28 protein-coding genes, 1 pseudogene and 2 CRISPR repeat arrays (1 of these 31 running past the window's edge) are annotated in these 40386 nt (G+C 71.7%); of the genes and pseudogenes, 18 read left to right on the top strand and 11 right to left on the bottom strand.

Features of this window, described 5'->3' with window-relative positions; translation table 11 throughout:
- The 6 genes from LX15_RS12855 to LX15_RS12890 all read left to right on the top strand — a co-directional run.
- Window positions 1-6096, top strand: the 3' portion of a protein-coding gene (locus tag LX15_RS12855; RefSeq protein WP_372502697.1) for an SDR family NAD(P)-dependent oxidoreductase. 693 nt of this gene lie to the left of the window's left edge; the window shows 6096 of its 6789 coding nt (coding positions 694-6789); the start codon falls outside the window, past its left edge; its stop codon occupies window positions 6094-6096.
- A gap of 35 nt (window positions 6097-6131) precedes the next feature.
- Window positions 6132-10895, top strand: coding sequence for a type I polyketide synthase (locus LX15_RS32445; protein WP_372502699.1), 4764 nt, complete (start codon window positions 6132-6134; stop codon window positions 10893-10895).
- A gap of 100 nt (window positions 10896-10995) precedes the next feature.
- Window positions 10996-11715: a class I SAM-dependent methyltransferase gene (locus LX15_RS12875; protein WP_253669784.1), complete on the top strand. Its 720-nt coding sequence runs from the start codon at window positions 10996-10998 to the stop codon at window positions 11713-11715.
- 130 nt (window positions 11716-11845) lie between these two features.
- Complete coding sequence (pabB, locus tag LX15_RS12880) at window positions 11846-14005, top strand: aminodeoxychorismate synthase component I (protein WP_253669785.1); 2160 nt, start codon at window positions 11846-11848, stop codon at window positions 14003-14005.
- Window positions 13989-15233 (top strand): FAD-dependent oxidoreductase, encoded by a 1245-nt coding sequence (locus LX15_RS12885; protein WP_253669786.1) that lies wholly within the window; start codon window positions 13989-13991, stop codon window positions 15231-15233. Before pabB ends, LX15_RS12885 begins: the two co-directional genes overlap by 17 nt.
- Window positions 15234-15845: 612 nt before the next feature.
- Window positions 15846-16481: a fascin domain-containing protein gene (locus tag LX15_RS12890; protein ID WP_253669787.1), complete on the top strand. Its 636-nt coding sequence runs from the start codon at window positions 15846-15848 to the stop codon at window positions 16479-16481.
- A 232-nt stretch (window positions 16482-16713) separates the two neighbouring features.
- Here the strand turns inward: LX15_RS12890 and LX15_RS12895 are convergent, their stop codons facing one another.
- Window positions 16714-17352 carry an NAD(P)-dependent oxidoreductase gene (locus tag LX15_RS12895; RefSeq protein WP_253669788.1) on the bottom strand — a complete coding sequence of 213 codons (639 nt, stop codon included), beginning with the start codon at window positions 17350-17352 and terminating at the stop codon, window positions 16714-16716.
- A 104-nt stretch (window positions 17353-17456) separates the two neighbouring features.
- Here LX15_RS12895 and LX15_RS12900 point away from each other — a divergent pair, with 104 nt between their 5' ends.
- From LX15_RS12900 to LX15_RS12915, 4 genes are all read left to right on the top strand, one after another.
- Window positions 17457-17831, top strand: coding sequence for a winged helix-turn-helix transcriptional regulator (locus tag LX15_RS12900; protein WP_253669789.1), 375 nt, complete (start codon window positions 17457-17459; stop codon window positions 17829-17831).
- Window positions 17832-18338: 507 nt separating this feature from the next.
- Window positions 18339-19436: a methyltransferase gene (locus LX15_RS12905; RefSeq protein ID WP_253669790.1), complete on the top strand. Its 1098-nt coding sequence runs from the start codon at window positions 18339-18341 to the stop codon at window positions 19434-19436.
- 275 nt (window positions 19437-19711) lie between these two features.
- On the top strand, window positions 19712-20638 hold the full coding sequence (locus LX15_RS12910) for a phosphotransferase (RefSeq protein ID WP_253669791.1): 927 nt from the start codon (window positions 19712-19714) through the stop codon (window positions 20636-20638).
- A gap of 174 nt (window positions 20639-20812) precedes the next feature.
- Window positions 20813-20974 (top strand): hypothetical protein, encoded by a 162-nt coding sequence (locus LX15_RS12915; protein ID WP_253669792.1) that lies wholly within the window; start codon window positions 20813-20815, stop codon window positions 20972-20974.
- 260 nt (window positions 20975-21234) lie between these two features.
- Window positions 21235-21630: direct repeats of the CRISPR family, unit length 28 nt; unit sequence GTCGGCCCCGCCCACGCGGGGATGGTTC.
- Window positions 21631-21807: 177 nt separating this feature from the next.
- Here the strand turns inward: LX15_RS12915 and LX15_RS12920 are convergent.
- Window positions 21808-22119 (bottom strand): hypothetical protein, encoded by a 312-nt coding sequence (locus LX15_RS12920; RefSeq protein WP_253669793.1) that lies wholly within the window; start codon window positions 22117-22119, stop codon window positions 21808-21810.
- A 136-nt stretch (window positions 22120-22255) separates the two neighbouring features.
- A CRISPR array of direct repeats spans window positions 22256-22588; the repeat unit is 28 nt; unit sequence GTCGGCCCCGCCCACGCGGGGATGGTTC.
- A 499-nt stretch (window positions 22589-23087) separates the two neighbouring features.
- Here LX15_RS12920 and LX15_RS12925 point away from each other — a divergent pair.
- On the top strand, window positions 23088-23564 hold the full coding sequence (locus LX15_RS12925) for a hypothetical protein (protein WP_253669794.1): 477 nt from the start codon (window positions 23088-23090) through the stop codon (window positions 23562-23564).
- A gap of 675 nt (window positions 23565-24239) precedes the next feature.
- Here the strand turns inward: LX15_RS12925 and LX15_RS12930 are convergent.
- From LX15_RS12930 to LX15_RS12940, 3 genes are all read right to left on the bottom strand, one after another.
- A complete protein-coding gene (locus tag LX15_RS12930) occupies window positions 24240-24467 on the bottom strand; it encodes a hypothetical protein (RefSeq protein WP_253669795.1) in 228 nt (75 codons plus the stop codon).
- Window position 24468: 1 nt separating this feature from the next.
- Window positions 24469-24720 (bottom strand): hypothetical protein, encoded by a 252-nt coding sequence (locus LX15_RS12935; RefSeq protein WP_253669796.1) that lies wholly within the window; start codon window positions 24718-24720, stop codon window positions 24469-24471.
- A 287-nt stretch (window positions 24721-25007) separates the two neighbouring features.
- Window positions 25008-25724, bottom strand: a complete 717-nt coding sequence (locus tag LX15_RS12940) for an ArsR/SmtB family transcription factor (RefSeq protein WP_253669797.1) — start codon at window positions 25722-25724, stop codon at window positions 25008-25010.
- A 65-nt stretch (window positions 25725-25789) separates the two neighbouring features.
- Between LX15_RS12940 and LX15_RS12945 the strand changes: the two genes are divergently transcribed.
- Window positions 25790-26419 (top strand): flavin reductase family protein, encoded by a 630-nt coding sequence (locus LX15_RS12945; RefSeq protein WP_253669798.1) that lies wholly within the window; start codon window positions 25790-25792, stop codon window positions 26417-26419.
- A gap of 231 nt (window positions 26420-26650) precedes the next feature.
- A complete protein-coding gene (locus tag LX15_RS12950; RefSeq protein WP_253669799.1) occupies window positions 26651-27562 on the top strand; it encodes a class I SAM-dependent methyltransferase in 912 nt (303 codons plus the stop codon).
- Window positions 27563-27593: 31 nt separating this feature from the next.
- Here LX15_RS12950 and LX15_RS12955 read toward each other — a convergent pair whose 3' ends face one another.
- Both LX15_RS12955 and LX15_RS12960 read right to left on the bottom strand, forming a co-directional pair.
- A complete protein-coding gene (locus LX15_RS12955; protein WP_253669800.1) occupies window positions 27594-28661 on the bottom strand; it encodes a GDSL-type esterase/lipase family protein in 1068 nt (355 codons plus the stop codon).
- 136 nt (window positions 28662-28797) lie between these two features.
- Window positions 28798-29730: an SMP-30/gluconolactonase/LRE family protein gene (locus LX15_RS12960; protein WP_253669801.1), complete on the bottom strand. Its 933-nt coding sequence runs from the start codon at window positions 29728-29730 to the stop codon at window positions 28798-28800.
- Window positions 29731-29969: 239 nt separating this feature from the next.
- On the opposite strand from LX15_RS12960, the gene LX15_RS12965 reads away from it, so the two are divergent.
- The 3 genes from LX15_RS12965 (at window position 29970) to LX15_RS12975 (ending at window position 33718) form a co-directional block, all read left to right on the top strand.
- Complete coding sequence (locus tag LX15_RS12965) at window positions 29970-30788, top strand: lipase family protein (protein ID WP_253669802.1); 819 nt, start codon at window positions 29970-29972, stop codon at window positions 30786-30788.
- Window positions 30789-31051: 263 nt separating this feature from the next.
- On the top strand, window positions 31052-32350 hold the full coding sequence (locus LX15_RS12970; RefSeq protein WP_253669803.1) for a serine hydrolase domain-containing protein: 1299 nt from the start codon (window positions 31052-31054) through the stop codon (window positions 32348-32350).
- 1098 nt (window positions 32351-33448) lie between these two features.
- Window positions 33449-33718, top strand: a complete 270-nt coding sequence (locus LX15_RS12975; RefSeq protein ID WP_253669804.1) for a hypothetical protein — start codon at window positions 33449-33451, stop codon at window positions 33716-33718.
- A 9-nt stretch (window positions 33719-33727) separates the two neighbouring features.
- Here LX15_RS12975 and LX15_RS12980 read toward each other — a convergent pair whose 3' ends face one another.
- From LX15_RS12980 to LX15_RS12995, 4 genes are all read right to left on the bottom strand, one after another.
- On the bottom strand, window positions 33728-34213 hold the full coding sequence (locus LX15_RS12980; protein ID WP_253669805.1) for a hypothetical protein: 486 nt from the start codon (window positions 34211-34213) through the stop codon (window positions 33728-33730).
- Window positions 34210-36690 (bottom strand): molybdopterin oxidoreductase family protein, encoded by a 2481-nt coding sequence (locus tag LX15_RS12985; RefSeq protein WP_253669806.1) that lies wholly within the window; start codon window positions 36688-36690, stop codon window positions 34210-34212. The genes LX15_RS12980 and LX15_RS12985 overlap by 4 nt, the downstream gene beginning before the upstream one ends.
- The gene (locus LX15_RS12990) at window positions 36671-37525 is read right to left on the bottom strand and encodes a class I SAM-dependent methyltransferase (RefSeq protein ID WP_253669807.1); all 855 of its coding nucleotides are present in this window, start codon (window positions 37523-37525) and stop codon (window positions 36671-36673) included. The genes LX15_RS12985 and LX15_RS12990 overlap by 20 nt, the downstream gene beginning before the upstream one ends.
- Before the next feature lie 244 nt (window positions 37526-37769).
- Window positions 37770-38804 carry a TetR/AcrR family transcriptional regulator C-terminal domain-containing protein gene (locus LX15_RS12995; protein WP_253669808.1) on the bottom strand — a complete coding sequence of 345 codons (1035 nt, stop codon included), beginning with the start codon at window positions 38802-38804 and terminating at the stop codon, window positions 37770-37772.
- A 141-nt stretch (window positions 38805-38945) separates the two neighbouring features.
- Between LX15_RS12995 and LX15_RS13000 the strand changes: the two genes are divergently transcribed.
- Window positions 38946-40064 (top strand): FAD-dependent monooxygenase, encoded by a 1119-nt coding sequence (locus tag LX15_RS13000; protein ID WP_253669809.1) that lies wholly within the window; start codon window positions 38946-38948, stop codon window positions 40062-40064.
- Between the two features lie 63 nt (window positions 40065-40127).
- A pseudogene (locus tag LX15_RS13005) lies at window positions 40128-40386 on the top strand (IS982 family transposase); the annotation flags it as partial.

Here is a 40386-nt window from a genome sequence, read left to right on the forward strand (position 1 = left end):
GTCACCGTGATCGCCAAGCCGGCCGGGTTCGTGGAGTTCAGCCGGCAGCGCGTCCTCGCGCCCGACGGTCGTTGCCGTTCCTTCTCGGCCGACGCCGCGGGCACGAGCTGGTCGGAGGGTGTCGGTGTCCTCCTCGTGGAGCGGTTGTCCGACGCGCTGCGCAACGGGCACCCCGTCCTGGCGGTGGTCCGTGGCTCCTCGGTGAACCAGGACGGGGCGTCCAACGGCCTCACCGCGCCGAACGGCCCGGCCCAGCAACGGGTGATCCGGCACGCGCTGAGCACTGCTGGGCTGACGCCCGCCGACGTGGACGCCGTCGAGGCGCACGGAACCGGGACCCGGCTCGGTGACCCGATCGAGGCGCAGGCCCTGCTCGCCACCTACGGCCAGGACCGGCCATCGGACCGTCCACTGTGGCTTGGGTCGCTGAAGTCCAACATCGGCCACACGCAGGCGGCTGCCGGCGTCGCCGGTGTGATCAAGATGGTGATGGCGATGCGGCACGGCGTGTTGCCGCGCAGCCTGCACATCGCCGAGCCCTCGCCCTTCGTCGACTGGTCCTCCGGGGCCGTGAAACTGTTGACGGAGACGCGTCCCTGGCCCGAGGTCGACCGTCCCCGCCGCGCCGCCGTCTCGTCCTTCGGTATCAGCGGCACGAACGCCCATGTCATCCTGGAGCAGGCCCCTCCGCGACCGGCCCCGGCTCCCGAGTCCGGCCAGAACGGACAGAACGGCCAGAACGGCCCGGCCATCCAGAATGGCCCGGCCAGCCAGGACGACCAGGACGGCCAGGACGCCGCGCCGGCCCGTGGCCGGGTGGTGCCGTGGCTGGTCTCGGCGCGCGGCGATGCGGCACTGCGCGGACAGGCCCAGCGGCTGCGGAGCTTTCTGGAGGACCGCACCGAGCTGCGCGAGGTGGACGTCGCCTGGTCATTGGCGACCACCAGGGCCGCGCTGGACGACCGCGCCGTCGTGATCGGTCGCGGCGGGGACGAACTGCTCGCCGGGCTGGCCGCGGTGGCCCTGGGCGAACCCAGCCCCGGTGTGGTGCGCGGAACGACGACAGGGGACACGCGTCTCGCGTTCGTCTTCTCCGGGCAGGGCGCGCAGCGGGTCGGGATGGGGCGCGAGTTGTCCGCCCTGTTCCCCACCTACGCACGCGCGTTCGACGAGATCTGCGCGGAGTTCGACCAGCACCTGGACGTGTCGCTGCGCGACGTCGTCTTCGGCGGGGACGGCGTTGACCGGGCGTTGGTCGACCAGACGCTGTACACGCAGCCGGCGTTGTTCGCCGTCGAGGTCGCCCTGTTCCGGCTCGTGGAGTCGTGGGGTGTCCGGCCGGACTTCCTCACCGGGCATTCCATCGGCGAACTGGCCGCCGCGCACGTGGCCGGTGTCCTGTCCCTGCCCGACGCGTGCGCGCTGGTCGCCGCGCGCGGCCGGCTCATGCAGGAGCTTCCGCCCGGCGGCGCGATGGTGGCCGTGCGGGCCACCGAGGCGGAGGTCGCCCCGTTGCTGGCCGGGCGGGAGGCGGACGTGGCCCTGGCCGCCGTGAACGGCCCGGACTCGGTGGTCCTGTCGGGCGTCGAGGAGGCGGTCAGCGAGGTGGCCGCCGTGCTCGCCGAGCGGGGGCGCCGGACGAAACGGCTGGTGGTCAGCCACGCCTTCCACTCTCCGCTCATGGACCCGATGCTGGACGACTTCCGTCGCGTCGTGGAACGGCTGAGGTTCCACTCCGCTCGGCTCCCCGTGGTGTCGACGGTGACCGGACGGGTCGTTGACGCCGCCGCGTGGAGCGACCCGACCTACTGGGTGGAGCAGGTCCGGCGGCCAGTGCGGTTCGCCGACGCGATCACCGCCCTGCACCGGGAGGGCGTTGGCGTGTTCCTCGAACTGGGACCCACCGCGTCGTTGACGGCGTTGGGAGCGGAGACGCTGGGCGAGGACGGAAACGCCACCTTCGTCGCCGCGCTCCGCGCCGACCGCGCCGAGGACCAGGCCGTCACCACCGCTGTCGCCACGCTGCACACCCGGGGCGTCGAGGTGGACTGGGCCGCCTTCCTCGCGGGACTCGTGGGATCGGACGCCCGCCAGATCGACCTGCCCACCTATGCCTTCCAGCGTCAGCGCTACTGGATCGAGGAGCCGAGGACCAACGCCTGGCCGAACGGGGGGCCGAACGCCGGGGCGCCCTCTTACGACTCCGTCCACAGTGGTCGTCCACTGTCGACTCATCCGCTGGTGAGCGGTGTCGTCTCGGTCGCCGACTCCGACCATCTGTTGTTGACCGGGACCCTGTCCCCGTCGACCAGCCCCTGGCTGGCCGACCACGTGATGGCCGGCGCGGTCCTGGCGCCCGGCACCGCGTTCCTCGACCTGGCCCTGGTCGCCGCCGAGCGGGTCGGCTGCGACCGGGTGGACGAGCTGGTGCAGGAGGCTCCCCTCGTGCTGGACGCGGACCGGGCCGTCGAGTTCCAGGTCGCGGTGGGCGGAGCCGACGAGGAGGGCCGTCGCGAGCTGCGCGTCTACTCCCGTCCCCAACCCGACTCCACCCACGGGGACACCGACGGGGCCACGGCCACCGACCAGGCGGCATGGACCCGCAACGCCAGCGGAACGCTGTCCGCGAGCGGGGAGACGGACGCCCGCGCCGACACCGACCTGACCTCCTGGCCGCCCCAGGGCGCCGAGCCCGCCGACGTCAGCGACCTCTACGACCGGCTCGCCGAGCAGGGCTACGTCTACGGTCCCGCCTTCCAGGGCCTGGTCGCCGCGTGGCGACGCGGTGACGAGGTGTTCGCGGAGGTGCGCCTGCCCGAGCCCCAGCGGGCCGAGGCCGACCGGTTCCGGGTCCACCCCGCCCTGCTCGACGCGGCGCTGCACGCGATGGCCGTCGGGACGGACGGGGAGGAGGGCTCCCGTTCGCTGCCCTTCTCCTGGAGCGGGGTGTCGCTGTCGCTCACCGGAGCCACCACGCTGCGCGTGCGACTGACCCGCACCGGCGCGGACACGGTGTCGGTCCACGCCAGCGACGACACGGGCGCGCCGGTGGTGGCCATCGACTCCCTGCTCCGCCGCCCATTGTCCACAGAGGACCTGTCGGTGGCCCGAAGGGTGATCCAGGAGTGCCTCTACCGACTGGACTGGATCGGCGTTCCCCTGCCGGACGACGACCGCGCGGGATCGCGACGCTGGGCCATACTGGGTTCCGAGGACCGCGCTCGGTCCACAGTGGCCGGAGACCTCCCGCCTGAGTGGCTCCGTCACCCCGACCTGCCGTCCCTGGTCGCGGCGATCGAGGCCGGCCAACCGGCTCCCGGGGTCGTGCTCGCTCCGCTCACGACCGCCTACGACCACGCCGACACCCCGGCGGTGGTGCACCGACTGACCCACGACGTCCTCGACCTCCTCCAACAGTGGTTGGCCGAGGACCGGCTCACCGACAGCCGCCTGGTGTTCCTCACGCGCGGCGCAGTCGCCGCCACACCTGGCGACCACGTCCGCGACCTGCCGGGCACGGCGGCGTGGGGCCTGGTGCGGTCCGCCGCCAGCGAGAACCCGGGCCGGTTCGTGCTCGTCGACCTCGACGACCAGGCATCCTCCACGTCCGCCCTCGCCGCCGCACTGGCCGGCGGCGAACCCCAACTCGCCCTGCGCGGCGGGCGCGCCCACGCGCCGCGCCTGGCCCGCGCCGTGCCAACCCACCTCACCCCGCCGCCGGACGCGGACACTTGGTGCCTGGACACCGTCGGCAGGGGGACGCTGGAGAACCTGCGCCTCGTCCCCTGCCCGGAGGTCACCGGGGAGCTGGAACCCGGGCAGGTCCGGATCGCGGTCAGGGCCGGCGGGCTCAACTTCCGCGACGTCCTCATCGCCCTCGGCATGTACCCGGGCGAGGCCACCCTCGGCAGCGAGGGCGCCGGCGTCGTCACCGAGGTCGGCCCCGGTGTCGAGGGCCTCGCCGTGGGCGACCGCGTCACCGGCCTGTTCCCCCGGTCCTTCGGCCCGACCGCCGTCGCCGACCACCGCTACCTCGCGCGGATCCCCGAGGGCTGGACCTTCGCCAGGGCCGCGTCGGTCCCGGCCGCCTACCTCACCGCCTACTACGGGCTGTTCGACCTCGCGGCGCTCCAGCCGGGGGAGAGCGTCCTCGTGCACGCCGGCGCGGGCGGCGTCGGCATGGCCGCGATCCAACTCGCCACGGCCCGGGGCGCGGAGGTGTTCGCGACGGCCAGCCCCGGCAAGTGGGACACCCTGCGGTCGCTTGGGCTGGACGACGACCACATCGCCTCCTCCCGCACCCTCGACTTCGAGGAGAAGTTCCGGCGGACCAGCGGGGGACGGGGGGTCGACGTCGTCCTCAACTCGCTCACCCAGGAGTTCGTCGACGCCTCCCTCCGCCTGTTGGCCCCCGGCGGACGCTTGGCCGAGATGGGCAAGACCGACATCCGGGACGCCGCCGACGTCGAGGCGGCGCATCCCGGAGTCCGCTACCGGGCCTTCGACCTCATGGAGGCCGGCCCCCGCCGCATCCAGGAGATGTTGGGCGAACTCATGCGCCTGTTCGAGCAGGGCGCGCTCACCACCTCGCCCGTCCGCGCCTGGGACGTGCGCCAGGCGAAGGAGGCGTTCCGCCACCTTCAGCAGGCGCGGCACGTCGGCAAGGTCGTGCTGACGGTGCCGACGCCGTGGGACCCCGACGGGACGGTGTTGGTCTCGGGCGGCACCGGCGGATTGGGTCGGTTGGTGGTGCGTCATTTGGCGGTGGCGCACGGGGTTCGTCGTTTCGTGTTGGTGTCGCGGTCGGGCTTGTCGGGGGACGGGGTTGAGGAGTTCGTCGGCGAGTTGATGGGAATGGGGGTGGATGTTCGGGTCGCGGCGGCGGATGTGTCTGTTCGGGATCAGGTCGCTGAGGTGATCCGGTCGGTTCCGGTTGAGCATCCGTTGTCGTGTGTGGTGCATGTGGCGGGTGTGGTGGATGACGGTGTTGTGGGGTCGTTGTCTGGTGAGCGGGTCTCGTCGGTGTTGCGGCCGAAGGTGGATGGTGCGTGGTGGTTGCATGAGTTGACGGTGGGTTTGGGTGTGGGGTTTGTGGTGTTTTCGTCGGTGGCGGGGGTGTTGGGTTCTGGGGGTCAGGGTGGTTATGCGGCGGGGAATGGGTTTGTGGATGGGTTGGTGGGGTGGCGTCGTGGTGTGGGGTTGTCGGGGTTGTCGTTGGTGTGGGGGTTGTGGGGTGTTCGGTCGGGGTTGACGGGTGGTTTGGGTGAGGTGGATGTGCGGCGGATCGGTCGGTCGGGCATCCAACCACTGTCCACTGAGGACGGTCTGGCGCTGTTCGACGCCGCCGTGGCCCGCCCCGACCCCGTGCTCGTGCCGGTGCGGTTGGACACCAGCGCCTTCCGGCGCGACCCCGACGACGCTCCCGCGATCCTGCGGAACCTGCTGCCAGGGGCGGCCCGCCCCGGCCGCCGTGCCACCGACCGCGTCGCCGCGTCCGGTCCCGACGCCCTCCGTCAGCGCCTGACCACCCTGTCCGGCCCCGACCGCGCCCGGGCGCTGCTGGACCTCGTCCGCGGCCACGTCGCGGCGGTGCTCGGCCACGCCACGCCCGACGCCGTCGAGGCCGACCGCACCCTCAAGGACCTCGGCTTCGACTCCCTGGCCGGCGTGGAGCTGCGGAACCGGCTGAACGGGGCGACGGGCCTGCGGCTGCCGGCCACCCTGGTCTTCGACCACCCCACCTCCGCCGCGCTCGCCGCGCACATCGGCGAGGAACTCCTCGGACACGCCGGTGAGAACGGCGCGTCCACCATGGACGGCATGACCGCCGGGACCGACACGGGCGATCTCACCGACGCCCAGATCCGGGAGATCCTGAACGCGATCCCCCCGGCCAGGGTCCGTGAGTCCGGCCTGCTGGAGACCCTCGCCGCGCTCTCCGGCGTCCACAGTGGAGAGACCACCGGCGGCGAAGCCGGCGCCGGAGAAACCGACGGCGGGGAGACCCGCGGCGGGGACGGCGCGGTGACGAGCACGATCGACGAGCTGAGCGTGGAACACCTCGTGCGCATGGCGTTGCACCAGGACCAGGCGTGAGGGAAGGGAGGGAGGAGTTCGCCATGACCATGCCCGTGGACAGGGTCGTCGAGGCGCTGCGGGCCTCGCTGAAGGAGAACGAGCGCCTGCGGCGACGGCACCGCGAGCTGACGGCCGGCGCGACCGAGCCCGTCGCGATCATCGGGATCGGCTGCCGCTACCCCGGTGGCGTGGAGTCCCCCGAGGACCTGTGGGACCTCGTGGCCGCCGAGCGGGACGCGATCACCGGCTTCCCGGAGAACCGGGGCTGGGACGTCGAGGGCCTGTACGACCCGGACCCCGACCACACCGGCACCTCCTACGTCCGCGAGGGCGGCTTCCTCCACGAGGCCGGTGACTTCGACGCCCGGTTCTTCCGGATCAACCCCCGTGAGGCGTTGGCCATGGATCCCCAGCAGCGGTTGCTGCTGGAGACGACGTGGGAGGCGATCGAGCGCGCGCGGATCGACCCGACCTCGCTGCGCGGCAGCCAGACCGGCGTCTTCATGGGCGCGATGTTCAACGGCTACGCCCAGTACTTCTCGCGGGGCACCGAGGGCCTTGAGGGCTACATCCTGACCGGCACGTCGCCGAGCGTCATCTCGGGGCGGCTGTCCTACGCCTTCGGCTTCGAGGGGCCGGCGTTCACCCTCGACACCGCGTCCTCCTCGTCCCTGGTGGCGCTCCACGTGGCGTGTCAGTCCCTGCGCCACGGCGAGTGTTCCCTCGCCCTGGCCGGCGGCGTCGGCGTGCTCGCCACCCCCACCGGGTTCGTGGAGTTCAGCCGACAGCGCGGTCTGTCCCCCGACGGCCGCTGCCGCTCCTTCTCGGCCGACGCCGCCGGCACCAACTGGGCGGAGGGTGTGGGCGTGCTGGTGCTGGAGCGCCTGTCGGACGCGCTGCGCCACGGGCACCCCGTCCTGGCCGTCATCCGGGGCTCGGCCATCAACCAGGACGGGGCGTCCAACGGTCTCACCGCGCCGAACGGGCTGTCCCAGCAGCGCGTGATCCGCCAGGCCCTGGCCAACGCCGGGCTGACCACCGCCGACGTGGACGCCGTCGAGGCGCACGGCACCGCCACCAGGCTGGGCGACCCGATCGAGGCGCAGGCCCTGCTCGCCACCTACGGCCAGGGCCGACCGGCCGACCGGCGGCTCTGGGTGGGCTCCCTGAAGTCGAACATCGGGCACGCGCAGGCGGCGGCGGGCGTCGGCGGCGTGATCAAGACCGTGATGGCGATGCGGCACGGCGTGCTGCCGCGCAGCCTGCACATCGCCGAGCCGACCCCGTTCGCCGACTGGTCGTCGGGCGCGGTGGAGTTGTTGACCGAGGCCCGTCCCTGGCCCGAGGTCGACCGTCCCCGCCGTGCCGCCGTCTCCTCCTTCGGTGTGGGCGGGGCCAACTGTCACGTGGTCCTGGAACAGGCTCCGGAGCCGGGCGCGTCGGCGGGGGAGCGGCCGGCGGCCGGCGAGCCGCCGACCCTGCCCTACGTGATCTCGGGTCGCGGCGCGGACGGGTTGCGCGCGCAGGCGCGTCGCCTGCGCCGGTTCCTCGGTGCCCACCCCGAACTGCGCCCGCTCGACGTCGCGTACTCGGCGGCGACCACGCGGGCCGTGCTGGACGAGCGGGCCGTCGTCCTGGCCTCGAACCGGGACGAACTCCGGGAACGACTCGCGGGGCTCGCCCACGGAACGGACCAGCCGGGTGTGGTGCGCGGGGCCTCGCCCCGGGACGACCACCGCGTCGCGTTCGTCTTCTCCGGACAGGGCTCGCAGCGGACCGGAATGGGCCGTGAGCTGTACCGGGCGTTCCCCGTCTACGAGCAGGCGTTCGACGAGATCTGCGCCGAGTTCGACCAGCACCTGGACGTGCCGCTGCGCGACGTCGTGTTCGCGGAGAACGGCGTCGACCGGGCGTTGGTCGACCAGACGCTGTACACGCAGCCGGCGTTGTTCGCCGTCGAGGTCGCCCTGTTCCGGCTGCTCGACCACTGGGGTGTGCGTCCGGATCTCGTGGCGGGGCATTCGATCGGGGAGTTGGCCGCCGCCCACGTCGCCGGTGTCCTGTCCCTCGCGGATGCTTGTCTGCTGGTCGCGGCGCGCGGACGGCTCATGCAGGCGTTGCCCGAGGGCGGCGCGATGGTGAGCGTTCAGGCGTCCGAGGTGGAGGTGGCGCCCCGGCTGGCCGGGTTGGAGTCCCGCGTCGGCATCGCCGCCGTGAACAGCCCGACCTCCCTGGTGATCTCCGGCGACGAGGGCACCGTGCTGGAGCTGGCGGCGGAGTGGGCGGAGGCGGGCCGCAGGACCAGGCGGCTGGTGGTGAGCCACGCGTTCCACTCGCCCCTCATGGACCCGATGCTGGACGAGTTCCGCGAGGTCGCGGCGCGGATCACCTTCGCGGCTCCCCGCATCCCCCTGGTCTCCACCCTGACCGGCGAACTGGTCACGGGGGAGGAGTTGGCGTCGCCTGACTACTGGGTGCGCCATGTGCGGCGGACCGTGCGGTTCGCCGACGGGGTGCGCTCCCTGACCGCAGGGGGCGCCAGCGCGGTCGTCGAGGTCGGGCCGGGCTCGGCGCTGGCCACCCTGGTCCAGCAGTGCACAGTGGACAGTCCTGTGGTGCTGACCCCGACCCTGCGCTCCGGCCGTCCGGAGACCGAGAGCGTTCTCACCGCCCTCGCCCGGCTACACGTCGAGGGCGTGACCGTGGGGTGGCCGGCGTTCTTCACCGGAACCGGGGCCGAGGCCGTCGACCTCCCCACCTACGCCTTCCAGCGGCGGCACTACTGGCCGGACACCACCCCCACCGGCGCTCCGCGCGTCCCCGACATGACCCAGGAGCCGGACCCGGAGTTCTGGTCGGCGGTCGAACGGCAGGACCTCGGCGCGCTCCTCAATGGACAGTCCACACAGGACGATGACCACCGGGCGGACATGCTGTCCTCGGTGTTGCCGGCGCTGGCCCGGTGGAACCGGCGACGTCGACACCGCCCGACGGTCGAGCGGTGCCGGTACCGGTTGAAGTGGGAGCGGGTCACCCCTGCCGAACCCACGAGGGCGGCGGGGCGCTGGCTGGTCGTCGTGCCGGAGGGCCACGCCGACGACGCGGTGGTCACGAGCTGTGCGCAGGCCCTCGTCGACCATGGCGGGCAGATCCACGAACTCGTCCTCGACCCCATCACCGCCGACCGCCACACCCTGGCCCGGCGTCTGCGTGACCTCACGGAAGGGGACGGCCCGGCGCGCGTCGACGGGATCCTGTCCCTCCTGGCTCTGGACGAGGGCACCAGCCCGGACCACACCTCCCTGTCCCGGGGTCTGTTCCTCACCCTGACCCTGATGCAGGCGCTCGGCGATGCCCAGACCGGCGTTCCCCTGTGGTGTGTGACGCGCGGTGCCGTCGCCACCTCGGTGGTCGAACCGCTCGGCAACCCCGTCCAGAGCCAGGTGTGGGGCCTGGCCCGGTCCTTCGCCCTCGAACACCCCGACGCGTGGGGCGGCCTGGTCGACCTGGCGGGGCCGCTGGACGAGCGGGACCGGGAGCGGCTGGCGGCGATCCTGACCGGGGCGCAGGGTGAGGAGCAGGTGGCGGTGCGCCCCGCCGGCCTGTTCGCCGCCCGGTTCGTGAGAGCCCCGCGTGAGGGGACCACCCGTCCGACCTGGTCAGGCGCGGGCACCGCGGTGATCACCGGGGGCACCGGACGCGTGGGGGCGCAGGTCGCGCGGTGGCTCGCCCGCCAGGGCATGAGGCACCTCCTCCTGGTCAACCGCCGTGGCGAGGACGCCCCCGGGGCGCGGGAACTGGTGGCCGAGCTGGTCGCGGCCGGCGCCTCGGTCACCGTCTCCGCCTGCGACGTCACCGACCGTGACGCGCTCGCGGCCGTGCTGGAGCAGGTGCCGGCCGAGCACCCGGTGCGGGTCGTGGTCCACGCCGCCGGCGTCGCGGAGGACCACTTCGTCGCAGCGCTGACCCCGGCCCAGCTCGACGCCGTGCTCCGCGTCAAGGTGGACGGCGCCCGCCACCTCCACGAGCTGACCGCGGACCAGGACCTGACCGCGTTCGTGCTGGTCTCCGCCCTCGCGGGCACGATGGGCGGCGCGGGACGGGCGAGCTGCGCCGCCGCCGACGCGTTCGCGACCGCCCTGGCCCAACACCGGCACGGCCTCGGCCTGGTGGCCACGACCGTCGCCTCGGGGCCGTGGGCGAGGGACGACGCCGCGGCCGAGGATCACGCCGACGGCCACGCCGACGGTCCTCGCCGCCCCGGCATGTTCACCCTGCCGCCGGGCACCGCGCTCGCCGCCCTCGGGCAGGCGCTCGACCACGCCGACGCGGTCGTCCTCGTCGCCGACATCGAGTGGGACGGCTTCGCCAGGGCCTTCCTCAGTGGACGGACACCCGCGTTCCTGCGCGAGGTGCTGGGCGGGAGCCGGGAGACCGGCACCGCCTCGGCCACGACGACCGAGGGTGACTCCGCGACCACCTTGCGTCGACGGTTGTCCGGCCTTCCCGAGTCCGAACAGGACGCGGTCCTGCTCGACCTGGTCAGGACCAGCGTGGCCGCCGTCCTCGGCCACCCCACCCCTGAGGGGATCACGCCCGACCAGAACCTGCTGGACCTGGGCTTCGACTCCCTCACCGCGGTGGAGATCCGCAACGTCCTCAACGGGTCCACCGGCCTGCGCCTGCCCACCAGCGCCGTGTTCGACCACGTGACGCCGCGCGCCATGGCGAGACACATCCGCTCCGGCATGGCCGCCGAGGACACCGGAGCCGGCGGGGACGACCGGGGAACAGTGGCCGTCACCACACCAGTCTGACGACGAAGCGCGCCCGCAGCGAAGGACGATGGTCCCGACGCCCGCCGTGCGGGGCGCACCAGCAGAACGAGCGGACCGAGTCGCAGTAGGGAGCCCATCCGTGACCTTCGACGAGCGCGTGAACGGCGGCATCACCAAGGAAGTCCTCAGAGGACAGTCCGTCTACACCAGGATGTACCTGCCCCTGTACGACCTGTCGGTCTTCTGGGGCACCACGCCGCTGTTCTGGCGTTGTTCGCCGCGCACCCTGCGCGACTGGTACACCCGCAACGTCGGCGCGCGCCACCTGGAGGTCGGGGTCGGCAGCGGGTACTTCCCGTCCCGCTGCTCCTTCCCGGTCTCCACGCCCGAGATCACGTTGCTCGACCTCAACCAGAACTGCCTGGACTACACCGCCACCCGGCTCGCCCGGCACCGCCCCCAGCGGGTGCGGGCGAACGTGCTGGAGCCCTTCCCGCTGCCCGCCGGCGCGTTCGACTCGGTCTGCATGAACTTCCTGCTGCACTGCGTGCCCGGCGACCTGCGGGAGAAGGGCGTGGCCTTCCGGCACGCGGCGACGGTGGTCCGCCCCGGCGGCGTCGTGTTCGGCAGCACGGTGCTGTCCTCGGGCGTCCCGGTCTCCGCGCCCACGCGGGCGATGCTGAAGGTCCTCAACTGGCGGGGGATCTTCCACAACGACCGCGACGACCTCCAGGACCTCCGGGACCAGCTCGCCACCCACTTCGCCGACCACGAGGTCGTCGTCGAGGGGTGCGTCGCGATGTTCCGGGCGTGGACCGCCGAGGACAGCGGCGACGCGCCGGGCGCGTCGCCCCGCTGAGCCCGACCGGTCATCGGGCCGGCGCGTCGCTCGGGAGGCGCGGCCACCCCACCACGGCTCGGGGTGGCCCGCCTCGCCGGCGCGCTTCTCGGCCCGCCCCAGCCCCCGCGAGACGTGCAGGAGGCGCAAGGTGCGTGTGCTGCTGATCGACAACTACGACTCCTACACGTACAACCTGTACCAGCTCCTCGCCCGCGTCCACGGCAAGGAGCCGACCGTCCTGGTCAACGACGACCCGTCCTGGCCGGACGTCGACCTGTCGGCGTTCGACTGCCTCGTCATCTCGCCGGGACCGGGCCGACCCCAGCGCGCGTCGGACCTCGGCTGGTGCCGGCGCGTCCTCGACGAGCACGACGAGCTGCCGATCCTCGGGGTCTGCCTGGGGCACCAGGCGATCGCCCACCACCACGGCGCGACCGTGGAGCGGGGCCGGCCCCGCCACGGGCACCTCACCCGGGTCCGGCACCGCGGCCAGAACCTGTTCGACGGACTGCCCCAGGACTTCGTCGCCGTCCGCTACCACTCGCTGCGCGTCGCCGAACCCCTGCCTGAGGAGCTGGAGGCCATCGCGTGGGCCGAGGACGGCACGGTGATGGCCCTGCGCCACCGCCACCTGCCCCGCTGGGGCGTGCAGTTCCACCCCGAGTCCATCGCCACCGAGTGGGGCGCCCACCTCCTGCGGAACTTCGCGGTGCTCACCGGGCACTCCCACGTGGCCGCCGCGCCCTCGGGGCACACGTCGTGGCCCGCGCACCGGCCGCACACCGGGGACGCGGGGGACAGCGGGCCGGGCCTCCGGCTCGTCGTCGAGGTGGTGGACCGGCCCGTGGACACCGCCGCGCTGTTCTCCGCGCTGTTCGGCGGGAGCGCGTCCTGCTTCTGGCTCGACAGCAGCGAGGTGGACAGCCGGCGCGCCCGGTTCTCCTTCCTCGGCGACGCCGGCGGCCCGCTGGCCGAGACGCTCACCTACCGGGTCGGGACCGACGTCGTCGAGGTGCGCGACGCCCACGGCCGACGGACCGAGCGGGGCAGCATCTTCGACGTCCTGCGGCAACGGCTGCGGGACCGGGCGCTCTCCACGCCCGAGCTGCCCTTCGACCTCAACGGCGGCTACGTCGGGTACTTCGGCTACGAGATGAAGGCCGAGTGCGGCAGCCCGAACACCCACGTCGCGCCCACGCCCGACGCCGTCTGGATGTTCGCCGACCGGCTGGTCGTCGTGGATCACGAGGAACACCGGGTCTACGTCGTCGCCGTCTGTCGGGAGCACGAGAGGGGACAGGCCCGGGACTGGGTGGACGAGACGGTGTCGCGGGTTCGCTCACTCGCCGACGCCCCACCCGAGCCCGGTCCCGTCGTGCCGGCGGTGAGCGCCGCATCGGCCCCTGCGGTGTTCTCCCGATCCCGCGCCGAGTACGTCAGTGACATCGGGGAGTGCCTGGACGAACTGCGCCAGGGCGAGAGCTACGAGATCTGCCTGACCAACCGCGTCACGCTCCCGCCGCTGCGCGACCCCCTGCGCTACCACCTCGTGTTGCGGCGGCTCAACCCGGCTCCCTACGGCGCCTTTCTCCGGTGGGGTGAGACGAGCGTGGTGTGCTCGTCACCAGAGCGGTTCCTTCGCATCGACCGGGACGGCGTCGTGGAGAGCAAGCCCATCAAGGGGACCGCGCCTCGGTCCAGCGACCCCGAGACCGACGAGGAGCTGCGCCGGACGTTGGCCGCCTCCGCCAAGACCAGGGCCGAGAACCTCATGATCGTGGACCTGCTCCGCAACGACCTGGGCCGGGTGTGCGAGGTGGGGTCGGTCGAGGTGCCCTCCTACATGGCCACCGAGACCTACGCCACCGTGCACCAGCTCGTGTCGACGGTCCGCGGCCGCCTGCGGTCCGATGTGGACGCCGTGTCGTGCGTCCGCGCCTGTTTCCCCGGGGGCTCCATGACCGGAGCGCCCAAGCTCAGGACCATGGGCATCATCGACCGGCTCGAACGGGGACCCCGGGGGATCTACTCCGGGACGATCGGCTACTTCGGACTCTCCGGGGGAGCCGACCTCAACATCGTCATCCGCACGGCCGTCGCCACCGCGTCCCAGACCGTGATCGGCACGGGTGGGGCGATCGTCCTCGACTCGGACCCCGACGAGGAGTTCGACGAGGTCGTCCTCAAGGGCCAGGCGCTTCTGCGCGCCTACGACATCGTGGGGGCTGACGGCGAACAGCCCCGCGAGTCCACACAGATCCCGCACGGCAACCACGCACAGGGGAGGCGTCATGGTCGGGTCCTCTGAGGACCACCGTCAGGTGCTCATCATCGGCGCGGGCATCGCGGGCCGGGCATTGGCGCTCTTCCTGACGCGATACGGCATTCCGTGCGCGGTGTACGAGGCACATCCCGGGGTCGAGGACACCGGGGGAGCCCTCAACGTCGCCTCGAACGGCATGAACGTCCTCGCGGAGCTGGGGATCGCCGCCGCCGTCGACCAGGCCGGCACACGCACCCGACGCGTCGTCATGTCTGACGAGAACGAGCGCGTGCTCGTGAGTTTCCCCTACAGCGAGCCGGAGACCTACGGCCAGCCGTGCGTCACCCTGGCCCGGCCGACACTGGTCGCGATCCTGGACAGGGCCGTGCGGGACGCCGGCGTGCCCGTCCATCACGGTCGTCGTCTGCGTTCGGTCGAGGAGGGCGACCAGGGGGTCATCGCCCTCTTCGAGGACGGCACCCTCGCCGAGGGAGCACTGCTGGTCGGCGCGGACGGCGTGCACTCCCGGGTGCGGGAGTTCGTCCTGCCCTCCGGTCCCTCCGCGCGCCCCAGCGGCCTGGTCGGTCTCGCCGGCTTCGTCGCGGCCGAGGTGCTTCCTCCGGTGACGCCCGATCAGGTCGAGGCGTTCAACTGCACGTTGGGCCGCAACGGCTTCGTCGCGTGGACCGGCAGCGGGCTCGGCCACGTGACGTGGTGGACCTACGTCCCGGCGCGGCATCCCCTCACGGGAACCGACATGGCCGGCCTCGACTGGGAGGACGCCCGGGGACTCCTGCTCCAGCAGTACGCCGGGTACCCGAAGACGGTGCTGGCGGCGATCGCCAACACCCGGGCTGGCACGACCGCCGGCATGTACGACCTTCCCGAGCTGCCGTCGTGGCGTCGGGGACGCGCCCTGCTCATCGGGGACGCCGCGCACGCCGCGAACCCCAGCGTCGGCCAGGGCGCGTCCCTGGCGCTGGAGGACGCCGCCTGTCTCGCCCGCCTGATCCGGGACAACCCGCGTGACCTCGACACCGCGGTGGTGGAGTTCGAGCAGCACCGCCGGCCCCGCGTGGAGAGCGTCATCGCGCCGGGACGCCTGCTGAGCCCCGACGGCGAGAACGCGAGCGGTCTGGACGCGAGCATGGGCGAGGTCATCATGACCCTCTTCCACGACGTCTACGGCGACGCCGGCCGTCACCTCCGCCTCGGCTACGACGTCTCCGACATCCGTCACCGGAGCGCTCCACGAGAACCTGACCTGAGGTGATCCGCTCTGGCGTCCTCTGTGGACGCATGCTGAGGTGAGTCCGAGCCCGGGGTGGCGGAACATGTGCGTCGGCCCCGTTTCTCGCGGTTTGGTGAGGGAGTTGGCTCGCTGGTCAGTCGCCACTCATACCCGCTCCAGATCGGAAAAGGGCGTGCTCGGGAGGCGACGCCACTCGAACGTCCCAACGACGTCACGCCGCGGCGCCACTCGCACTTCGGCTGATCACTCTCCATCCGTGTCCTTGCTGTGTGCGACAAGATGAGGTCCGTCCGGACGACGACATTCTGGTGAACTGCCCCGCCGGTGCGCTGACGCCCGTCGCACCGGCGACGGCCGTACGGGTGGTGTTTCTCCTCCCCGGATGCGGACAACGGGTGAGGCGGTGTCCGTTTCTCCCCCTTCATGCTTGTGGAGTATTTCGGCGCGTTCTCTTCCGCTGATAGCCCTATGTGTCATCCCGGCACGCCCTCGGGCTGGGTTTCGGTGAGGGGGTGTCGGGACGGAGCGGGCGCCCGTGCGTCCGCCAGCGTCCAAGCCGTTCACGCCGTCCTCCGGATTCGCTTCCGCGCGGGGACGACGTGACGGTCGCATCATTTCTGGGAGGAGTGGGAGATGACGTTTTCCAGATCCCGCGCGGTGAGGTCCGCGCTGCTCGCCACGGCGGTCGTGGTCGCGGTGGTGGCGGCGCCGGCCGCCGCCGCCAGCACGACGGCGGAGGCGGGCAGCGGCCCGCGCCCGCTGCTCGGGGCGGTCAGGGACGGCGCCCCGCCCACGCTGCTGGAGGTGGTCGCTCAACGCTCGCGCTCGGGATCGTCCACGCCCGTGGAGTGCCACGACGTGAAGATCACCTCTCGCGCCAACGGGAAGCTCGTGTCGGCGGAGTTGGGTTACGCCGGGGCAGACTACGCGATGCTGCGCGCCCGCGCCGACGTCCAGGGACCGTGGGAGGTCTTCACCGTGTGCCTGGACAGGGCCAACTCCACGATCCGGTCAAAGGCGAACGGGAAACTGGTCTCCGCGGAACTCGGATACGCGGGGGCCGACTACGCGATGCTGAGGGCGCGGGCGGACGTCGAGGGACCGTGGGAGCGGTTCTCCATCGACCTTTCCTGCGACAACCAGTGCGTGACCATCCGGTCCTCGACCAACGGGAAGCTGGTGTCGGCGGAGTTGGGTTACGCCGGGGCCGACTACGCGATGCTGCGCGCCCGCGCCGACGTCCAGGGGCCGTGGGAGGAGTTCCGCTGACCGCATTCCCGGGCCGTGCCGTCGTCCGCGCTCTCGTGGCGGAGTGAGCGACAGGGCGGAACGACGTGAAGTCGGGGCGGGAATGTGTCGGACCGTGTGAAAGGGCCGGCACGGGTGGATGCCCGTGCCGGCCTTCCCCACAGGGATGCCGGCCTTCCCTCAGGGATTCACGGGCCGATCGGCGGTCGTGCTCTCTTTGTTCCAGCCGTCGTGCCCTTTGTTCCGGCCCTGGTCAGCCGATCGCCACCAGAGCCCGGTGGTGCTTCGGGTTCTCGATCTCGTCGATCAGCGCGACGGCGAGGTCCGCGTAGGAGAACGACTCGGCCTCGATGGCGGACTCGCCGCCGATCCGGTACCTGCCCGTAGGGCCGGCCTCGTCATCCAGGACCACCGGCGGGGGAACGATCACCAGCCAGTCGAGGTCGGTCCTGGCCGCGCGGAGCACCTCCAGCTCGGCGACGTGGGACAGGGAGAGCGCCCGGTACTCCTCGGGGAAGTCCGGGGTGTCGTGCATCCGCACCCCGGGCGAGACCTCCAACTGCGTGCCGATGCCGACCAGCACGAGACGACCGACGCCGGCCCTGCCGAGCCCCTCCAGCAGGGCGCGGGCCGCCTTCGGGAGGAACTCGTTGGCCTCCAGGCCGCCCTGGTAGGCGGCCTGCACCGCCGCGTCGTGGCCGTCGGCGACAGCCGCGACGCTCGCGGCGTCGGCCACGTCTCCTGCGACGACGGTGACGTTGGCTCCTCCGAGGTCCGCGTGCCGCTGGACGTCTCGGACGACCGCGGTCACCTCGTGCCCCCGCGACGCCGCCTCCGCCACCGCCCTGCGACCGGCCCTGCCGCCGGCGCCGAAAACAACGATCCTGCTCACCCTGGCTTCTCCGTTCGCCGTGGCCGGCGACCTCCCGGCCGACAGCGGCGAAGCTAGGGGGCGGATCCCTGGTTTCCGCAACGGTACTACGTACGATCTGTGACGTGGCCAACCCGCTTGATCGCGACATGTTCCAGAACTGCCAGGACGTCGTCGCTCCCGTCCGGATCGGCGACAAGTGGACCGGCAAGATCCTGGTGTGCCTCGGGGACGGAGCCCGGCGCTTCTCCGAACTCCGGGTCCCCCTCCACATGGTCACCCCCAAGGTCCTCACCGAGTCGCTGCGCGCCATGGAACGCGACGGCCTCGTCCGCCGCACCGCGCACCCCGGCGTCCCGCCCCGGGTCGAGTACTCGCTGACCGAGCTGGGTCACCGGATGCGGGAGTTCTTCATGGACACGGTCTGCGCGTGGAACGCCTCCACCCTGCCCGAGGTCCTCGAAGCCCGCGCCGCCTACGACCGGCGCGTCTCCGCCTGACCCCTCCCGAGCCTCGCGCCGCCGTCGTGCCCGCGCTCCGGAGCGGGGGAGCGCGGGTGGTCGCACGATGGGGTGGCTTGGGCGGACTGGCGGCTGGAGCCGCTTGCCCGGACGCGGGGCCGGTCAGAATCCTGTCCGAGGCTGACGTGAAGCGGTCGCACGGCTTCGTGACAAGTGGCTGGTGGTGCGAGATGGGTTTACCGAACCGGATCTGACCACCCTCACGCCGTTCTCCCGGCGGAACGCCGGGAACGCTCGGCGGACTCCGTGAAGCCGGCGACGTGGCCCCGTTCTCCCTGTCCTTCCCACGCGGGCTCACGGGGCGCACGCGGGTCACGACGTGCTCGTCCACGGCCAGTTTTTCCTTACCTGGTGCGGAAAACGTTACACGTCGACCCGCGCCCGGCAGAGCCGCCGTGATCACCCACAGCCCCGTGCTCCCCGGCGCCGTGGGCCGCCTCCGTCCGCTCCCGTGCCGAAACCCTGATCCTGATCGGAGGATTCGAGATGACCAAACCCGGCGCTGCCCCGGCGGACGCGCGTCAGACCGTGCTGGACTGGATGAAGGGGTCGACCGCCCTCCACGTCCTCGGAGCAGTGACCAGGATGAGCCTGGCCGACGCGATCGGCGACGGCGAGGCGGACGTCGGCGATCTCGCCAGGGCCTACGACATCCCCGAGGACCGGATGCTCCGGTTCCTGCGCGCCCTCGCGGATCTGGGCCTGTGCGCGGAACGCGGCCCCGGCCGGTTCGCGCTCACCGAGGTCGGCTCCCTGCTGCGGACCGGCCGACCGGGCTCGATGCGCGACCACGTCCGACTGATCACCGACCCGATGACGCAGCGCCCCTGGTCCCGGCTGGAGTCCTGCCTGCGGGGCGACCGGACCGCCTTCGAGCACGTTTTCGACATGCCGATATTCGCTTACCTGGCCAGGAATCCCGAACTGTCCACGACGTACAACGCGGTGATGGGGCAGCTCACCGAGCAGGTCGCCGCGTCGATGTTCGACCACTACGACTTCGACCGGTTCGCCACGGTCACCGACGTCGGCGGCGGGAACGGGTCCCTCCTCACCGCGATCTTGCGCCGCCATCCCCACCTGCGCGGTGTGCTGTTCGACAGCGCGACGGGCGCGGCGCAGGCCGGAGACCGGATGACGGCGGCGGGGGTGTCCGAGCGGTGCTCGATCGTCACCGGCGACTTCTTCCGCTCCGTGCCCTCCGGCTCCGACCTGTACCTGTTGAAGTGGATCCTGCACGACTGGGACGACGAGCGGGCCGCGCTGATCCTCCGCCGCTGCCGGGAGGCGATGACGCCGCACAGCACGCTCCTGATCATCGACCGGGTCCTGCCAGACCAGTCTGCGCCCGGGGTCCCCCGGGACCCCGACCTCTCCGACCTGACCATGATGGTGCTCTACGGCGGACGGGAACGCGGGCGCGCCGACTTCGAGCGTTTGTGCGCCAGCACGGGACTTTCCGTCACCGACGTCGTTCCGCTTCCGCCGCACATCGGGGTCAGCCTGGTCGAGGCCGTGCCGGTCCGCGCCGCCGGGGATCCGTGCCCGGTCGAGGAAACGACTGTCCACTCCGCCGGAGCCTGAGCGAGGGGGGTCCGAGTCGGGCTCGCCGACAGCCGCCCGGGGACGGCTTGGCGACGAAGCAGGGCCGGACGCCACGTCCGGCCCTGCCTCTCGTCTCCCGACCAAATTCTTTCCGTCCAGCTTCCTTCCGTCCTCCCCGCCCCGCGATCCTCCAGCGGACGGGAACGCCGAACCGTCTGGTGATCTTCTTGATCGCGCCGGGAAGGTCTGCTGAGCTGAGGCCAGGGCGTCGCGCGAGGCGAGGGTGGAGGAGACGAGCACCGTGGACCGTGGTCATGGCCGAGACTGAGTCCCTCCTGACCGGCGCGATCGTCGACTGGCTCCCGCCGTCCGTCGCCGACACCCTGGCCCGTCGGCTCGGGCTTGAGGCCATGGGGCAGGTCGTCCCGGAGACCTTCAAGGAGCGGTCGCGGAACGCGTGGTTTCACGGCCACCACCGTGGAGTCCGGGTTTTCGTCAAGCTCTACGCCCACGCTCCGCACGGTGTCGTGGAACAGTACGTGGGACGACAACTGGGCGCCCGGTACACGACGGAGATCCTGCTCGGCGAGTCGGTGCCAAACCTCGGCTGGTGCAACGTCTTCCGGTGGGAGCCCGTCACGCCCCTGCCCCACACCCTCGACTCGGTCGAGACGGCGGCGACGCTCCTCGCGATGACGCACCGCCAGGACCCGGGCCGCGCCGACGTGCTGTCCCGACGACAGGTGGGGGAGCGGCCCTACCAGGAGCTCCTGGCCCGGTTCGGACGTGTCGCCTGGGACGTCTACCAGGAGTGGCGCGACCTGCTCGACGGGCGCGACACGGCCTCCGTCGTGCGCGAGGCCGAGCAGGCGGACGCCGAGACGCCCGGCGCGCTCCTCCACGGGGACTTCTCGTTGCGCAACGTGGGTTCGGGTGAGCGCGGCCGGCCCGTGGTCTTCGACTTCGAGCGATCCGGACTCGGGCCGACCGAACTGGATCTGAGAAGGATCTGGGACCGCGAACTGGCGGCCGTGCCGGGAGGTCGCGAAACGTTCGTCTCCGCCTACCGGGCGGCCCGCGGACTCACCGGGGTGTGGCCCGAGCCGGCGCTGCTCAGATACGCCCGCCTGACCTGCGCCCTCACCACGATCACCGCGGCCCGCAGGACCGACGACCCCCAGTTCGAACAGGAGGGACGGCGAATCCTGGAGGACCTCCGGGCCGAAGGCACATCGGCCTGAACCCGCCTCAGGCCCCCTGCCCAGCCCCCACCCTCTCCGGGCAGGGTTCTGACAAAGTGGTTGTTACCTGTTGCCCTGTTGCCACTGGTCGGGTTCGGTGACGCCGGCGGCCAGGCAGAGTTGGGCACGGAGTTCCCGCGCGTTCGGGCTGGTGCCCGCCGCTGGGGCGATTTCGTGGGCGAGGTCGAGAAAGCGTCGTTTGACGCCGGTGGAGTCCAGACCGGTGGCGACGTTGATGGCGTGTTGGGCGTAGGTGTGGGCGGCGTCGACGTCGCCGACGAGGACGAAGGCGCGGGCGGCGGGCCTCAGAAGTCCGCAACCATCACTTCGAGATGATCGTGACCCAACACCGCGACCGGGGTGCCGATCTCGCTGACCTTCCTGACGGCCAGAGCATTGAGGTTCCCTCGACCACCCGGCGACGTTCCATGAAGTCGTTGCCCTCCATGCCGCAGGGAACACAGGGGGGTCACTGTCGAGCGCATCCGCCATGGCGCGATCATGGAGTGACGTACAGTCCCCGCCCGTCCGATGGATGGCAAGAGCAAATGGTCAAAACCCGTGCCTTGGTCGGATAGAACACCAGGTCAGGAAGTGTCGGCCCCGCCCACGCGGGGATGGTCCCGGCATCTACGACCAGGCCGGGTACACCGACCCGTCGGCCCCGCCCACGCGGGGATGGTCCGGTCCACGACATCGGTGACATCACCATCGCGGAGTCGGCCCCGCCCACGCGGGGATGGTCCGGCGGGGACCTGTCCACCCTCGGCGTCACCGCCGTCGGCCCCGCCCACGCGGGGATGGTTCGGCGTTCAGCTTCGCGTCCGGCATCAGTCCACTAGTCGGCCCCGCCCACGCGGGGATGGTTCCTCGGTGACCAACCTTTGCTGGCCCGCGTTGAGGTCGGCCCCGCCCACGCGGGGATGGTTCGACGTCGGCCTCGGAGGGCACCTTGCCCCTGCCGTCGGCCCCGCCCACGCGGGGGTGAGTCGATCCACTTGTTGTCGGTGGCGGCGTGACGCGTCAGGTCGCCGATCGCCGCCGCGTTGGCCCCAGGCGCCGACCATCACACCCGCAGTGGAGACCGCGTTGAACGGGACACCCGCCACCACCCCGACCCGGTGACGTCGAGGTCCACAACCAGCCATCGCCGGCGACGCTGACAGTGGTCAGGGCGACGTCGATGCCTGCCGATGCGGGCGGTGACATCCCTGGTGGCCTCGGAAGTCCGCGACCGTCACTTCGAGGGTGGTCGTGGCCGAACGCGTGACCGGGGCGTTGATGTCGCTGACCTTCCTGGTGGCCAGAGTGTTGAGGGTGCTGGGTACTTCCTTGACCGCCCGGCGACGTTCCATGAAGTCGTTGTTCTCTGTGCCGTGGGGAACGGGTGTGATGGGCCAGTGTCGGGCGGCGATGTCGGTGCACGCCAGCCCCGTGTTGCCCTGCGGGTCTTTCAGGCTGTCGGCGATACGAGCCGCCACGGCGTAGGGGCGCTGTCGAGCGCATCCGCCATGGCGCGATCATGGAGCGACGAACAGTCCCCGCCCGTCCCATGGATGGCAAGAGCAAATGGTCAAAACCCGTGCCTTGGTCGGATAGAACACCAGGTCAGGAAGTGTCGGCCCCGCCCACGCGGGGATGGTTCCTGCGGCCGACCACCCAGGACCACAGTGGACACGTCGGCCCCGCCCACGCGGGGATGGTTCATGTTCCTCTTGACCGCGTCCTCAAGCTGCTGCGTCGGCCCCGCCCACGCGGGGATGGTCCCGGTGCCCACCCACCGGCCCGGCGATATCCGCAGTCGGCCCCGCCCACGCGGGGATGGTCCCCTCAACTCCCCGCGACAGGTCAGCGCGGCACTGTCGGCCCCGCCCACGCGGGGATGGTCCCGGTTTCTCACCAGCGCGCCCGTCATAGCGCTGGTCGGCCCCGCCCACGCGGGGATGGTTCCCCGTGTTGGTGTGGTCGAGCTGCGCAGGATCGCCGTGGACTGGTCGTCTCGCGGTGGTCCTGTTGCCGAGCCGCCGGAGCGGGTGGAGTGGCCGGTTGCGAACGTTGCTTCCACGGTGTCGCGGGCCGTGGTCGAGTTCGACACGCCTCGCCTGCCGACGCGGGTGGTGCTCTACCGGTATTCGCGAGTGGGTGGTTCCGGGGTGCCGGATGAGTCGGCGGGAACGGAGGTGAGGTGCGGTGCTGCTCCGGGCGTCGCGTGTTGGAGAGAGGGGGATGGGCGTGAGCCGGCTCGGGTGGTGGTGCCGTTCCATGCTGAGGCGGGCTCATATTGGGTAGTCCACGCGGCGTGGCCCGTGTTGGGTGGACATGTAGGCCAGGATGTTGAGGTTGTGTCGGCGTCGTGGGCGGTTCGGGTCGTCAGGGGGTCGTGATGCTGGTCGAGGTGGTGTCGTGGTTGTCGCTGGTGACCCGGACGGCGGTGAGGGCGTCGGCGACGGTGGTCGCGACGGGCGCGGATGGTTCGGTGCGGGAGCGGTCGGAGCACGTGCTGGAGGCGGAGGATCTGCTGCGCTGGTCCTATGTGGCCTTCGGCGACGGCGACGAGGTTCACCAGAGCTGTGATGGCGTCGAGCTGGTGCAGGCGGCGCACGGCAGGTCCACGCGGACACGTGTGGCGGGTGGCCCGGAGTTCTTCTCGTCGTGGCCTGGTGTTGTGGATGCGTGGCTGGTGGAGATGCTACGGCCGGTGGACCTGCTGGCCAGGGTTGCGGTGTCGTCGATCACTGGGGACCGCCTGGTGCGGATGACGGCGACGCCGTTGGGGAATGAGCCGTCCCCCTACAACGGGTTCTCGATCCCGGATGGGCGCACACTCGCGATGAGTCTGGACATGGAGCGTGGCTGTTTCACCGGGGCGGCGGTCACTCGTCCTGGTTGTGATGCGTTGACGTTCACGGTGACTCACGTGGAGTAGCCGGGTGCAGCGGGCATGAACCAGGCTTGCTCGCTGTCTAAGAGATAAGTCTTGAGTTCCCGGCGAGGAACCCGCGAACTCAAGACTTATCTCTTAGTCGAGCGCGGCAACATAGCGTCGGCCCCGCCCACGCGGGGATGGTCCGTCCGAGCTGATGGCCCGGCTGATCCTCGCTGAGTCGGCCCCGCCCACGCGGGGGTGAGTCCGCCACCCACCTGCTGGTCATGGGCATGAACGGGTTTTCCCCGCGCACGCGGGGATGGTTCCTGGACCGCCATGCTGCCCTCCATACTCTCCGGGTCGGCCCCGCGCATGCGGGGATGGTTCGCAATCGCGTGGGCACTGCGGGATGCGCCCTCGATCGGCCCCGCGCACGCGGGGATGGTTCCCTGCACACCCACGCGGCCATCTCCAACCGGGTTTCGGCCCCGCCCATGCGGGGGTGGGTTTGCGGCTTTGCCTGGCACTGCCGCTGTTTCTGGGGCTGTCACGTTCGACGGAGAGGCCTCGGCACCCTCTGGTGTCGAGGCCGCTTCGTCGAGTTGCTCAGGTAGCCGTGCTGCCCACGCCAGTGCACGCCTCGCGGCCGCCAGGGTTTCTGATGACGGCCCAGCGTGTGACCGGGGCTTCCGCTGCGATGGGCTCGCAGGCTGGGTAATGGTCGGACGCTCTCTGTCACCCCACCTGTTTCTCGTTCTTCGTGACGATTGTTTCGGGCTTGGTGTAATCGTCGCCGCTGGGCGGGGCGGAGTTGACGATCCTCAGATCGATCTGAACTCCGTCCGAAAAGGTGATCCGCTGTGCGACACCCTGCCCACCCTGGTCGACGCTCTCAACCTCGGTGACCTCCGGCCACGCCGAGACGGTCTTCCGGAAGAGTTCGAGAAAGCGAGGGTTGCGCATCTCAGAACGCCTCCCGCGGGAGGTCGTAGTTGGCGTGCTTCGGGATCCCAGGCCCCCGAACGGCCTGCACCATGATCGTGGTGCTGCCGCCGTTCGCGTAGTTGACCTTGACCAGGTTGTGCTTCCGGTGCTGGGCGTTCGGGTCGTCCGACGATCCTGGCGGCACCGAGATGTCCTCGACGCTCACGATCTCCGGGTGGTCGAGGGCCTCCAACTCGGCCTGGAGGCGCCGCGCGAACTCGATCAGTTTCATGATTCCATTTTTCCGGTCCGCCGTCGGTTCAGGTGCCTGAACCGTTCCGCGCGCCCGACTTTCCCTCCATCGCGTTACCGCTCAGCCCAGCTCCTCTGCGGAGGGTGACTGAAAGCAGAGGAGACCTCCCTGGCGGGCTCGCGACAATAGGCCGTCCGAGTGGCGAATGGGCTTTCCTGAGAAATGCTGCGTCGCTGCTCGTCTTCCCCGCACCCAGAAGCGCGTCCACGGCAATATGCCGACCCTGGGCTGGTCGGTGGGGAAAGTGCCGGAGCCTCGTGGGGGAGTCAGACGGCGCGGAGGTAGGTCGGGTGGGTGTCGGCGGTGGTGAGGTCGGCGAGGGTGACGCCGAGGCGGGAGAAGGGTTCGGTGGCGGCGTCGGTGGTGCGCAGCGCCCGACCCTCGCCCCGCTGGAGCCAGCCGACGTCGAGGGCGTGCCGCATCAGGGCGGCGGGGAGGGCTCCGGCGAGGTGCTCGCGGCGCTCCGTCCAATCCAGACAGTCGCGCAGCAGGGGTCGGCGCGGGCGGTCGGGGATGGGGACGCCGAGGTCGGCGAGGACGGCGCGGCCGGAGGGGGTGACGCTGAGCCCGTTCCCGATGTCGATCAGTCCATTGTGGAGCATGCCGTCGCGGAGGGCGACGCCCAGCCGACCGGCGACGTGGTCGTAGCAGTGCCGGGCGAAGGCGAGGCGGTTGGCGCGGAGGGACGCCCGCAGGCCGCGCGCCGGCCGTCCCTCGGCGTGCTGGGTCAGCCGCTCCACCAGGTCCGCCACGGCGGGGTCGCCGATCCGGACGTACTGGTGCCGCCCCTGCCGCAGGGTCTCCACGAAGCGCGCGGCGCGCAGGCGCGCGACCTGCTCGCTCGCGCTGGACGGGGCGATGCCGGCCACCCGCGCCAGCTCCCCGACGGTCCAGGCGCGCCCGTCGAGCAGCGCCAGGCACATGGCGGCGCGGCTGGGGTCGGCGAGCACGGCGGCGACGGACGCCAGGTCGACGTTCTCCACCCGACCACCGTAGGCGCCACACGTGTCGGCATGCGCCGACACGTCCGCGCGTGAGCCTGTGAGGCGTGACGGAAACACAGTTCCGCGGCGTCGCCGCCCCCGAGTCGGTCGTGCTCGATCCTCCGGTCCTCTACCCCGGCACCCCGGTGGTGCTGTTGTCGAGCCTGAATCCGGACGGTTCACCGAACCTGATGCCGATGTCCTCGGCGTGGGTGATCGGGAAGACCGCGTTGTTGGGACTGGGCAGGACCGGGCAGACGTTCGAGAACCTGCGGCGTTCCCCGGAATGCGTCCTGAACTACGCGTGTGAGGATTTGTGGCCGCACGTCGAGCGGTTGGCCCCGTTGACGGCGGTGGACCCGGTGCCGCCGTCGCGGGCGAGTCAGTTCCGGACCGAGCGCGACAAGTTCGGTGCGGCCGGTCTCACGCCGGTGCCGGGTGAGGTGGTGTCGGCTCCGCGCGTGGCCGAGAGCCCGATCCAGGTCGAGTGCCGTGTCGTGTCCACGCGGGTGGCCGAGGAGAGCATCGTCGGGGTGGTCGAGGCCCAGGTGTTGCGGGTGCACGTGCATCCGGAGCTGGCGGCGGCCGACGGTCGGCACGTCGTGGTGGACGCGTGGCGGCCGTTGTTCTACGCGTTCCGCCGTTACCTCGGACGAGGTCCCCAGCTCGCCAAGTCCTTCCGGGCCAACGACTGACGCCGGAGGGCGTTCCTCGCGCTTCTGCCGGGGTCGGGGCGGGCCGCGACAGCGGTTCCGCCCCGACCCCGGACGGTCAAACGCAGGTCAGCCCGCTCCAGATGGCCAGAGCGGTCGAGCCGTCGGAAACCCGCTCGAGCATCTCGAAGAAACGAGACCGCAATACGGGAATGGTTGTGGAATTTTTCTTCATGTGATATACTGCGCATTCCAACACGTATTGTTCCTCGTGTGACCAGTCATGCCGGCAACACCAACACCAACACCAACACGACAAGCCAGGCCAGCCAGACCGCGGTGATGGCGGCCGCCGCCCGCGCCGCGCACCTCCTCGTCGACGCGGAACCCCGGATCTTCGCCGACACCGTGGCCGCCGCGCTCCTGGGCGACCGGGCCGAGGAACTCCTCGGCTACCACCGCGTCCACGGTGCCCATCCGATCCTGGCCGGGGCACGAGCCCAGGCCGTCACCAGGAGCCGCTACACCGAGGACGCCCTCGCCGGGGCCGTCCGCCGTGGCGTCACCCAGTACGTGGTCCTCGGCGCTGGCCTCGACTCCTTCGCCTACCGGTCCGCGCTGGCGGACCGGCTCCGGGTCTTCGAGGTCGACCACCCCGCGACCCAGCGGGGGAAGCGGGACGCCTTGGCCGCCGCCGGGATCGCCGAACCCGCCACCCTCACCTTCGTGCCCGTCGACTTCGAGACCGACTCGCTGGCCGACCAGCTCCGCCGGGCCGGCTTCGACGCGACGCGCCCCGCGATGGTGAGCTGGCTCGGGGTCACGATGTACCTCACGCGCGAGGCGCTCGGTCAGACCCTGGCGGTCCTCGGTGGCTTCGCCCCCGGCTCGGAGATCATCGCCGACTACATCCTGCCCGCGGAGATGCGGGACGGCGCCGGCGCGGCCTACGTCTCCGCGGTCATGTCCGCCGCCGCCGACGGCGGCGAGCCCTGGCTGACGGTCCTCAGCCCCGACGCGATGTCGGCCCTCCTCGAAGAGCACGGGTTCGTGGTGGTCGAACACGTCGGGCAACGCGATTCCGTCGACGCCGCGCTGTGGGAGCGCACGGACGCGCTGCGTCCCGCCGAGCTGGCGAACCTGGTGCGGGCGAGGGTCGGCGAACGCCGGAACCCCGCGTCGTGACGCGGCGCGGGTGATCCTCAGCGGGTGACGCTCAGCCGGCGGCCCGCACGGCCTGGTCGGGGACGGGGTGGAGGAAGCCGTCGGGTCCCTTCAGGCACGCGGCCTCGTCGTGCCTGGTGGCGAGGAACTCGCCGAGGCAGCGGCCGAACTGGCTGTGGCCGCGCGCGTTGGGGTGGAACGACTCCTGGCTGAAGTGCTCGGCGCGCTGGTCGTCGCGCAGCGCCTCCCAGTCGAGGCTGAGCCGGGCGAACCACTCCCGGTCGACCTGCGGGCCGCCGGCGCACGCCTCGTGGCCCCGCCCGGCGCGGGACAGGTCCAGGAAGCGGGCCCCGACCAGGTCGGCGGCGCGGTGCAGGCCGGCGGCCAGTCGGCCCACGGCGCTGTCCTCGACCCACTTCAGGTCGGAGGTGCGGAACGGGCAGCCGTTGAGGTTCTGGAGGGAGGGGGAGACCGACGTGCCCACCGGGGCCGCGTACGACTGGACCACCAGGCTGTAGCTGGTGTCGGGGTAGCCGGCGCGCCGCATGACCGAGCGCACGTCGTGCAGCGCCCTGACCACCTTCGGGACCATGCGGTCGACGCGCTCGGCCCACTCCGCCCCGAGGTCCTTGTGGCAGTCGGGGTCCCTGCCGACCAGCCCGGCGCGCATGCAGCGCATCACGACGTCGCCGAACTTGGGGTCGTCGTTGGCTCCGACGCCGACGACGACGGCCACGACCCGGTTGTCCCTGGCCACGTCGGCGAGCCTGCGGGCCTGTGAGCCCTCGGTGTACTGCGTGGCGTCGCCGAGGGCGACCTGGTCGGCGTTGGCCCCCGAGCACGCGAGGTTGATCGTGCGGTCGACGCCGGGCAGCGCGGTGCGGTGGATGAGGGCGTTGGGGGAGCGGTGGCACCAGTTGCCGTTCTCGCCCCGGGTGCCGGGCTCGTAGTCGCCGGCGCCCTCACCGGAGATCGTGCTGTCGCCGAGGGCGACCAGTGCGCGGGGTTTGTCCTCGGGGGGCGAGGGCGGCAGGTGACGCCGGTCGCTGACGAGGAGGAACACCGTGAGCACCGGGATGATCAGCAAGGCGGCGAGCAGCCGGGTTCGCAGAGCCCGCATAGCGTGATCAGTGTACGGAGCCCACCCCGGCGTCCGCAGCCGCCGGCGGGGCGGGGGTGACCGACGCCTCGGTCACGCCCGCCCCACAGGGGTGACCCTCGAACGGGGCTCGGGGCGAGAAGACCGAAACACCCGGTCACGACGAGGTCCGGCGCGCTCCGTTCACGGACATGAGCACGGAGTGCAGCGCGGTGCCGGCGCAGAGGAACAGCCGATTGCCGCGCGGCCCGCCGAACACGAAGTTGGCGACCCTCCCCGGCACCCGGAGCCGGCCGAGGAGGGACCCGTCGGGGTCGTAGCAGTCGAGGTGGTCGCCCACGGCCGCCCACACCCGGCCGTCGGCGTCGACCCGGAGCCCGTCGACGTCGCCGTCGGCCGGCTCGGCGAACACCCGGCTCCCCGCGACCGGCCCCGCCGGGCCGTCGGCGAGGTCCAGCACGCGGATGTGACCGGCGGTGGTGTCGGCGACGTAGAGCTGACGCTCGTCGCGGGTGAACGCCAGGCCGTTGGGGCGGTCGAAGTCGTCCGCCGCGATCCGCACCTGCCCGCTGTCCGGGTCCACGCGGTAGAGGTGGCAGCCGCCGATCTCGCTCTCGGCGCGGTGCCCCTCGTAGTCGCTGGCGATGCCGTAGTCGGGGTCGGTGAACCACACCGAGCCGTCGGAGCGCACGACGACGTCGTTCGGGCTGTTCAGCCGGCGACCCTCGTACCGGTCGGCGAGGACGGTGACGCTGCCGTCGTGCTCGGTGCGCGTGACCCGACGGTTGCCCTGCTCGCAGGTCACCAGGCGACCTTGAAGATCAACCGTGTTGCCGTTGGCGTGGCCGGAGGGGGAGCGGAAGACGCCGACGGCCCCGGTCGTCTCGTCCCACCGGAGCAGCCGGTCGTTGGGGATGTCGCTGAACAGCAGGAAACGGCCGGCGGGGAAGTAGACCGGCCCCTCCAGCCAGCGCCCGCCCTCCCACAGCCGCTCCACGGCCAGGTCACCGTGCACGCAGGGCAGGAACCGCTCGTCGTGGATCTCGTAGGGGCCGCGCACGACGGGTGGGGCGTCTCCCGGCGACGACATGGCTCCAGCATGACCGAGGGGTGGCCGGCGGGCTGGCCGGGCGGGCCGCATGAGGTGAGCGTCCGCGACCCCCGTGTGGGCTCTCCCCGTCGGCCTGGATCGCCCGGCGGTTTGATCTTTGTGACACGTCAGGGTGGTCGGCGGGTCGGGCGGGCGGCCCGGCGCGCACTTTCTCGCTAAACCGGCGGCGACCACGCCCGTGGTCGCGTCCCCGTCCCCGCGCCCCCGGAGGAACCGCGTTGCCCGTCGCCGCTCTCGACCACCGCGCCAGGGAGTACAGCCTGCCGCTCGCCTACTGGATGGCCCGCGCGGCCAAGCTCGCCTACCAGCCCGAGGACGTCATCGTCGAGGAGGCCCGCCGGTGGGGCTTCGACCGCGTCCGGCACCACGAGACCACATTCCGGCCCCCGTTCCCGCTGGAGGACACCCAGGCGTACACGATGGCCAGCGACCACATGATCATCACCGGGTTCCGGGGCACCGAGCCCGCGAAGATCAAGGACTGGCTGTCCGACGTCAACACCCCGCCGTCGCCGGGCTACGGCGGGAAGGGCTACGTCCACCACGGCTTCGGCGCGGCACTCCAGTCGATCTACCCGCAGGTGCGGCAGGCGCTGGAGGACCTGCGCGACCAGGACCAGACGATCTGGTTCACCGGGCACAGCCTCGGCGGGGCGCTGGCCATGCTGGCCGCCGCGCGGCTGTACTTCGAGAAGCCCAACCTGCGGGCCGACGGCATCTACACCTTCGGCCAGCCCCGCACCTGCGACCGGCTGCTCGCGGCCGCGCACAACGAGGCGTTCGCCGCCCGCATGTTCCGCTTCGTCAACAACAACGACATCGTGCCGCAGCTCCCGCCCGAGCCGGCGTACCACCACGTCGACGCCGTCCGCTACATCGACTCCTCGGGCAGGCTGCGGGAGAGGATGAGCATGCTTGGTGGTGTCGTCGACCGGGCGAAGGGCCTGACCGCCGACGCCTTCGCTCCCGCCAGCGACGGGGTCCGCGACCACAGCGTCAACCGCTACGTCGAGGCGTTGGAGAAGAACCTCGCCTGACACGGACACGGACACGGACGCGCACGCGGACGCGGATACGGACATGGACATGGACATGGGCGGCTGACGCGGGCGAGGGCGGCGGCGCACAGCGTGGCGGCGGTCGCCGGAAGGCTGACAGATTCCGGAAGGACATGCCGAGAAGATCGTCCTCAGGGTCGGGGACGAGGTCGTCCTCAGGACCGATGCGGGGGCACTTCCCCGGTCTCCACGATGGGCACGCGTCCCGTTTCGGGGCGTATGTCCTATGGGGAGGAGATCTCGTGAGACTGGGCATTCGCCGGTTAACCGCCGCCGTCCTCGCCGCCACGCTCGCCACCGGGGTGTTCGGCGCGACCGCGCTCGCCGCGCCGAACACCCCGGACGCGTCGGCCACCTCGAACGCCGCCGAGTCCTCGGCGGAGGCGTCGCGCGGGCAGGACAGGGCCGCGCTCCGGCAGGCCATGGACGAGCTGACCACCGTGGGCGTCGCCGGGGTGCAGGTCCGGGTGCGCGACCAGCAGGGCGACTGGGTCGGCACCGCCGGGGTGAAGAAGCTCGGCGGGCACGAGAAGGTGCCGAGCAACGGGCGGTTCCGCGTCGGCAGCATCACCAAGACGTTCGTGTCCACCGTGATCCTCCAGCTCGTCGGGGAGGGCAGGGTCCGGTTGGACGATCCGGTCGCGCGCCACCTGCCGGAGTTCGGGCTGGACCAGCGGATCACGGTCCGCATGCTGTTGCAGCACACCAGTGGCCTGTTCAACTACACCGGGGAGATCAACCCCGACGGCTCGGTCGAGCCCGGGATCCCGTTGACGGGCAAGGAGTACGTGGAGAACCGGTTCCACACCTACCGGCCCGAGGAGCTGGTGCGGGTGGCGCTGTCGAAGCCGGCCCGGTTCGAGCCGGGGACGAAGTGGTCCTACTCGAACACCAACTACATCCTCGCGGGGTTGTTGGTGGAGAAGGTGACCGGGACGCCGTACGCGAAGCAGGTGGAGCGCCGCATCCTGAAGCCGTTGGGGCTGCGGGAGACCAGCGTTCCCGGCACGCGGTTCGACATTCCCGGCCCGCACGCGCACGGCTACTTCTCCTACCGGGAGAACGGCAAGCTGTCGGTGCACGACATCACCCGGCTCAACCCGTCGTGGGGTGGCTCGGCCGGTGAGATGATCTCGACCACCAAGGACCTGGACCGGTTCATCACGGCCCTGCTGGGCGGCAGGCTGCTCTCGCCCGAGCTGCTGGCCGAGATGCGCAAGATGCGTCCCGCCGACGAGGGGCAGCGGTATGGTCTGGGCTTGGCCGAGCTGGACATGGGGCCGGGTTGCGGTGGGCCGTTCTACGGCCACACCGGCGGCATCCACGGCTACAACTCGTACCTGTTCAGCAACGCCGATGGCAGCAAGCGGTTCGAGATGTCGTTGACGACGGGCGCGATCGACCCCGAGGACGGGGCCGCGCTGGACAAGCTGGCCAAGAGCCTCGGGAAGGTCCTCAACCTGGGGCTGTGTGGGAAGGCGGCGGCTCCGGAGAGCGCCGCGGCCGTCGCCCAGCTCTCGCTCCAGCCCGCCCGGTTCTGACCGACGACCCAATTCGACGACATCGGTCGGCAGGTACTACTTGATCGTTGATCGGCAGTACTACTTGAGCGGTAGTACTACTTGAGCGGTAGTGCTGATCGACGTGGTGGGCGTCCTTGGGGCGCCCACCACGTCACCGCATCATGACGTCAACTGGAGCACGTCGCCCATGACCTCGACGACGTACGGCCTCCGTGGGGACACGGCCGGTCCAGTGAATGCCTCCCTGCTCATCCGGTGCTCCTGGTCGCCCACCGTCAGTGCGGAAGCGAGCGCGGGAGCGAGGCGTTCCGAACGCCGCACCTTTCCTTCAGGTTCGTGGTTCGCTCTCCGTCGCGGTTCGGTGTCTCTGTGTCTGTGTGGTGGGAGGCGCGCCGTGGGGTCGCTGGATGGTGTGGTCTTTTCGCCTGCTTGGGGTCGGGCTTATCCACAGGCCCCGTAGTTGTCCACAGGCCGGGGTTTTGCGTTGGGGCGGCCGTGTTGTGGCCGATAGGCTGGGTGCGGGGTCGCCCCCCAGGGCGGGTGGGGGCTGTCCTGAGGTAGGGGGCGGATCCCTGAGGTAGGGGGCGGGCCGCAGGTCCGGTCGTCGACCAGGTTGTGGGGAGCAGGCGGGGTGGACGGAGGCGCGGCGGCCGGGGGCGTCGCATGGGCAGGAGTGATCACGAGTCATCCTGCGCCTGCCCGGACCGAAACCCACGGGTGACGCTCCGGAGCCAGATCTGACGCCGTCGTGGGCGTGGGTGGGAACAAGCTTCCCCGCGTCGGCGTTGAGCCCTGTGGTCGGCGCGTCACGTGTCCCCCGGGCTGCATTCCAACCGCCTTCGCGGAATACCGTTCGGCTGGAGCCGCGTCGTGCTTCTCGCCGAGAGGCGACCGGGCGCGCCGACCCCCGACTTGACCGGACCAGAGGACCCCGCCGGGAACGAGCCCGTTCCCGGCGGGGTCCTCGTCGTCGGGGTCGTCATCGGGTTCGGGGTCGTCCTCCGGCATGTCCTCACCACGGCCCACCCGCCTCCTGTCCTGGCAGGGCGTCGGTGTGCGGGGCTGGAACCCCGGCGGGCGCCCGGTCGTTGCCAGAGCAAACAGGTGTGGACGGTCGTGGGGCCGATGGTCGCGTTGCCCAGCAGGACTGGTCTGTTCACGATGATCTGGTGCCAGTACGGGCGCTGCTGGCGGTGGATCTGCGTCCCGACCTACTTTGGCCGGGGGCCGGAGGGCGCCCGACGCGTGGCCCGGCAGTTCGGGTGGTACTGCGACGAGCGACGGGAGTACGACCTGTGCCCGGAGCACGTGCGGGGGATGCCACCGCCCCCACCGCCGAAGGCCGCGCGCCTGCGCCGCTGGTTCCGCCGTCGGCGCGGCGGCTAGTTCGCCAGGCTAACCCGCCACGAGCACCTGCGGCGCGGCCTGCTTGATCCGCGTGCGCAGCCACTTCCCCCGCGTGCGCGCGTCCTCCTGGCACTCCGTGGCCACCTGGAGCAGCTCGGGGTCCCTGACCGCCTGCGCCACCTGCGCCAGGATCACCCACGCGATCTCCGCCTCGTGGGCGGTGAGGGAGAGGTCCCGCAGGTCGCGCAGCAGGAGCAGCCCGGCCAGCTCGGAGTGACCGACCAGCTCGCCGCTCCTGCGGCGCAGCGCCTCCAGCAGGTGCGGCGACTCGGTCCTGCCCTCCCTGGCGCGCACCCCGTAGCGCCGGGCGAACGGGGCCAGCCGCTCCACGTGCTCCCCGCACCGGCGCGCCAGGGTGTGCCCGAGGTGGTAGAGGTCCGGCTCGGCCGCGTGTCGCTCGCCGACCCGCCGGAGCTGGCGGGCCAGGTCCAGCTCGGCCTCCTGCGCGTCGCTGACAGCCCTGCCGACCCTCATGACCCCTCCTCGACCGTCTCGCGCACAGCCTCGACCGGTGCGCTCGCACCCTCGACCGTCTCGCGCACTCCCGCGCCGCCCTCGGTGGGTGGGAGGTCCTCCCCGACGGGACGGGACGCGGCCGTCGTCGGGGCGGGGGAGGGCACACCCCCGGCGTCGGCGATCTTCTCGACCCGCACGGCCGCCACCTTGACCAGCGGTTGTTTCGACACCGGGTCCCAGTCGGTGATCGTCAGCTCGTTGGCGGCCCTGTGCCAGCCGTCCCCGCTCACCCCGTCCGGGGTGTCCCAGTAGCCGTAGTGGAAGGGCGCGAAGACCACGCCCTCGCGGACCCCGGTGACGCGGGCGCGCGCCTCGATCCGTCCCCTGGCTGACTCGACCCGCACCACGTCGCCCTCGCGGACCCCCAGGCGTTCGGCGTCGGCCGGTGCCAGCTCCACCCACATGTCCGGGGCGGCGGCGTCGAGCTGGGGCGCCCTGCGGGTCTTCGTGCGGGTGTGCCAGTGGTAGACGGTGCGGCCGGTCGTGTAGAGGAAGGGGTATTCCTCGCTCGGCGGCTCGTGGGCCGGCAGGTAGTGCGCCGCCTTGAGGATCGCGCGTCCCTCGGGGTGCAGCGCCGCGTGGTCCTGCCGTTCGTACGCCGCGCCGGTCAGCAGGTCGTGGCCGTAGTCCTCGCAGTAGTCGGTGTCGGTGTTGAAGCGGTGGTCCGCGTAGAGGCGCTCGGTCCCGTCGGGCGTGTTCTCGTCGCACGGCCACTGGATTCCGCCGCTGCCGCGCAGCTTCTCGTAGGACAGTCCACTGTAGTCACAGGGACGGCCGACGGTGACGCGCTTGAACTCCTCGAAGCACTCCTCGGGCGTGCGCCACTTCGGCAGGGGAGCGCCGTCCTTGTCCGTCAGCTCCATGCGGCGGGCGTAGTCGAGGAAGATGTCCATGTCCGCGCGGGCCTGGCCCGGCGGGTCGACCGCCTTCTCCGACAGGTGCACGGTCCGGTCGTGGTTGGTGAAGGTCCCGGTCTTCTCACCCCACATCGCGGCCGGGAGGACGACGTCGGCCAGGAGCGCGGTCTCGGTGAGGAACGCGTCGCTGACCACGACGAACAGGCGTTCCTGGGCGAGGATCGACCGGATGCGGCGCAGGTCGGGCAACGAGACGGCCGGGTTGGTGCCCACGATCCACAGGAACCGGACCGAGCCCTCCTCGGCGTGGCGGAAGATCTGCATGACGTGGGTCGGCGGCGCCCAGGTGGGGATCTGGAGCGGGTGGACGTTCCAGATCCGCGCCAGTTCGGCGACGTGGTCGGGGTTCTGCCAGTTGCGCAGCGCGGTCAGGTCGCCGTCGGCCCCGGTCTCCCTGGTGTTCTGCGCCGTGGGCTGGCCGTTCATCTGGAACACCGTCCGCCCGGGCTCCCCGATCATCCCGCGCAGCAGGTTGATGTTGTTGATCTGGCAGGCCGAGGCCGTGGCCTGGTGCGACTGGTAGACGCCCTGGAGGCACGTGGAGACGAGCCGGTCGGCGGCCCCGAGGATCTCGGCGGCGGCGCGGATGTCGTCGGCGGGGACGCCGCAGATCTTGGCGACCCGCTCGGGCGGGTAGTCGGCCACGGTCCGCGCGAGCCGCTCGTAGCCCACGGTGTGGGCGGCCACGAACTCGCGGTCGACCCGGTCGTGGGCGATCAGCTCGTGTTGGATTCCGTTGAGCAGGGCGAGGTTCGTGCCGTTGCGGATGGGCAGGTGCACGTCGGCCTCCCGCGCGACCGCGGTCCGGCGCGGGTCGACCACGACGAGCCGGGGCCGGTCGGGGCCGCGCAGCCGGTCGAGGATGCGCGCCCACAGCACGGTCTGCGTTTCGGCGATGTTGTGGCCGACGACGAAGAGCGTGTCGCACAGGTCGAAGTCGCGCAGCGAGCCGGGGTCGCCGTCGGTGCCGAACGACTCCTTGAGCGCGAAGTCGGCGGTGGCCGTGCACAGCCGGGTGTTCCCGTCCAGGTGCGGGGTGCCGATCCCGGCGCGGACGACGACCGAGAGCGTGTAGTAGTCCTCCAGGAACAACTGCCCGCTGTTGTAGAAGCCCATGGCCAAAGGGCCGCGCTCGGTGAGCACCTGCCGGGACCGTTCGACGACGAGCCCCATCGCCTCGTCCCAGGTCGCCGGCTGGAGCGTCCCGCCCTGGCGCACCAGCGGCTCGGTCAGCCGGTCCGGCGCGTTGTTCGCCTGCCAGCCGAACAGTCCCTTCGGCCCGAGCCGGCCGTGGTTGACGCGGTCGCCGGCACGGCCCCGCACCCCGACGATCCGTCCTGAGTGGACGGCGATGTCCATGCCGCAGCCGTTGGAGCACAGCACGCAGGCCGACGGGACCCACCGGACCTCGTGCTCGGGCACGCCCTCCGCGAGGTACTGGTCGACCCGCACGGGCCAGGGCTCGTCCACCCCGTGTGGGGTGCGCGCACCCCAGATGTCAGCGACTCGGTCCACCACGGCTCTCTCCTTCCCGCGCCAGGGCCTCCCGGTGGGGGTTCCCCGCGCGGACGCCGGTCACCAGCAGGAACGGGGGCCGGTGGCGCTCCAGCGCCCACGGCCGGGCGGCCAGCAACGCCGGGTCGGCCACGCCGGCGGCGTCGGCCAGCCGGGGCGCGTCGACGCGCACGTCGCGGAAACCGGCGCCGGTGAGCAGGTCGCGGTAGGTCTCGGTCGGCCAGTAGACGTTCACGACCCGCACCCACGAGCCGTCGGTGCGCCGGATCCTGACCGGGATGGCCTGCCCCGGGCGGTAGCGGACGCCGGGCTCGCCCCGGCGGAAGCCCTCGAACCGGCCCCCGTCCACGTGATCGGGGTGGGGCGCGAGCGTGGTGAACCTGCCTCCCGGCCGCAGCACGCGCGCGACCTCGCCCACCAGGACGCGCAGCCGCTCGGGCTCGGCGATGGTGTTGAACACGAAGCAGGCGGTGGCCGCGTCGACCGAGGCCGCCGCCAGGAACGGCAACCGGTCCTCGACGGTCAGGTGGTAGCTGACCAGGGGATCGGGGGAGCGTCGGCGCGCCAGCTCCAGCATGGCCGGCGACGAGTCGACCCCCACGACGTGGACGCCGTAGCCGCGGGCGAGCCACCGGGCGAACTCCCCGGTGCCGCAGCCCAGGTCGAGCAGCACGCCGCCCCGCCCGGCGACCAGTCCGAGCGCCCGTGGCACGAACGGGTAGCCGAGCACCCAGCACACGGTGTCGTCCCAGGACTGGTAGTCCTCGGCGGTGCCCGGGTCGCGGTACGAGATCACGTCGTCCGCGTCGAACCCCGGGTGATCGGCGGGCAGGTCCACCCCGACCCTCCAGACGATGGTGGGCTGTCGGGCTCGCGGTCCGCCTCCATGGTTGAGCAGATCCCGCGCCCCTGCGCGTCGGCGTGACGCCCGGGCGTGGCCGGGGCTTCCCCAGGTGATCGCGGCTGATCTCAGGTGTTCGGGTGTTCGGGGCGTTCGTGGTCACGGAGGGTTCCTCCGTGGTGGTCCTCCGGCCCCGGGCCACCCTCCGACGGGCCGATTTCACGTCGATTTCACGTCGATTTCACTCGGAGGAGTGACGCCGCGTCCGCTGCCCCGCCCGCTCCTCGATGACGCGCGCGTGCCCGTCGAGCAGGGCGCGCAGGCCCAGCTCGAACACGGTGTCGAGGTCGAGGTCGTACCCGGTCCTGGCGAAGGCGCGCAGGACCGAGCCGAACACCGGGTACCGGCCGGTCGCGACGAGGTCGGCGAACGCGGGGAGCTGGCGGTCCATCCACTCGTCCTCGGTCAGGCCGGTGACGGCGGCCGCCTGCGCCTCGTGTTCGAGGTTCGCCCCGAGGCCCTGGACGAAGCTGTGCACCAGGACGTGCAGGTCGACCATGGTGGTCGGGTCCAGCCCGAGGCCGTCGAGGGCGGCGAGCATCCACTCGGCCGCCCTGATGATGTTGGGCAGGGGCAGTGGCCGGGTCAGCACGTGCGGCTGCGCCAGCCAGGGGTGCCGCCGGTGCAGCGCCCACAGCTCGCGCGCCCCGACCTCCAGCCGCCGTCGCCATCCCGATGGCGGCGGCTCGGGGTGCCGCAGCTCGCCGTAGACGGCGTCGATCATGAGCTGGACCAGGTCGTCCTTGCCGTCGACGTGCCGGTAGAGCGACATGGTGGCGACCCCGAGCCGGGCGGCGACCACGCGCATGGACAGCCCGGCCAGCCCCTCGGCGTCGGCGATCTCGATCGCGGCCCGCACGACCCGGTCCCTGGTCAGCTCGGGCTCCGCCGCCGGCGCTCGTCGGGGAGCGGGCGAGCCCGCCGCGGTCGGGGTGTTCGCGGCCGTCGGCCGGTGGACGCCCTCGGCGACGACCGTGCCGACACGGGGCTCGGCCCGCACGACTCCCTGCTGTCGCAAGGTGTTGAGCGCCTTGGTGGCGGTGGCGTGCGCCACGCCCCATTCCCTGGCGATCTGGCGGACCGAGGGCACCGGGTCCCCGGGGGCCAGCTCGCCGTCCGTGACGCGCCGGCGGATCTCGGCGACGATGCGCAGGTAGGGCGGCTCGGGCGGGCCGGGACGCTCGGAACGCTCGGTCGGGTTGGACGCGGCGGGCACTCGTGCACTCCGTTCTTGTGCTAGTACAGAAAGGGGTCTGACCTGGGGGACCCTGATGCTGTTCTACAACAGAACCCGGGAAAACCTGGTGTGCATACTCCGTACGTTCAGATGCGTACACCGTATGCGGAGGCATGGCCCATGCAGACCGTTCTCATTTCCGGCGCCAGCGTCGCGGCTCCCGCGCTCGCCTACCTGCTCCGCCGCCACGGCTTCGCGCCGACCGTGGTCGAGCGCGCGCCCGCCCCGCGCCGCGGCGGCCAGGCGATCGACATCCGAGGGGTCGCCCTGGAGGTCGTGGACCGGATGGGCCTCGGGGACGAGGTGCGCCGGATGCGCACCCGCATGCGCGGGATGGCGATGCTGGACCGGGACGGCAACGAGGTCATGCGGTCCACCGAGATGACCCTCAGCAGCGGCCGGCTCGACAGCGGCGACGTCGAGGTGCTGCGGGACGACCTCACCGGACTGCTGTACGAGCGGACCCGCGACGACGTCGAGTACCTCTTCGGTGACTCCGTCACCGCCCTCGCCCAGGACGAGCGGGGCGTGCGGGTCGAGTTCGCCGACGCGCGGCCCCGTGCCTTCGACCTCGTGGTGGGCGCGGACGGCCTGCACTCCGGCGTCCGCCGGCTGGTCTTCGGTCCGGAGGAGGCGTTCCTCCGCCGGCTCGGCACGTCCATCGCGATCTTCAGCGCCGACAACTTCCTCGGGCTCGACAACTGGCAGATCTGGCTGAGGGACGACACCCGCGAGGGGCTCGGCTACGCCGTCTACCCGGCGCGCGACAACACCGAGCTGAGGATCACGCTCGGGTTCCCGTCGGAGCCGGCGGACAGCGGAGCCCGCGACGTCGAGCAGTGGAAGCGGCTCCTCGCGGAGCGGTTCGCGCACCTGGGCTGGGAGACCCCGAGGGTGCTGGCGGCCATGGACCGGGCCACGGACCTCTTCTGCGACGACATGGCGCAGATCCACATGGAGCGGTGGTCCGAGGGCAGGGTCGTGCTCGTCGGCGACGCCGGCTACTGCCCCTCGCCGCTGTCGGGGCAGGGCACGAGCCTGGCGCTGGTCGGCGCGTACACCCTGGCCGAGGAACTGCGCGCGGCCGAGGGGGACCACCGCGTCGCCTTCGCCCGCTACGAGGAGCGGATGCGCCCGTACGTGGCGCTCAACCAGGCGTTGGCCACCGACCACCAGGACGGGCAGGTGCCGGAGGAGGAGCTGGAGCGGGCCAAGAACGCCTTCGCGCTGCACGGCTAGACGAGTAATGCGTAAGTCCGGGGTGGTGCCGGGAGACGGACGAAGGGTGCTCAAGATCAGTTTGTGACGACCGACCTGAACACCCTTCTCACCGCACTCTACGTCAAGATCGACGATTACCTGGCTGGCAGGCCCCGGTGGGGCCGACCTCCCAAGCTCACTGATGCGGAGCTGATCACCCTCGCGGTGGCCCAGGCGCTGCTCGGGTTCACCTCCGAGGCACGGTGGCTGCGGTTCGTGCCTGACCACCTGCCCGGGGCGTTTCCTGACCTGCCGGGCCAGTCCGGCTACAACCGCCGCCTGCGCGCCGCGTTGCCTCTGG

It is taken from the genome of Streptoalloteichus tenebrarius (genome assembly GCF_024171885.1).
Lineage (GTDB): Bacteria > Actinomycetota > Actinomycetes > Mycobacteriales > Pseudonocardiaceae > Streptoalloteichus > Streptoalloteichus tenebrarius.

Coding starts and splice junctions, on each gene's coding strand:
- LX15_RS12885 (WP_253669786.1), top strand. CDS start 13,989: ATGGTCGGGTCCTCTGAGGACCACCGTCAGGTGCTCATCATCGGCGCG.
- LX15_RS12930 (WP_253669795.1), bottom strand. CDS start 24,467: ATGCGCAACCCTCGCTTTCTCGAACTCTTCCGGAAGACCGTCTCGGCG.
- LX15_RS13000 (WP_253669809.1), top strand. CDS start 38,946: ATGCAGACCGTTCTCATTTCCGGCGCCAGCGTCGCGGCTCCCGCGCTC.
- LX15_RS12935 (WP_253669796.1), bottom strand. CDS start 24,720: ATGAAACTGATCGAGTTCGCGCGGCGCCTCCAGGCCGAGTTGGAGGCC.
- LX15_RS12955 (WP_253669800.1), bottom strand. CDS start 28,661: ATGCGGGCTCTGCGAACCCGGCTGCTCGCCGCCTTGCTGATCATCCCG.
- LX15_RS12910 (WP_253669791.1), top strand. CDS start 19,712: ATGGCCGAGACTGAGTCCCTCCTGACCGGCGCGATCGTCGACTGGCTC.
- LX15_RS12980 (WP_253669805.1), bottom strand. CDS start 34,213: ATGAGGGTCGGCAGGGCTGTCAGCGACGCGCAGGAGGCCGAGCTGGAC.
- LX15_RS12905 (WP_253669790.1), top strand. CDS start 18,339: ATGACCAAACCCGGCGCTGCCCCGGCGGACGCGCGTCAGACCGTGCTG.
- LX15_RS12960 (WP_253669801.1), bottom strand. CDS start 29,730: ATGTCGTCGCCGGGAGACGCCCCACCCGTCGTGCGCGGCCCCTACGAG.
- LX15_RS12890 (WP_253669787.1), top strand. CDS start 15,846: ATGACGTTTTCCAGATCCCGCGCGGTGAGGTCCGCGCTGCTCGCCACG.